Origin of the sequence: Hahella sp. HN01, assembly GCF_018986435.1 — a bacterium.
Lineage (GTDB): Bacteria > Pseudomonadota > Gammaproteobacteria > Pseudomonadales > Oleiphilaceae > Hahella.
Genome location: NZ_JAHMIN010000008.1, coordinates 173015 through 218182, shown reverse-complemented (window position 1 = coordinate 218182; position 45168 = coordinate 173015). Strand labels below are relative to the sequence as shown.

General features: G+C 53.3%; 38 protein-coding genes, 1 tRNA gene and 2 pseudogenes (1 of these 41 running past the window's edge). 26 read left to right on the top strand and 15 right to left on the bottom strand.

Annotated elements, in window-relative coordinates; translation table 11 throughout:
- From KP814_RS10420 to KP814_RS10335, 18 genes are all read left to right on the top strand, one after another.
- Positions 1-135, top strand: a 135-nt coding sequence (locus tag KP814_RS10420) for an IS3 family transposase (RefSeq protein ID WP_216736718.1), incomplete at its 5' end; no start/stop codon positions are given.
- 530 nt (positions 136-665) lie between these two features.
- On the top strand, positions 666-2555 hold the full coding sequence (mnmG, locus tag KP814_RS10415; RefSeq protein ID WP_216736713.1) for a tRNA uridine-5-carboxymethylaminomethyl(34) synthesis enzyme MnmG: 1890 nt from the start codon (positions 666-668) through the stop codon (positions 2553-2555).
- A gap of 2 nt (positions 2556-2557) precedes the next feature.
- The gene (rsmG, locus tag KP814_RS10410) at positions 2558-3211 is read left to right on the top strand and encodes a 16S rRNA (guanine(527)-N(7))-methyltransferase RsmG (protein WP_216736712.1); all 654 of its coding nucleotides are present in this window, start codon (positions 2558-2560) and stop codon (positions 3209-3211) included.
- Positions 3212-4003, top strand: coding sequence for a ParA family protein (locus tag KP814_RS10405; RefSeq protein WP_127974372.1), 792 nt, complete (start codon positions 3212-3214; stop codon positions 4001-4003).
- Positions 4004-4032: 29 nt separating this feature from the next.
- A complete protein-coding gene (locus KP814_RS10400) occupies positions 4033-4908 on the top strand; it encodes a ParB/RepB/Spo0J family partition protein (protein WP_216736711.1) in 876 nt (291 codons plus the stop codon).
- Between the two features lie 246 nt (positions 4909-5154).
- Positions 5155-5658 carry a F0F1 ATP synthase subunit I gene (locus KP814_RS10395; protein ID WP_253938290.1) on the top strand — a complete coding sequence of 168 codons (504 nt, stop codon included), beginning with the start codon at positions 5155-5157 and terminating at the stop codon, positions 5656-5658.
- 29 nt (positions 5659-5687) lie between these two features.
- Positions 5688-6518 (top strand): F0F1 ATP synthase subunit A, encoded by an 831-nt coding sequence (atpB, locus tag KP814_RS10390; RefSeq protein ID WP_127974369.1) that lies wholly within the window; start codon positions 5688-5690, stop codon positions 6516-6518.
- Positions 6519-6588: 70 nt separating this feature from the next.
- Positions 6589-6843, top strand: a complete 255-nt coding sequence (gene atpE / locus KP814_RS10385; RefSeq protein ID WP_011400738.1) for a F0F1 ATP synthase subunit C — start codon at positions 6589-6591, stop codon at positions 6841-6843.
- A gap of 57 nt (positions 6844-6900) precedes the next feature.
- Positions 6901-7371 (top strand): F0F1 ATP synthase subunit B, encoded by a 471-nt coding sequence (locus tag KP814_RS10380; protein WP_011400737.1) that lies wholly within the window; start codon positions 6901-6903, stop codon positions 7369-7371.
- Between the two features lie 12 nt (positions 7372-7383).
- Positions 7384-7920, top strand: a complete 537-nt coding sequence (locus KP814_RS10375) for a F0F1 ATP synthase subunit delta (protein WP_216736709.1) — start codon at positions 7384-7386, stop codon at positions 7918-7920.
- Positions 7921-7981: 61 nt separating this feature from the next.
- The gene (atpA, locus tag KP814_RS10370; RefSeq protein ID WP_011400735.1) at positions 7982-9526 is read left to right on the top strand and encodes a F0F1 ATP synthase subunit alpha; all 1545 of its coding nucleotides are present in this window, start codon (positions 7982-7984) and stop codon (positions 9524-9526) included.
- A gap of 75 nt (positions 9527-9601) precedes the next feature.
- Positions 9602-10465, top strand: a complete 864-nt coding sequence (gene atpG, locus KP814_RS10365) for a F0F1 ATP synthase subunit gamma (protein WP_127974367.1) — start codon at positions 9602-9604, stop codon at positions 10463-10465.
- Positions 10466-10545: 80 nt separating this feature from the next.
- Positions 10546-11925, top strand: coding sequence for a F0F1 ATP synthase subunit beta (atpD, locus tag KP814_RS10360; protein WP_127974366.1), 1380 nt, complete (start codon positions 10546-10548; stop codon positions 11923-11925).
- A gap of 28 nt (positions 11926-11953) precedes the next feature.
- Positions 11954-12379: a F0F1 ATP synthase subunit epsilon gene (locus tag KP814_RS10355; RefSeq protein WP_011400732.1), complete on the top strand. Its 426-nt coding sequence runs from the start codon at positions 11954-11956 to the stop codon at positions 12377-12379.
- 225 nt (positions 12380-12604) lie between these two features.
- Positions 12605-13963, top strand: a complete 1359-nt coding sequence (gene glmU / locus KP814_RS10350) for a bifunctional UDP-N-acetylglucosamine diphosphorylase/glucosamine-1-phosphate N-acetyltransferase GlmU (protein ID WP_216736708.1) — start codon at positions 12605-12607, stop codon at positions 13961-13963.
- Positions 13964-14074: 111 nt separating this feature from the next.
- Positions 14075-15910, top strand: coding sequence for a glutamine--fructose-6-phosphate transaminase (isomerizing) (gene glmS / locus KP814_RS10345; RefSeq protein ID WP_216736707.1), 1836 nt, complete (start codon positions 14075-14077; stop codon positions 15908-15910).
- An 85-nt stretch (positions 15911-15995) separates the two neighbouring features.
- Entirely contained in the window at positions 15996-16415 is a 420-nt protein-coding gene (locus KP814_RS10340; protein ID WP_216736706.1) for a hypothetical protein, read from the top strand.
- 160 nt (positions 16416-16575) lie between these two features.
- Complete coding sequence (locus tag KP814_RS10335; RefSeq protein ID WP_216736705.1) at positions 16576-17217, top strand: YopT-type cysteine protease domain-containing protein; 642 nt, start codon at positions 16576-16578, stop codon at positions 17215-17217.
- 23 nt (positions 17218-17240) lie between these two features.
- Here the strand turns inward: KP814_RS10335 and KP814_RS10330 are convergent, their stop codons facing one another.
- A complete protein-coding gene (locus KP814_RS10330) occupies positions 17241-19424 on the bottom strand; it encodes a transglycosylase domain-containing protein (protein WP_216736704.1) in 2184 nt (727 codons plus the stop codon).
- A gap of 9 nt (positions 19425-19433) precedes the next feature.
- Positions 19434-19916 (bottom strand): annotated as a pseudogene (locus tag KP814_RS33380) (hypothetical protein); the annotation flags it as partial.
- Between the two features lie 535 nt (positions 19917-20451).
- On the opposite strand from KP814_RS33380, the gene KP814_RS33375 reads away from it, so the two are divergent.
- Positions 20452-20556 carry a WhiB family transcriptional regulator gene (locus KP814_RS33375; protein ID WP_371824050.1) on the top strand — a complete coding sequence of 35 codons (105 nt, stop codon included), beginning with the start codon at positions 20452-20454 and terminating at the stop codon, positions 20554-20556.
- 800 nt (positions 20557-21356) lie between these two features.
- Here KP814_RS33375 and KP814_RS10325 read toward each other — a convergent pair.
- The 3 genes and pseudogenes from KP814_RS10325 to KP814_RS10315 all read right to left on the bottom strand — a co-directional run.
- Positions 21357-25556, bottom strand: a pseudogene (locus KP814_RS10325) (MG2 domain-containing protein); the annotation flags it as partial.
- A gap of 414 nt (positions 25557-25970) precedes the next feature.
- Positions 25971-26384: a hypothetical protein gene (locus KP814_RS10320; protein ID WP_216736702.1), complete on the bottom strand. Its 414-nt coding sequence runs from the start codon at positions 26382-26384 to the stop codon at positions 25971-25973.
- 10 nt (positions 26385-26394) lie between these two features.
- Positions 26395-27279, bottom strand: a complete 885-nt coding sequence (locus KP814_RS10315) for a CPBP family intramembrane glutamic endopeptidase (RefSeq protein WP_216736701.1) — start codon at positions 27277-27279, stop codon at positions 26395-26397.
- Positions 27280-27400: 121 nt separating this feature from the next.
- Here KP814_RS10315 and KP814_RS10310 point away from each other — a divergent pair, with 121 nt between their 5' ends.
- Together KP814_RS10310 and KP814_RS10305 are read left to right on the top strand one after the other, a co-directional pair.
- A complete protein-coding gene (locus KP814_RS10310; protein ID WP_216736700.1) occupies positions 27401-28516 on the top strand; it encodes a cyclic nucleotide-binding domain-containing protein in 1116 nt (371 codons plus the stop codon).
- Positions 28517-28587: 71 nt separating this feature from the next.
- Positions 28588-30903: a type II CAAX prenyl endopeptidase Rce1 family protein gene (locus KP814_RS10305; protein WP_216736699.1), complete on the top strand. Its 2316-nt coding sequence runs from the start codon at positions 28588-28590 to the stop codon at positions 30901-30903.
- 49 nt (positions 30904-30952) lie between these two features.
- Here the strand turns inward: KP814_RS10305 and KP814_RS10300 are convergent, their stop codons facing one another.
- Positions 30953-31135 (bottom strand): LysR family transcriptional regulator, encoded by a 183-nt coding sequence (locus KP814_RS10300; RefSeq protein WP_216736698.1) that lies wholly within the window; start codon positions 31133-31135, stop codon positions 30953-30955.
- Positions 31136-31274: 139 nt separating this feature from the next.
- Between KP814_RS10300 and KP814_RS10295 the strand changes: the two genes are divergently transcribed.
- From KP814_RS10295 to mddA, 3 genes are all read left to right on the top strand, one after another.
- A complete protein-coding gene (locus KP814_RS10295; RefSeq protein WP_216736697.1) occupies positions 31275-31790 on the top strand; it encodes a hypothetical protein in 516 nt (171 codons plus the stop codon).
- Positions 31791-31823: 33 nt separating this feature from the next.
- Entirely contained in the window at positions 31824-32351 is a 528-nt protein-coding gene (locus tag KP814_RS10290) for an HD domain-containing protein (RefSeq protein WP_216736696.1), read from the top strand.
- Positions 32352-32471: 120 nt separating this feature from the next.
- Positions 32472-33236, top strand: coding sequence for a methanethiol S-methyltransferase (gene mddA, locus KP814_RS10285; protein ID WP_216736695.1), 765 nt, complete (start codon positions 32472-32474; stop codon positions 33234-33236).
- Between the two features lie 23 nt (positions 33237-33259).
- On the opposite strand, the gene pepQ is transcribed toward mddA, so the two are convergent.
- A complete protein-coding gene (pepQ, locus tag KP814_RS10280) occupies positions 33260-34576 on the bottom strand; it encodes a Xaa-Pro dipeptidase (protein ID WP_216736694.1) in 1317 nt (438 codons plus the stop codon).
- A 268-nt stretch (positions 34577-34844) separates the two neighbouring features.
- On the opposite strand from pepQ, the gene KP814_RS10275 reads away from it, so the two are divergent.
- Positions 34845-36005 (top strand): RNA ligase (ATP), encoded by a 1161-nt coding sequence (locus KP814_RS10275; RefSeq protein WP_216736693.1) that lies wholly within the window; start codon positions 34845-34847, stop codon positions 36003-36005.
- A gap of 95 nt (positions 36006-36100) precedes the next feature.
- On the opposite strand, the gene KP814_RS10270 is transcribed toward KP814_RS10275, so the two are convergent.
- Both KP814_RS10270 and KP814_RS10265 read right to left on the bottom strand, forming a co-directional pair.
- The gene (locus KP814_RS10270) at positions 36101-38455 is read right to left on the bottom strand and encodes a hypothetical protein (RefSeq protein WP_216736692.1); all 2355 of its coding nucleotides are present in this window, start codon (positions 38453-38455) and stop codon (positions 36101-36103) included.
- Positions 38456-38470: 15 nt separating this feature from the next.
- Positions 38471-38546, bottom strand: a tRNA-Ile gene (locus KP814_RS10265).
- 327 nt (positions 38547-38873) lie between these two features.
- Between KP814_RS10265 and KP814_RS10260 the strand changes: the two genes are divergently transcribed.
- Positions 38874-40721, top strand: a complete 1848-nt coding sequence (locus KP814_RS10260) for an ABC transporter ATP-binding protein (protein WP_216736691.1) — start codon at positions 38874-38876, stop codon at positions 40719-40721.
- Positions 40722-40789: 68 nt separating this feature from the next.
- Here KP814_RS10260 and KP814_RS10255 read toward each other — a convergent pair whose 3' ends face one another.
- The 6 genes from KP814_RS10255 to KP814_RS10230 form a co-directional block, all read right to left on the bottom strand.
- Positions 40790-41932, bottom strand: a complete 1143-nt coding sequence (locus tag KP814_RS10255; RefSeq protein WP_216736690.1) for an AAA family ATPase — start codon at positions 41930-41932, stop codon at positions 40790-40792.
- Positions 41929-42798, bottom strand: coding sequence for an RNA ligase family protein (locus KP814_RS10250; RefSeq protein WP_216736689.1), 870 nt, complete (start codon positions 42796-42798; stop codon positions 41929-41931). The genes KP814_RS10255 and KP814_RS10250 overlap by 4 nt, the downstream gene beginning before the upstream one ends.
- A 269-nt stretch (positions 42799-43067) precedes the next feature.
- The gene (locus KP814_RS10245; RefSeq protein ID WP_216736688.1) at positions 43068-43832 is read right to left on the bottom strand and encodes a thioesterase II family protein; all 765 of its coding nucleotides are present in this window, start codon (positions 43830-43832) and stop codon (positions 43068-43070) included.
- Positions 43833-43860: 28 nt separating this feature from the next.
- Positions 43861-44784: an ADP-ribosylglycohydrolase family protein gene (locus KP814_RS10240; RefSeq protein ID WP_216736687.1), complete on the bottom strand. Its 924-nt coding sequence runs from the start codon at positions 44782-44784 to the stop codon at positions 43861-43863.
- Positions 44781-45134, bottom strand: a complete 354-nt coding sequence (locus KP814_RS10235; RefSeq protein ID WP_216736686.1) for a hypothetical protein — start codon at positions 45132-45134, stop codon at positions 44781-44783. Before KP814_RS10235 ends, KP814_RS10240 begins: the two co-directional genes overlap by 4 nt.
- Positions 45112-45168: the final stretch of an NADAR family protein gene (locus tag KP814_RS10230; RefSeq protein ID WP_216736685.1), read on the bottom strand. Its footprint extends 423 nt past the window's final position; the window shows 57 of its 480 coding nt (coding positions 424-480); its start codon lies beyond the right edge, outside the window; the stop codon is at positions 45112-45114. The genes KP814_RS10235 and KP814_RS10230 overlap by 23 nt, the downstream gene beginning before the upstream one ends.

The following is a 45168-nucleotide window of genomic DNA, read 5'->3' as shown; positions in this document are numbered from 1 at the left end:
ACCCGGGAACACATGAAGCAGGATGTCGCAGCCTACATGAGATATTACAACCTCGAAAGACTGCATACGGCGAACAATGATATGTCGCCGGTTAATTATGAAAACTCTCTAAAGAAAGTGTCCGGTGGGATTTGACCAGAACACAACATGCCGTGGCTTTATAGTGGAAAAGAGTTTTTAGGCTGTGCAAATCATGTTGCGATCAGACATACACTCTTCATAAAACCACAGAAAGTTGCATTAATATTTCACTCTCAGGAAGGCTACCAGAGTGCTCTTTTTTCCCTTAATTTGAGCAGAGTTATCCACTGTCAATAACTTCGACGCACTGTGGATAACTTTATGGGTCATATGTCAACTCATTCGAAGAGCATTTTTTTTGTCTTTATAAAACAAAGGCTTGTTAGTTGATAATTTTAGTCGGGCAATGGTTTTGCTTGTGGATAACTTTATTAATAACTTGTCTAAAATATTTTTGCTAACTCTCTGAAAAGGCTAGGCTATTTTTTAATCTGTGTGACAAAGCCAAGTCGTAAAGCTCCCGAGACAAGATGTTTTGAGCGTTTTTTAAACATTTTTTATATAGCGCTCTTATTTTTGCCCTGTCCACATAGTAAAATACGCGGTTCGTTTCAGGTCCGTTACCGATGAGGGTGTAAAAGTCTATGGACTTTCCAAAAAGTTTTGACGTCATAGTGATAGGCGGTGGGCATGCCGGAACCGAGGCTGCATTAGCGGCGGCGCGCATGGGGCGCCAGACTCTGCTGTTGACTCATAACATTGAAACCCTTGGACAGATGTCCTGTAACCCCGCGATTGGAGGCATCGGTAAAAGCCATTTGGTGAAAGAAGTGGATGCGCTTGGCGGCGCCATGGCGTTAGCAACGGATCAGGCGGGGATTCAATTTCGGGTGCTTAACTCCAGAAAAGGCCCGGCGGTGCGCGCAACTCGCGCTCAGGCGGATAGAGCGCTGTATAAAGCGGCGATCCGTGAGATTTTGGAAAATCAGCCTAACCTCACCATTTTTCAGCAGGCTGCCGACGACCTGATCATGCAGGGCGACCGCGTCGCTGGCGTCGTGACCCAAATGGGACTCCGTTTTCATAGTAAGACGGTCGTACTGACGACCGGTACATTCCTTGGCGGCGTTATCCATATTGGATTGGAAAACCATTCCGGCGGCCGTGCGGGAGATCCTCCTTCCATCGCTTTGGCGAAACGGCTGCGGGAAATGCCCTTCCGTGTTGGACGTTTGAAAACGGGAACGCCGCCGCGAATTGATGCGCGTTCTGTGGATTTTTCGGTGATGGAGGCGCAGCCTGGCGATACGCCAATTCCCGTCATGTCATTTATGGGCTCGGCGGACCTGCATCCACGTCAGGTGAACTGCTTTATCACTCGCACCAATGAACGTACTCACGAGATCATTCGTGGAGGGATGGATCGCTCTCCTATGTATACGGGAGTGATTGAGGGGGTTGGACCTCGATATTGTCCTTCTATTGAAGACAAGGTGAATCGTTTTTCTGACAAGGATTCACATCAGATATTTATTGAACCTGAGGGACTGAGTACTCACGAGCTGTACCCCAATGGTATTTCCACCAGCCTGCCTTTTGATGTGCAGCTGGAATTGGTGCATTCCATCCAGGGCATGGAAAACGCGCATATCACCAGACCCGGCTACGCCATTGAGTATGATTTCTTTAATCCCCAGGACTTGAAGCACTCTCTGGAAACCAAGTTTGTCGATAGCCTGTTTTTCGCTGGCCAGATTAACGGCACAACAGGCTATGAAGAAGCAGCGGCGCAAGGCCTGTTGGCGGGTATGAACGCAGCTCTGCGCGCGCAGGATAAAGAAGCGTGGAGTCCACGCCGTGATGAAGCTTATATCGGCGTTTTAGTGGACGACCTGATCACCATGGGCACGCGAGAGCCGTATCGTATGTTCACCAGTCGCGCTGAGTACAGGCTGCTTCTGCGAGAAGACAATGCGGATTTGCGGTTGACCGAAAAGGGCCGCGAGCTTGGCATGATTGACGATGAACGCTGGCGTGTTTTTTGTGAGAAACGGGAAGCTATCGCTCGCGAGCAGCAACGTTTGAAGTCTATCTGGATTCAGCCGGCGACGGAAAAAGCCCGGAAAGCGGCGGAGCTGTTAGAGACGGAACTAACGCGAGAGTATTCATTGCATGATCTGCTGAAGCGTCCGGAAATGACTTGGGAAAAGCTGTCTTTGCTGGATGCGGAAGTGGCGACGACGCCGTTCGAAGTGGCTGAGCAGTTGGAGATTCAAGTTAAATACGCTGGATATATTGACCGTCAGCAGGAAGAAATTGAGCGCTTGCGGCGCAATGAAAATATGGCTTTGCCTGCGGATCTCGACTATAGCGGAATTCAGGGTTTGTCCAACGAGATCAAGCAAAAGCTGACTGAAGTTAGGCCGGAAACCCTGGCTCAGGCCTCCCGGATTCCGGGGGTTACTCCGGCGGCGGTTTCTCTGTTGCTGGTTCATTTGAAGAAGCGTGGCTCCATTCAGCGGAAGAGCGCTTGAGTATGGCGTTGATTTTGAATCAAACGGAGCAGCTGGCGTCTGGCTTAAAGGCGATGGGAGTGAGTCTGACGGAGGCGCAGCGAACTAAAATTCTGCGTTATCTGGAACTGCTGCACAAATGGAACAAGGCGTACAACCTCACTGCTGTGCGCGATCCCGCATTACACGTGAGCCGTCATATACTTGATTCTCTGGCCGCGCTTCCTTATTTAAAAGGCGCCCAGTTTCTGGATGTGGGCGCTGGCGCAGGATTACCGGGTATCCCTCTTTCCATTGCGCAGCCGGACTCCCACTGGACATTGTTGGATAGCAACGGCAAAAAAACCCGGTTCATGGATCAGTGCCGGATGGATATGGGGCTGACGAATCTTCAGATCGAACATACCCGGATCGAAGCGTTTATGCCCGAAGCCAGGTTTGACGGAATAATATCCAGAGCTTTCGCGACGATTGGCGATATGATTGCTGGATGCCGTGATCTAATTCTTCCCGAAACCCGCATTTATGCGTTGAAAGGCCTTTATCCCCATGACGAGATTGAAGCCATGCCGGCGGACTTTGAAGTTGTGGAATGGCATAAGCTGGAGGTTCCCGGTTGTGATGGGGAACGTCATTTGCTTATTATTGCGCGTAGTGGAAATACCGGAGGCTCATAAATGGCGCGAATATTGGCTGTAACCAACCAAAAAGGCGGTGTCGGCAAAACCACGACCTGCGTCAATCTGGCAGCCTCTCTAGCCGCTACCCGGCGCAAAGTATTGCTGGTGGATATTGATCCACAGGGCAATGCGACGATGGGAAGCGGTATCGATAAAAACACGATTGAACACACCGTATACGATGTACTCACTAAAAAGGCGGACGCCGCCCAGGTAGTAAAGACGTCTGAAGCGGCAGGTTACGATGTAATGCCCGCCAATGGCGATGTCACGGCGGCGGAAGTCGAGCTGATGAACGAGATCGGTCGGGAGTACCGTTTACGCAACGCTATTAAGGAAGTGGCGGCGAACTATGACTATGTGCTGCTTGACTGCCCTCCTGCGTTGAACTTATTGACAGTGAATGCATTGGTGGCGGCCAATGGCGTCTTGATTCCCATGCAGTGTGAGTATTACGCGCTTGAGGGATTGGCGGCGTTGATGAACACCATCGAACAAATTCGCGAGACGGTTAATCCTAGTCTGGAAATAGAAGGTCTGTTGCGCACCATGTACGATCCCCGCAACAGCCTGACATTAGATGTATCGCGGCAAATTACGGATTACTTTGGCGATAAAGTGTATCGCTCAATTATTCCGCGTAACGTAAGGCTGGCGGAAGCGCCTTCCTATGGCGTGCCAGCGCTGAAATACGATAAAAGCTCAAGAGGCGCCATTGCTTACCTGGCATTGGCGGGAGAAATTATTCGCAAAGACAGGAAGGCGGCGAAAGAAGCCGTCCCAGCCTGAATGGGCGATTTTGGGGAACTACCTGAATAATGAAAAAACGAGGTCTAGGCGATCGCGGACTGAACGCACTGTTGGCCGGGTCGCGCACACGCACCAATGAGGAAGAAGAAAACGTCAAACAGGATGGCGTTTTAAAAGAGCTTCCAGTCGAACTGATCCAGCGTGGGCAATATCAACCTCGTCGGGACATGGACCCCGAGTCGCTGGAGGAGCTGGCGCAATCTATTCGTCAACAGGGCGTCATGCAGCCTATCGTGGTGCGGGAGATTGCCCCGAACCGCTATGAAATTATCGCGGGCGAGCGTCGTTGGCGCGCGACTCAGATCGCTGGCAAAGACAAAATTCCCGTTATCATTCGCGATGTTCCCGATGAAGCCGCCATCGCAATGGCGTTGATTGAGAATATACAAAGGGAAAACCTTAATCCTATAGAAGAGGCCATGGCGCTACAGCGCTTGCAGGATGAATTTGGTTTGAACCAGTCCCAGGTGGCGGAAGCGGTTGGAAAATCCCGCCCAGCTATAGCCAATTTACTACGCCTCCTCGCCCTTCATGCTGACGTGAAAACTATGTTGGAGCGCGGCGATATGGAAATGGGACATGCCAGAGCTTTGCTGCCTTTGGATGAGCCAACGCAATTGGCTGCGGCGAACGCCATCGTCGAGAAAGGTTTGTCGGTTAGACAAACTGAAGCTCTGGTGAGAAAGCTGTTGCAGGAAAAGGAAAATCCGAAGGAAAAAATCAAGAAAGCCCTGGATGCGGATGTCCGCAAATTGCAGGAAAGTCTGGGGGAAAGGCTGGGTTCGCCAGTCACTATCGATTACAACAGCAAAGGCAAAGGCAAGCTTGTCATCAAATACAACTCTCTGGACGAGTTGGACGGTATTCTCGCTCATATTAAATAAGGCCTCTTTCTGTCTTTTCGCCAATCCGTCCGCATGAAGAACAGGTTGGCGTTTTTCCTCCCGGTTTTGTTTCTTTTTTAGGCCTGGATCACTAAAACTGCATGCCATCCATGCTGCGTATAAAATTAGCTCAAACACAACATTTGGTGTCTGGATTTTCAATACAGCATATTTAGTACCAAATGTTGATTTGCTTAAAATTTGTTAACGCACCCATGTGTATGGAAATTATACAGTTTTGTTTTCATGGCGGTTGAATGCGTTACATCGACACAATATAATCACCTGCGCCTAAAGCTACGGGTCTCTGTAGTGCGAGGGCGGGGGGTAACAAGAACTAGGCAGAAACGTGATTTGAATAGTGCAGCTCGCTCGCTTATTAAGCGGCCGCCAGTCTTTAGGATTGTGGGATTACAATTAATAGCCACGGTCCTCATATCTTTAATCGCGTGGAGATGGAGCAGCGTGCATGCGTACTCGGCTTTGGTCGGGGGACTGATTTGCGCTGTTCCAAACATGTATTTCGCCCACCGCGCCTTTCTCTATCAAGGGGCTCAAGCAGCCAGGCAAATCGTACAATCTATTTATAAAGCAGAGGCGGTTAAGCTAGGATTAACGGCCATTTTTTTTKGCCTGGCTTTTAAGTTTATCCAGCCTTTGGAGCCGGCAAGTTTATTTCTGGCTTTTCTAGGTGTGCAGTCAGTGCATTGGTTCGCGCCGCTGATTGTCGGAAGGCGGCAGCGTAAATAACAATTGCAACAATCGATTAAGAGTGAAACATGGCAGGCGAAAATCCTACAGCGTCGGAGTACATTCAGCACCATCTTCAAAACCTGACCTTTGGTAACCACCCAGAGCATGGCTGGAGTTTTGCGCACACTGCGCAGGAAGCCAAAGAAATGGGGTTCTGGGCCGTCCATGTTGACAGTCTGGGCTGGTCAATCGCCTTGGGCGCTTTGTTTGTCTGGTTGTTCCGCAAAGCAGCGGTGAAAGCGACCAGTGGCGTACCAAGCGGACTGCAGAACTTTGTTGAAATTATGGTCGACTTCGTCGACAAGAGCGTAAAGGAAACTTTCCACGGCAAAAACGCGGTCATCGCTCCCTTGGCGTTGACTATTTTCTGCTGGATTTTCCTGATGAACCTGATGGACTTGGTCCCTGTGGACTTCCTGCCAAGACTGTTCCAAGTCGTAACCGGCAATGAACATGCTTACTTTAAAGTCGTTCCCACCACTGACGTCAATGTGACTCTGGGAATGTCGTTGTCCGTTTTCTTCCTGATCATTTATTACAGTATTAAAGTCAAAGGCGTGGGCGGTTTCCTCGGCGAACTGACCCTGCAGCCATTCGGTAAGTGGATGCTGCCATTCAACCTGCTCCTGGAAGGCGTGGGCTTGATCGCCAAACCTATTTCTCTTGCTTTGCGTCTGTTCGGTAACCTGTACGCAGGCGAGCTGCTCTTCATCCTGATAGCGTTGATGCCGTTGTGGGTGCAATGGGTGCTATCGGTGCCCTGGGCGATTTTCCACATTTTGGTTATTGTGCTGCAGGCGTTCATATTCATGATGCTGACCATCGTGTATCTGAGCATGGCGCATGAAGATCATTAAGAAGTAGAAATTTCCATCAAAACTAAAAAACTTTCTATCCACTAACTAACTGATAAATTTAGGAGAGACAATGGAAACTGTAGTTGGTATGACCGCGATTGCTGTAGCTCTTTTGATCGGCATGGGCGCGTTAGGTACTGCGATTGGTTTCGGCTTGCTGGGCGGTAAATTCCTGGAAGGCGCTGCGCGTCAACCTGAAATGGTGCCCATGCTGCAGGTTAAAATGTTCATCGTGGCCGGTCTGCTTGACGCCGTAACCATGATCGGCGTTGGTATCGCTCTGTTCTTCACTTTCGCTAACCCGTTCATTGCTTTGGTTCAGTAATTACACCTTTTAGGCAAACGAGTCATTTTATTCGACTGATAAGCGAGGGGTGTCAACGTGAACATCAACCTGACAATGATAGGGCAAGCGATTGCTTTCTTTATCTTTGTCGTATTCTGCATGAAGTATGTATGGCCGCCGGTCATACAGGCTCTGCGGGAACGCGAGAAAAAGATTGCCGATGGTTTGCAGGCTGCTGAGCACGCGCAAAAGGATCTTGAGCTAGCCCAAGAAAAAGTTGCCAAGCAGTTGCGTGAAGCCAAACAGCAAGCGGCTGAAATTATCGAACAGGCCAACAAGCGCGCCAATCAGATGCTGGAAGAAGCAAAAGACCAGGCGCGTACTGAAGGCGAACGTTTGATCACTGCAGCCAAAGCTGAAATCGACCAGGAAAAGAACCGTGCTAAGGAATCGCTGCGTGCTGAAGTCGCTGCGCTGGCGTTGGCGGGTGCTGAGAAGATCCTGGAAACCTCTGTGGACGCAGGTGCGCACAGCAACATGCTAGATAAACTAGCTGCGGAACTATAAGAGGTTTGCATTATGGCGGAAAGCACTACACTCGCCCGGCCATATGCTAAAGCGGCCTTTGAATTAGCTCGGGACGCGGGTCAATTGTCGGAATGGTCAGCGTTATTAGCGCTGACCGCCGCTGTTGCTGAAGACAGCAACATGCATAAGGTGTTAAATCACCCTGCATTGACCAGCGCTCAGAAAGGCCAGACGTTCCTTGACGTTTGCGAAGGCAAACTCAATGAAGCGGGAGCTAACTTTGTTAGAGTTCTCGCTGAAAACAACCGTCTGGTCCTGCTGCCGGAAATCGCGGCACTGTTCGAGCAGTTAAAGGCGCAGCAAGAAGCCACAATCGAAGTCACTATTGAGAGCGCATTCGAAATGAATGGCGAGCAGGAAAACAAGCTTGCTCAAGCTCTGCAAAAGAAACTATCTCGCAACGTCAATTTGCGCTCCCAGCTTAATAAAGAGCTGATCGGGGGCATTGTCGTGCGTGCAGGTGACTTGGTGATTGACGCGTCCGTACGCGGTCGCTTGGCTAAGCTGGCTGAGGCAGTGAATTCCTGAACTGGCGCCTGCGGCTGAATTTCCGCAGAAAGGTAACTGAAGGGTTTTTGAGGATAAAGGCATGCAGCAACTGAATCCATCTGAGATCAGTGAAATCATCAAGAAGCGCATTGAGAAGCTGGATATTTCTTCTGAAGCAAAAACAGAAGGCACTATCGTAAGCGTTTCTGATGGTATCGTACTGATCCATGGTCTTGCCGACGTAATGTACGGTGAGATGATTGAATTTGAAGGCGGCGTATACGGTCTGGCTCTTAACTTAGAGCGTGATTCCGTCGGCGCCGTTGTACTGGGCGACTACAAAGATTTAGCGGAAGGTCAAAAGGTAAGAGTAACCGGCCGTATCTTGGAAGTACCCGTAGGCGAGCAACTGCTTGGTCGCGTCGTTGACGGACTGGGTAATCCGATTGACGGTAAAGGCGCTCTGGAAACGACTCTGACTGAGCCTGTTGAAAAAGTGGCGCCGGGCGTTATCGCCCGTAAATCCGTTGGTCAGCCGATGCAGACCGGTTATAAGTCCGTAGACACCATGGTGCCTATCGGTCGCGGTCAGCGTGAGTTGGTTATCGGCGACCGTCAGACTGGTAAGACTGCTCTGGCGATCGATGCGATCATTAACCAGAAAGGCACTGGCATTAAGTGTATCTATGTAGCGATTGGTCAGAAGCAATCTTCTATCGCTAACGTAGTGCGCAAGCTGGAAGAGCACGGCGCGATGGATCACACCATCGTTGTAGCCGCCGGCGCTGCGGATCCTGCTTCCATGCAGTTCCTGGCTCCATACTCCGGTTGCACCATGGGCGAATACTTCCGCGATCGCGGCGAAGACGCACTGATCATTTATGACGACTTGACCAAGCAAGCCTGGGCGTATCGTCAGATCTCCCTGTTGCTGCGTCGTCCGCCCGGACGTGAAGCTTACCCCGGTGACGTATTCTACCTGCACTCCCGTTTGTTGGAGCGTGCGTCCCGTGTTAACGAGGAATACGTTGAGAAGTACACCAACGGCGAAGTGAAAGGCAAAACCGGTTCTTTGACCGCTCTGCCTATCATCGAAACCCAAGCCGGTGACGTATCTGCGTTCGTTCCTACTAACGTAATTTCTATTACTGACGGCCAGATCTTCCTTGAGACAAGCCTGTTCAACGCGGGTATCCGTCCTGCGATGAACGCCGGTATCTCTGTATCCCGGGTAGGTGGCGCCGCACAGACCAAGATCATGAAAAAGCTGGGTGGCGGTATCCGTCTGGCCCTGGCTCAGTATCGTGAACTGGCTGCGTTCGCACAGTTCGCTTCCGACCTTGACGAAGCGACTCGTAAGCAGCTGGAGCACGGTCAGCGTGTTACCGAACTGATGAAGCAAAAGCAGTTCGCGCCGATGACCGTTGCTGAAATGGGCTTGGTTCTGTTCGCTGCAAACGAAGGTTTCCTGGACGATGTCGACGCCAAGAAAGTAGTTCCCTTCGAAGCGGCTCTGCTTTCTTACGCCAAGAGCGAATTCGGCGATCTTCTGGCGAAGATCAACGAAGCAGGCGATTACAACGACGAAATCGCCGCCGGCCTGAAATCTTGTATCGAGAAGTTCAAATCCACTCAAACCTGGTAATGAACTCCTAACCGTCGCCGCTTCTGCGGCGACTGGTTGTTCAACAGGTTCAGGATTAACGAAAGGCAGGTAAATATGGCCGTCGGAAAAGAGATTAAAACCCAAATCGCAAGTATTAAGAGCACGCAGAAAATTACTAGCGCGATGCAGCTCGTCGCCGCCAGTAAAATGCGTAAAGCTCAACAGCGAATGGCGGCGGGTCGGCCTTATGCTGATCGCATACGCAGCGTCATAAGCCATATCGCTACTGCGAATCCAGAATATCGACATCTGTATCTGCAAGAACGCGAAGCTAAAAGAGTTGGCTATATCGTGGTCTCTACTGACCGCGGACTCTGTGGCGGTTTGAACGTTAACGCTTTCCGCGAAATGATGCGCTCCATGAAAGAATGGCGCGATAAAGGCGCGGAAGTCGATTTGTGCGCTGTAGGGCAAAAAGCGATCAGCTTTTTCCGTAACTATGGCGGTAACGTCGTCGCTGCATTGAGCCACTTGGGGGATGAACCATCCCTTACCAAGATCGTGGGCTCCGTAAAGGTCATGCTGGACGCTTATGCGGAAGGCAAGATCGACCGTTTGTACCTGGTCCATAACCGCTTCGTAAACACCATGACGCAGAAGCCTACCGTGGCGCAGCTGTTGCCTCTTCCCCCTGCGGAAGATGATGAAATGATACGTCGCCACTGGGACTACATTTACGAGCCTGACGCTAAAGGCTTGTTGGATGGGTTACTGACCCGCTTTATTGAGTCCCAGGTATATCAAGCTGTCGTGGAAAATAACGCCTGTGAGCAGGCCGCGCGGATGATCGCAATGAAGAGCGCGACCGACAACGCCGGCGGAATTATCAACGAGCTGGAGTTGGCTTACAACAAAGCTCGTCAGGCGGCGATCACTCAAGAGATCTCTGAGATCGTGAGCGGCGCAGCGGCGGTATAGGTTTCTTGGTATTTGGACGCGCCGCCTGAAAGGCGGCGGAGTCAGGCAGAACAGATTTAAGATTCAGTGAGGAACTGACAATGAGTAGCGGACAAATAGTGCAGATTATCGGGGCGGTTATCGACGTCGAATTTCCGCGCGATACAGTGCCCAAAGTCTATGATGCTTTAAAAGTTGAAGGCGGAGCCACAACACTGGAAGTTCAGCAGCAGCTGGGCGACGGTATCGTGCGCACAATCGCCATGGGAAGCACCGAAGGTCTACGCCGCGGTCTTCAAGTGGAAAACACCAACGCTCCTATCTCAGTACCAGTCGGAACCCAGACTTTGGGCCGTATTATGGACGTACTGGGTAACCCGATCGACGAAAAAGGTCCAATCGGCGAAGAAGAGCGTATGCCGATTCACCGTAACGCTCCTGGTTACGCAGATCAGTCTTCTTCTCGCGACCTGCTGGAAACCGGCATCAAGGTTATCGACTTGGTATGTCCTTTCGCTAAGGGCGGTAAAGTCGGCCTGTTCGGTGGCGCGGGCGTAGGTAAGACTGTAAACATGATGGAGCTGATCAACAACATCGCGAAAGAGCACTCTGGTCTTTCTGTATTCGCGGGTGTTGGTGAGCGGACTCGTGAAGGTAACGACTTCTACTACGAGATGGAAGAGTCCAACGTACTGGACAAAGTAGCGATGGTTTACGGGCAGATGAATGAGCCCCCAGGAAACCGTCTGCGTGTTGCTTTGACTGGTCTGACCATGGCGGAGAAGTTCCGTGACGAAGGTCGTGACGTTCTGTTGTTCGTTGACAATATCTATCGTTATACCCTGGCGGGAACAGAAGTATCGGCTCTGCTGGGTCGTATGCCTTCCGCGGTAGGTTATCAGCCGACTCTGGCTGAGGAAATGGGCGTTCTGCAGGAGCGTATCACTTCCACTAAAGTTGGCTCCATCACTTCCGTTCAGGCCGTATACGTACCTGCGGATGACTTGACTGACCCCTCTCCAGCAACCACGTTCTCCCACTTGGATGCGACTGTTGTATTGAGCCGGGATATCGCCGCAAAAGGTATCTACCCTGCGATCGACCCGCTGGACTCCACCAGCCGTCAGCTGGACCCGCTGGTTATCGGTCAGGAGCATTACGACGTGGCGCGTGGCGTACAGACCGTACTGCAGCGTTACAAAGAGCTGAAAGACATTATTGCGATTCTGGGTATGGACGAGCTGTCTGAAGAAGATAAGCAGATCGTATCCCGTGCGCGTAAAATTGAGCGTTTCTTGTCCCAGCCTTTCCACGTTGCGGAAGTATTTACTGGTTCTCCGGGCAAATACGTGTCTCTGAAAGACACTATCCGCGGCTTTAAAGGTATTCTTGATGGCGAATTCGACCACCTTCCAGAACAGGCGTTCTACATGGTAGGCGGTATCGAAGAGGCGGTTGAGAAAGCCAAGAAGACTAAATAATATCCGAATAGGATAGAGGCCTAACCAAATGGGTATAAGTGTGCATTGCGATATCGTTAGTGCGGAACAGGAGATCTTCTCTGGCTTGGTGGAGATGGTTATCGCCGCCGGCAGCGAAGGCGACCTAGGCATCACGCCGGGTCACACCCCCCTGCTAACTGCGCTAAACCCCGGTCCGGTTAGGATCATCAAGCAAGGCGGTGAAGAGGAAGTATTTTTCGTTACTGGCGGATTCCTCGAAGTACAGCCGAACATGGTGACCATCCTATCGGATAGCGCGCAACGTGCGGGCGATATGGACGAAGCCGCTGCTCTGGAAGCGAAGAAAGAAGCCGAGAAGGCCCTGGCCAATCGCGGCGGAGACTTCGAGTACTCCAGAGCTGCATCGCAGTTGGCCGAAGCCGCTGCAAGGCTCCGCACCATTCAGCAAATGCGTAATAAGTTGAAGCGCTAACAGCAAAGATTGCAAGATCGAACAAGGGGAAGCACAGTCTTCCCCTTTTTTGTATTTGAATGCCTAGGTAAGGGCCAAAACTTGGCGCCCGCGCGCGACTTTACTAGTCTATCTGGACGGCAGGAAATTTTTTTCCTAATCCCTTAAAGTGTCGATTAATACAACTTCAATTAACAGCCAAGCTGTTACCGGTTTAACTACTTTATCCATTCTTCGGAGACCGATATGAGTCTGCACATCATCATTCTCGCAGCCGGCCAAGGTACGCGAATGAAATCCGAGTTGCCGAAAGTGATGCATTGCGTCGCCGGCAAACCCCTGGTTCAGCACGTCATCGACACTGCACGTCGTTTGGAGCCGGAAAACATTACTGTCGTATATGGTCACAAAGGCGACGTTGTTCAGGCAGGGGTAACTGGCCCTGGTCTGTTGTGGGCGCACCAGGCGGAACAGTTAGGCACGGGACATGCGGTAGCTCAGGGGCTGCAGAATTTATCTGATGATGGCCAGGCATTAATTTTATATGGCGATGTGCCGCTCACTTCCGCCGCTACACTGAAGAACTTTCTCGCCGTTAGCCACGGTAAATTGGGCGTTTTGACTGTGACATTGGACAACCCCGCTGGTTATGGCCGTATTGTCCGCAATGACGCCGGGTCAGTGGTCGCCATCGTTGAGCAGAAAGATGCGACGGAAGAACAGAAAGCCATCAATGAAATTAACACTGGCATCATGGCTGTGCCGGCCAGTCGATTGAAAGAATGGTTACCCAAGCTTTCCAATAGTAACGCTCAAGGCGAATATTATCTGACGGATATCGTCGCCCTGGCTGTTGAAAGCGGCATAGACATTGTCACTGCGCAGCCAAGCTTCCTTCATGAAGTAGAAGGCGTTAATAACAGGATTCAGTTGGCCGCACTGGAGCGAGCATATCAACAACAGGTTGCCGAAGAGTTGATGCTGGCCGGCGCGACCCTGCGCGATCCCGCCCGTGTTGATGTTCGCGGCGTGCTTAATGTCGGCCGTGACGTGGAAATTGACGTGAATGCCGTCTTCGAAGGCGACGTCACTCTGGGAGACAGAGTTAAAATCGGACCAAATTGCGTGATACGAAATGCGGTCATCGCTAATGACGTAACGATCGAAGCCAGCAGTATCATAGAAGACGCTCGTGTTGACGCTTTCGCCACAGTGGGGCCGTTTGCGCGACTGCGTCCAGGCGCTCATTTGTTTGAGAAAGCCAAAGTCGGAAACTTTGTAGAGATCAAGAAAGCCGATATCGGTCCTGGCAGCAAGGTGAATCACCTCAGCTATGTCGGTGACGCCATAGTAGGCTCTAACGTCAATATTGGCGCAGGGACCATCACCTGTAACTATGACGGCGCCAATAAGTTTAAGACGCTTATAGAGGACGATGTTTTCGTTGGCTCCAATACGGCTCTGGTGGCTCCAGTGACTTTGGGTAAAGGGGCGACGATTGGAGCTGGTTCTACCGTGACCAAGGACGTATCCGACAAGCAGCTCGCCGTTGCGCGCGCGCAGCAACGCAACATAGATGGCTGGACGCGGCCGGTGAAGAAGTAGCCCGAGCACAAATAACGTTAAGCGAGGCTTTGCTGCCTCGTTTTCTAAAAAAGCATAAAACGTACTAAGATTCGTTTATTGAGTTAATCCAATCCGAAACAAGGAAAACATATGTGTGGCATAGTTGGGGCGATAGCCCAGCGGGATGTCTCCGCCATCCTGCTAGAAGGCCTGAAACGTCTTGAATACCGCGGATATGATTCCGCAGGCATGGCCGTTGTTGAAGCGGCGAATAAAATTCAGCGTCAGCGTGAAGTGGGCAAAGTCGCCGCGCTGGAAGAAGCTATCACCAAATATCCTCTGCCTGGGCGCACGGGTATTGCTCATACCCGTTGGGCGACCCACGGTAAGCCTAGCGTCACCAACGCTCACCCACACATGTCAGGCGAAAATCTCGCTATCGTGCATAACGGCATTATTGAGAACTATGAAGCTCTGCGTCAGGATCTCCGTGACAAAGGCTACGAGTTCACCTCCGAGACGGATACGGAAGTCGTCGCCCACTTGATCGACAGCATGTATCAGGAAACTGGCGATATGATGCAGGCGTTCAGGAAGACCATTGCGCAGCTGCACGGCGCTTATGCGTTGGCGGTAGTGCACTCTTCAGAGCCTAACCGTATCCTGGCTGCTCGCGAAGGCAGTCCTTTGGTGGTTGGCGTGGGTATCGGCGAGAACTTCCTGGCTTCCGACGCCTTGGCGTTGTTGCAGGTGACAGACCGCTTTATCTATCTCGAAGAAGGCGATATCACCGAAGTGACTCTGGAAAAGATCACCGTTTGGGACGGCTCCGGCGCCAAAGTAGAGCGCCCGGTTGTTCGCTTTGAACACGGTGGACTCGACAGTGTGRAAAAAGGCGAATACCGCCACTACATGATGAAGGAAATCTACGAGCAGCCTAAGGTCATTAAGGCGACTCTGGAAGGCCGCATCAGCGGAGACCACATTCTTGAGCAGGTATTGGGCGCAGACGCTGCTAATGTCTTCGACGGCGTAGGCTCTGTACAGATCGTTGCATGCGGCACCAGCTATCACTCAGGCCTTGTCGCCAGATACTGGATCGAAGAGCTTGTCGGCATTCCCTGCCAAGTGGAAGTCGCCAGTGAGTATCGCTACCGCAAACATGTCGTGCAGTCGGACATGCTGTTTGTCACCATCTCCCAGTCTGGTGAAACTGCTGACACGCTGGCTGCGTTGCGTCAGGCTAAAAAGGCTGGCTTCAAATCTGCGCTGGCGATTTGTAACGTGCCTGGCAGCTCCCTGGTGCGCGAATCCGATCTGACCGTAATGACCCAGGCTGGCCCTGAAATTGGCGTCGCTTCAACGAAGGCGTTCACCACGCAGTTGGTCGCTCTGTTGATTCTTACGATCGCGCTGGGAAGACGTCATGGTCTGACCAAAGAGAAAGAAGCGGAATTGGTGGAAGGACTTAAAGCCCTGCCAGATCTGATTCAGAAAGTGCTGGATCTGGATGACGTCATCAACAAAACTTCAGAAGCTTTCGCAGAGAAACACCACTCGTTGTTCCTGGGGCGCGGTTCAATGTACCCCGTTGCGATGGAAGGGGCTCTGAAGCTGAAGGAGATCTCTTACATCCACGCCGAAGCCTACCCTGCGGGTGAGTTGAAGCACGGCCCTCTGGCGCTTGTGGACAAGGATATGCCGGTTATCACCGTCGCACCGAACAACGAGTTGCTGGAGAAATTGAAATCCAACCTGCAGGAAGTTCGCGCCCGTGGCGGTGAGCTTTACGTATTCGCGGATGCGGACGTGGCGCTGGAAGAAGAGCCTGGCGTACATGTCATCCCGATCCCAGCTGTACACGACATCCTGGCGCCTATCGTCTACACCGTGCCACTGCAGTTGCTGTCCTACCACGTCGCTGTACTTAAAGGCACCGACGTAGACCAGCCGCGAAATCTGGCGAAGAGCGTCACTGTGGAGTAATCCTGTAAGTAAGCCCACGAATGGGCTTGTCGATCAAAGGCCGTAGCATTTGCTGACGGCCTTTTTCTTTGGAGTGGCGGGTAAAATGGATATTCTGCTGAAGTATAAGTTGAGGTCGGAAGATCAATGGCGCAGCAAGCGTTTCTCTCCATATGAGTACTTTGATTTAGAGGAGGGAGAGGCGCCTGAAATAGACTCTGTTCCCCACAATATGCACGCAGCGGAATATTTAGATTTTCCCGGCGAAGAGGTTGAACATACGCTTTTGCAATTGGTGGACAAAGACGAAACAGAACTCCTGGAGATAAAGGAAACGTTCTGGAATGCTGGTGAAAACCGGATCATCGAAGTGCTCAGAACATCAGGGAATGAGGTTCTACACAATGAACTGATCATTCAAACCATAAAGCCCAACCCTGCTAACGGAGAAGACGTGGAGACAATCCGCTTCAACAGGGAAAAGCACTGTAATACCTTGAATTTCCACTCAATTGACTGCATTTAGCCGCAGTTTCTCCGCCATTTTACAAAACTTTACACATAAAGCTGACGGCGCTTTGATCAGGTCGGCGCTTACCTGTTTCGTCGGGTAGATCGCCCGTTAGTTTTAACTTTCATCGGAAATGGACGTTCCGGCTTTTTGTTTATCTGATGAGAGAGTCCTAATGTCCTTTACTTCCTGGAAGACCATTTCCGCACTTAAAGAGTTTCGTGTTGCTAAATTCAAACAGCGTCGTCAAATTATGACGCGCCCGCTTTTGCAGCAGATGAAGAATATTCAAATTGGCGGTTGCACTGGCTTATCGTTCGCTTGGATACAGCGCCATCAACGGCAGCGCGGTGAAACTCCCGCTAATCGTATTGCCTATCTGAACACGGATATCGCCTGGAAAAATACGGATTACTTCGCTAGTTACTTCAATAACACCAAGCATCACTCCTACGCCGACCGTATTGCTGCTGTAGCGCCGACTTCCTTGGGAATGCGCCATGGTGGGGTCGTTATCGAAAAGAACTACGATACCTTCGGCTCGGCGCTTCAGCATCTGAGCAATAACCCTGGTCATCACATTGTCATGATGGTTTTGAGCGGCAAGGGTATTTCCACCAACCACGTTTGCGGGCTCTACGTGGATGCTGACGGCATGAAGTTCTTCGATCCCAACTCAGGCGAGTATCGTTGCACGACAGGCAAGCGTCTCGACTTCTTCAAGCAGTTGACGGCTCAGTATCACACCTATGTGTCCGCCTCTGGCGTCGCTACAGATATTAAGTTCAGAGAAGTTCAGTTTCACCACGTGGGTTGAAAGAAGCGGCGTGATTTCGCCGCTTAATTTACCCGATATTGAATTTCTTCCGTGATGACAGGTTGGGCTCCGTCCGTAAAGGCGATTTCCGCTCTGGTGGAAAAATCGCCCTTGGACAGCTTCCAGTTGTAGGTGGGCTTGTCAGTGGTGGCGATCAGCTGGCCATTGATAAACCACTTCACGCTTGCGATGTTGTCGGCTTCGGTCAGGGCGAATTCGAAATATTCGGATTCATCCGGAATTCGAGGGTCCATCGCCATCAGCAAGCCCTTGCTGGGTTTGCGAATCCTCACTTCACTGGTATCTTTATTGATGTCTCCCGGTGTGGTTCCAGGTAGAAACCACTCGTCCCGGGACTCACAGCCGTTGTCGGCCAACTCCCCGGTGCTGATGCAGACAGATAGCTTTTGCAGATTGTTGCTGAGATAAAGCGGCTTCACTTCCCGGTTTTTATTCAACTCATTAAATACTGAACGCAGTACATACGCTGGCCCCATGGAGCCGGTGACTTTGTTCATCTCCGAGTAGTCCAGGTTGCCCATCCATACGCCTACGGTGTACTTGTCGTTGAAGCCCACCGACCAGGCGTCCCGATAATCGCTGGAGGTGCCGGTTTTGACGGCGGTTTGATGAGGGAAGTTCAACACGGAATCCCAGCCAAACTCTTTCTCTCTCGCCGCCGGGTCGGACATGATATCGGCCACCAGGCTGGAGATATCCTCGGACAGCACGCGATGCCCCTGGTAACCCCGGCCGCCCTCTGCGAAGGACAGAGGCCTGAAGTCGCCCATGCGAGCCAGAACGGAATACGCCTGCACCAATTCGAAAAGCGTCATCTCGCCGTTGCCCAGGGCCAGGCCATCGCCATAGACGTTGGGGTGTCCGGACAGGCTGTCTACGCCGAGATCGTGCAGGAAGTTCAGAAACTCGCCCGGTCCTACGTACTGGATGGCCAGGACGGCGGGGATATTGAGAGAGTTGCCCAGGGCTTCCCGCAGTGAAATGCGGCCGTAATAACCTCGGCTGTAGTTGTGATAGGTGTGCATGCCCAGCCCGACGCTCTCCTGCAACGGCGAATCGTCCAGCATGGTGGCGGCGGTCCAGCCTTTACGGATGGCGTTGGCGTACAGCAGAGGCTTTAGGGTTGAGCCGGGTTGGCGAGGCGTAGTAATCGCATCGATGCGATTGAAGGGCTTGTCGTCGCGACCGGCGTAGCCCACCACCCAGGACAATATCTCGTTGCTCTCATGATCAATCACCAGGACGGCGCCGTTCTGAACACGGTAAGAAGCAAGATTATCCAAACGGTTGTCCAGGGTTTGCTGGATCTTGGTCTGCAGTTCCGTATCGATGGTGGTGTAGACGGCGCCGTTTTCCAGGTTTTGCGCGTTCAGCCGGTTCTCTGCGAAGCGAATGAAGTGAGACAAATCATAGTGGATGTCCGACTTCTGCAATTCCAAAGTTTGCGCTGCAATGGCGGCGCGTTCATCGTCATCAAGCTCAAGCCGGTCCAACAGGTTGTCGATGGCCCGGTTCAGGTTGCGGAGCTGACGTTGCGGGTCCAGCCAGCGCGGCGACCGCACTAATACCGCCAGCGCCAGCATTTCCTTGTAATTCAGCGTTGAGAGATCGCGGCCGAAGTAATACTGCGCCGCCTGTATGACGCCACGGCGGCGAGCGGAATAGGGGACCTGGTTCAGATAGAACTCAAGGATTTCGACCTTGGAGAATTGCGCCTCCAGATTGGCGGCTTCAAACCCTTCGATCCAGCGCGACCAGGGCGTGCGCGGCCGCGGATGCAGCATCCGCACGACCTGTTCGCTGATGGTGCTGGCGCCGCGCACCACGCCGCCGGACATGACGTTCTGGCGCGCAGCGTTGAGTCGCGCCAGCCAGTCCACGCCGCCATGGGAGAAGAAACGCTTGTCCTCCGACAGGACAAACGCCCGCCGCAGGAATTCGGGAATATTATGGAAATCGTTGACGTCGTAGATATTCCACTCGTTCTCGTAGGTGATGTTCAAGCGCTTGCCGCGCCGGTCCAGATAGGTGTTCTTACTGGCGCTGGCGATCACTGCGGAGAGATCGTCCGGCAACGGCGTGATGGCGAAGTAAGTGGCCCCGGCCAGGGCGGCGCAGGACAGGGTGACTGTCACTGCGACGCCGGCCGCCAGCTTTTTCCTGGCGCGCATCAGTTTTTTCAACATAAGCGCCAACTACTCCCCCACATTCAACGTGGCTGGCAACCCTTTGCCGTAGACGTCGGGGTCGTACATCTCCTCGGCGTGCACGGGCATGACGCTGAATTCGCCTTCCGCGATGGCTTGGGCCGTGTAGGAGAGGAAGTAGTTGCCCGCCGGCAGATAGTCTGCGTAGAAGCGGGCTGAGTCATGGCGCAGCTCTTTATGATAGAAGCTCCAGAAATAACGTCCGTAGTAGGACCAGTCCGAGAAAGTGTAAAACCAGGAGCCATCCGCGGCCTTGAACTCGCCTTTATCCGCATCCACCTGTGACGCGGTGGCCAGATCGGCGTTCACCGGCTCCAGACCTCCGGGAATAGGGTCGTTCACCACCACAAAATGGCGGGCGGTAGGAATGGATACGAACAGATCCACTTTCACCAACTCGCCCCGGCGGATCTGCATGGGGCTCTTCAGCAGCTCAAACTTGCCGTTGCGCTCGACGGAATATTCCCGACGAATTTCAATGCCGGAGTTGATGCGCGCGGCGTTGTCTTCCTTCAGGTCGTAAGCGATACGGGCGGAGTAGTACAGCCTGCCTTCCCCTTCTTTTTCAATCGTGAGGGTGGCGGCTTTGCCCGGATCGGCAGCGGTCAGAGGACGACTGACAGTCTTCATGGGGTCTGATTTCTTGTTAAAGGATGCAGATCCCAGGTCCTTGCCGTCAAAGTTGACGGAGACTTTCATGGCGGGGTCTTCCTTCTCATAAATCGACGCGTAATTGACCAGCGCGTTCAGACAGAACACGTTCTCCTGCGTGTTTTCCCAGTGATCTCTGGAGCCGCGACTCTGCGTGATGCTTCTGACCAGTTTGAAGGGGATGTCGCCGATGGTTGATCCCATGCCCGCTTCCGTTTGCGCTCCCAGCAGGCTGCTCAGGACTGCGCAATTGGAGCGCAGCGGCGTCGCCAGAATATAGCTGTAGCTGTCGTCCCAGGGCTCATTGAACTGGAACTTGCCGCCGCTCTGGCTGGCGTGACTCAAAATATCATCCATGGATTTGCTTACGACACTTTGCGGAACATGCTCAGTGCGCACCGCCGCCTGCAGGAAGTGGGCTTTGCCGAATAGGTCCATTTCCGGCGTGTGGCGCTCGTAGCGACTGACGTCGCTCTGGTCTATTTTGCCGGCTTCCGCCAACGCCGCCAGGGCCACTGCCCGCACAGATGAGGACATGCCTTTGCTGTAGAAGGTGGGGAAGCTGTCCTGACGCAGCAAGGTCAACAGATATTCATGCAGTCGTTGCTCCACGCCGACGGGAACCTCATGACCGCTGGCGCGCATCCAGTTGAACGCCATGGCGGTGTAGGCGGACAGATAAGGACTGACGTAAGCGTTGGACGCCACCCAGTAAGCCATGCCGCCATTCGGGGCCTGGAAGTTGGCGGCGGCGTTCATCGCGCTGTCGATATCTTTCTGCGCCTCCGGCCATTGCGTGTCCTCGGCCAGATATTCTTTCAGCTCCAGATAGGAACGCGCCATCGCGGCCTTGGTCAGGCGCTGTTCCCAGCACATATAGGGGTAGTCTCTGATATAGGCGAATGCGCCGTCCAGATTGCCGATGACGGAAGGCGACAAGACGGCGCCGATATAGCCCACGTCTTCAAATATGCCTTCCGGAACCTGGACGTTTTCACTGACGCTGGCCGCCGTGGTGGTCCCATAGGTCGCCGCCGTTTCCAGTGACCGCCGCTTGTTCACGATGGTTTTGTGCTCCAGCGCGTCTGTATCCAGCTGATCGCCACCTTTAGCGGTGAAAATCAGCTCACCACCGCCTTTGGTGTCGATCGGCAGCCAGATATTTTCCCGTTTATACGGGCCGATTTTCAGCTCGCGGGTGAATGCGTGTTCAGCGCCTTCCGCCAGAGGACCTTTGACGCGAACATCCATCTTGATGGTGCGTTCTTTGTCGGTCCGGTTCATCACGTTGAAGCCGGCTTTGAAGCGGTCGCCTTCGATGACCTGATTAGGCATGACCGGGCGGATCTCCGTCGGACGATTCACTTTGAAGGTGACGTCGCCCAGTCCCATACGATCCTCCTTCGTCACCGCAAAGGCGAAGATGCGCCAGCCGGTGAGGTTATCGGGCACTTTGAACTCGATTTCCGCTTCGCCGTTGTCATCGGGCTCGATGGCCGGATTCCAGTAACTCACGAACTTGAATTCGTTACGTAGTTGCGCGGAAGCCGCGCCACCGCCGCCAGGGTTGGCGCCTTTTTTCTCGAACTTTTGACGGCCCACCAGTCGGCTGATCAGGTTGTAGTTGTACACATCAGGCTGATCAAGACGGTTAAATCCGGCGTAGGGATCGTAATAGTTGTCGCCGCTGCGGTTGAGCGCCAGAACGGATTCGTCGATAACCGCCACCGCAATTTCGTAGCCCTCGACGGGATCGGTTTTCTTGCGGTTGATGCGGATTTTCGCCTTCACCTGCTCGCGAGGCTTATATACCTCTTTGTCGGTAGCGACGCTGATATCCAGCTCTTTCAACGGGTCTACTACTTTGGCGGCGACGTAGCCCATGCGATAGCTGGGTTTGCCCAGATCCACATGGCCCGGGCCCAGCGGTTTCTCCACCCGTGGCGACACCACGACGACGGACAGGTAGAAACCAGGCAGATAGTCCGCTTTCACCGGCACTTCGATGACCGGCGTGCTGGAATCCAGAGTTTGCACCCAGCTATCGAGAATGCCGTAACGCTCTATTGATATGAGCGCTTTGGCGCCGGGGAAGGGGTTTTTGATCAGGTAACGGGCGGTATCGCCGATTTTGAACTTGGTCTGCTCGGGAACGATCTGCAAGGTAGCGTCGTTGCTCTGATCCCACACGACGGAGCCGCTGCCGGTCACCCAGCCGTATAAAGTAGTGCTGTGTTCCCGGTTTTCAGTGTCATTGACGGTGGCGACGAACTGATAATAACCCGGCTTCTGCGGCTTGAATTCGCAGGTGGCGGCGGTTGTATCGCTCTTCAGCTCGCATTGGGTTTCTTCCACCCACTCCATGATGTTCTGCGTCAGATAGGCGTTACCGGGACCTTTCACCCGTGACGCCTTGTACTCGCGGTGATTAATGGCGATGCGCACAGGCGCGCCGGCGACTGGTGCGCCGCTTTGATCCACCACTAAGGTCTCCAGACGCGCAGGCTCGTCTTTTTTATACAACCACTGAGTATTGCGCAGACCGACATAGCGGGTTCTGCCGGCGTAATCCGCGGTGGTGGAGGACGCCACAAACTTGCCGCGCTCATCCTTCACCGCCGCTTCCACCATCAGGCGGCCGTAGAATACGCCGCTGTCCGGCAGGGTAAAGGATTCCACGTACTGACCGGCGTCGTCCAATTGACGACGAATATCGAGCAAGTTGCTCTCGCCGCCGGCGTTATTGTCGCCGCCAAATGTAAAGCCTTTGGCGACCGGATTGCTGCTGGAAAACTCTTTTGGGGTCAGCTTGGCGGTCAGGCGTACTTCCGCTTCCGTATAGGGGCCGCCAGAGTGCAGCGTGGCCAGAGAGGTGACTTGCACCGAATCGTTGGCGCGGAACAGATTCCCGTTCAGTTCGGTCTTCACTTTGAATGGCGAAGGCGTAAAGTCGCTGACCAATACGGTCACTGGCGTCCAGGACGTTTCCTGCACTTCACTGCCGGAAGGCGCGTTCAGGGTGAGCTGGAACTGGTGCCAGCCGACCGCGCCCTGTTCCGGCAAGGTGAACTCACCGTCGAAGGCGCCAAACTTGTTCAGGCCGATGTTGTTGCGTTCATAGACGACCTTGTTCTGCGGGTCGAATACTTTCAGAGAGTAGTTTGACTCGTAGGGCTCTACCCAGTGCTTGTTGCTTTGCTCGCGCACATAGATTTTGAACTGCACTTTGTCGCCCAGTTTGTAAACGCCCTGGGCCGTGGTTCCCCAGGCGTGGGCGTGACCGCCCTTGCGCTGCAGGCTGGGATACAGATCCCGATCCCAAACGGAAAAGTTGCTGTTCAGAGGCACGATGGCGATATCGCCGGCTTGCTCCACTTTCACGAAGAAGCCTTCCCGGTCTGCGCTTCTGCCGCCGTAGATGCTCTCCAGTTGCGGGTCAATCTCCTCCAAACCAGGCATTGACGCCATACCGTTGGCGTCGGTTTTGGCGGTGATGTTCAGGTTGCGCAGGCCGGGCAGGTTTTCGTACGAGCCGAACCACAGAGAGACGTTGGCGTTAGCCACGGGCTCGCCGCTGCTGAACGAGGTCACCCAGGCCATGGAGTTGAAGTGACCGAGTTTGAAGTGCACCTGATAAGGCGTGACTTCCGCAAAGATCTTGGGATCGTAGTACCAGTCCGGTGGCGTCGGGCTGGGTGTGAGCGAGCCGAACAGCACGCCGCTGGCGTCGCCCAGAAGATCCCTGACGCCCATGGGAGTGGCGTAGGAAATGTCTTCCGCCGGGGCGACGGGAATTACTTTTCTCTGATTGCGCCCGGATTGGTTAGCGCCCAGGGAGTTGTAGGCGATATCGATTTTGTTCAGGTTGGTGACGTACAAAGGCACGTCGCTTTCCACGCCTTTTTCCAATACCGCCACGTCATGGGCCACTTCCAGTCTGGGCTCCCGGTGACCGGTGAAAAAGTTGAAGCTGACTTTGTTGTTCAGTTTGCGGCCGAACTCGTCGGTCAGGTCGTTGATATTCAAATTAATGGCGTACTTTTGATCCGCCTTTAGTAGTTCCGGCAACCAGACCTGGTAAAAACGTCCGTTACGATGGGGAGAGGTCAGGTGAGTCCAGTCCTGGGTATTTTCCCAAGGATCATAATCTTTACGGCCCCCGTTCAGAGGCGGCTCGAAAGTCACTTGGTCCCGCACCATGGAATTGGTCACTGGCGAGGTGAACAGCAGCGCCACTGAGCGCAGTGGGGCGCACTGGATAAACTCCTCATAGCCTTCGCGCATGGTGAGCAATAGATCCAGTTCTATGTCCATTGCTTCGTTCGCGCCAGTGGGGGTGCAGCGAATGCCGACGAAACGGAAGTCTGGATAGGTGTCGAACCGTTCCAGTATCCGGTTTTCCGCACCCGGCTCAGAACCTTCGCTGGAAATCAGGCCAGGCTTGATCTGCAAAGTGATGTTCTGATCCAGCGGCAATTCTTTTTTCGGCTCGATGACCCAGACGGAGCGGGCTTCGTCGCCATCTAACTGAGTCAGTTGGTCGTTGACCTTGGGCTGCTCTTCGTCGTTGGCGATCGCCATCCACCAGGGTTGTTGGCGGGGAAGGTTGTCTGGATAGGCGATGACGTTAACTGGCGGCAGGCCGGTGCTTTCTGCGCTCATGGTTAAGGTTTTTTCCACGGACGACTTGGTGACCGGCTGGTTGAACGTTATCTGAATCATCGGCGCGCCAGGCGACAGCCAGTTGACGAACCGCTCGTAGGTGACTTTGGGACGAGCGGTGGTGAAGCTGTGCTCCACAGGCTGTTTCAGCTGCGCGCCGGTAACGGTTTTGATGCCGGGGCGCATGGTGATTTCGTAATAGGTCGCCTGCTGCATTTTGTCTTCATTGCGCAGTTGGCAGGCCAGCGCGCTGGTATTGAGCCAACGCCATTCGCACTTGAGCGCAGGGGTGATGGTGACAGGAATATCTTTGCTGTCCCGTTCCATGCGACCGATGGGAACCACGGGACGGTCGAACTGAAACACCACTTGCTGGGCGGCGGGGACATCCGCGCCGCTGGGAGTAATGCGCATGATGCGAAGTTCGCCGTCAGCAGGCTGGCTGGAGGAGTCAAAGGCCAGCATCGCTGACAATTCCGCATTGCGCTGACGATAGCGGCCAAGCAGGCAGGACTCGCCGGCGTCGCCGTTCAGGTCGCAATCCCGGTTGCGGTTTCTTAACCACTCCCTTTGTTCGGACTTCAGTTTGTCTTTGGCGCTTCCGTCCAGGCTTTTCATGACATTGCCATACAGCTTGGCGAGTTTGGCGTCTTGGGCGGCCAGGGCCTCCGAGTCGCAGATGATGTGCTCCACCTGCTGCGACGCTTTGGCGCAGTCGAAGCTGGGGCGCCCGGCCCAGGTGAGGCCGCTGGCGCTAATAGCGAGTAGAAATAGGAAACCGGATCTTGCGCTTGTCATGTCCTTGTAAAACCCCCGGAAGACGCGTGAGCGACAATGTTAGGTGTGTGCCGAGCCTCCCAGCCCTTCAGTCGTATGAGGCGTAGACGATGTGAAAGCGTACTACGGATGAAGCGCGGGAATATTTGCTGCAGGCGTTAAATGACCCTATGAACTATTAACCAGGCGGACAAACAGCTTCCTTACTATTTGTCCGCAACGACAGGTCCTGCCTATGTCCGGGCCTGTCTCCCGCGGCTAGCCGCCGCGCAGGCGCATCCGTGCGCCCGATTATTAACGGGCCAATATCATTGCCATGTTAATAATGAGTATAACCTGCATTTCAAAATGAAAGGGGGCGCATTATGGCAGAAAAATGGCGAATTATGGCGCGGAAATTTGTTGTTTTTTTGCTTCAAATCCAAATGCTTATCTCTAATCCAGGGTCGCCGGATCATACCAGCCGCAGTGCTCGAAACCCGCGTCGCAGCAGGCTTCTGCGCAGGCCAGTATGCGTCCGTCCGCAAAATAGAATATGCCGCTGTAGTCGAAGCTGAAGGGAGTGGAAACGCCATCGAGTTTGATGGCGCCCGTTATGGAGCAGCCGGAGATAGAGTACTCGTCGTGTATTTGGCGATGAGTGACGAACTCGCCGGTTTGCAGTATGTGCTGTAAATCCTCGGGATTAACGGGGCCGCACCGCAAGCCATTGAGGTCGGTGATCTTCGGCTGTAGGCGCAGGTCGGAAAAAGTCGGATTCTTTTGGGGGCGGGTAAGCGCAGGGTCGGCGGCGCAGGCTGCGAGCCCCAGCAACATGGGCGATAACACAGAAAGCAGGCGTGGAGACATGAGGTCGCTCCTAAAAGTCCGCAGGGTATACGAACAGGCTGATATGAATGATATTCACCAGGAAGTGCAGCAGCACCGACAGCCAGAAATTTTGCGTTTTGTAGTAAACCCAGGCGTAGCAGTAGCCCGCCAGGGTAATCAGCGCCATACGAAGCGCTGCGCCCGGGCCCGTATGGAAATGGGCCAGCCCAAACAGCGTTCCCGCCACCCACACGCCCCACAGTCCCACTTTGTTCAAATTGGCAAAGCAGGAAACAAAACTGCGTTGCACTAACAGCCTGAAAAAAGTCTCTTCGGCGATGCAGGTCACCAAAAGATTAAAGAATGCGAAGACCAGGATATAACTTCCGGTCTTGGGGTCCAGATCGACCCCCAGTAGCGCGCCAGTCCCGAAAATAACTCCCAGGGAAGCAGCGAGCAGAGGCCAATGGCGACGCAGGTCAGCGCCGGTTTGTCGTAGTGTGGGGAGATAGGGAAGAAAAAGGGCGACCAGCAGCAGTCCCGCCAGGGCTTTATCCAGTTTGGCGCTCAGCGCGAACGGCAAAGTGGCGGCGCCGAGATGAAGAGTGGGTATCACCGTCTGATGCGTGAATCCTGGCGTCAGATGCAGCGCTAACGCCAAGGACAGCACTGCCGTCGCCAACCAGGCCAGCGCCTTTCTCCAGCGGGACAGCTTCAGCATAGCCAGCCCGGCGGCCCATAACGTCGCCAAGGGCAGTAATGCGATCCAGGTTGCGAGACCGAAATAAAACGCGACCCCCAGTGACGCAGCGGCGGGAAGCGTCCAGGCATAAGCGGGAAGCCGGCTGGAGCGCGTCGCCATCAAACTGGCCAGTGACAGGGCATAGAGGCTGAAGACCCAGATGACTGCTGGCGTCAGGGTGAACGAAACCATGTCAGAGTTGATCTCCATAGTAGAGCGGGGCGCGAGAAACGCAGGTTAACGGTTGCCTGAGTTTGATGCTATTTTTAATTCTGTAGACAACACTGATTCACCTATAAGTTGAGTAGTCCCCATGTCGCTACACGCCAGTATGAACATCACCGATCAGTTGATGTCCAGGTACTCCCCATTAAGTCAGTTATCCAAGAAATACCTGAACCAAGTGATCAAGCGCAGCAAAGTCATGACCTTTGGCGGTGGAGAGGTCGTTTTCGATAAATCCGCCAAGCGTACCGATACTTACTATCTGCTCAAGGGCGCGTTGAAAATAAAGAAGAATATTATTTCCTCCACCACCATCGACAGCGCTGATCCGGATTGTCTGTTTCCCTTGAATGGCAAGATGCCTGAGGGCGTGACGGTGACCGCGCAGGAGCCGGGCCACATGCTGGCGGTGGACGGCGTATTCCTGGATCGCGCCTTGGCATGGACGGAAGCGGAAGCCAAGCAGGATCAAGAGGAAAAGGCCGCGAAGGCGGAGAAAGTCCAGCAGCAGCCGCTGCAAGTGGAACAAGAGGAAGACGTGGCGGAAGTCGTTGAAGAGGCCGGAGCGGATTTTGACGAAGCCTACTTTGACTGGATGGCCAGCCTGCTGGAATTCCCTCTGTTCTTTAATCTGCCTCCCGCCAATGTGGAGAAAGTGTTCGCCCGCTTCGAAAGGATAGAAGTCAATAAAGGTCAGGTCATTATCAAAGAGGGGGACGAGGGCGATTATTTCTACCTGCTGATCGAAGGCGGCGCGCGGGTGCTGATCGGTGGCGATGAAAGCAAACCCATACGCGTCAGCAAAGGCTCGTATTTCGGAGAGGAAGCCCTGGTGTCTGATACCGTGCGTTCCGCCACAATCATCATGAGTGAGGATGGCGTACTGGCGCGCCTGGATAAGAAGTCTTTCCAAAGCCTGCTGCATGACCCGCTGGTGAATTATGTGTCTCTGGCTGAATTTCGCAAACGGGCGGCGGAAGATTCCAAGTCCACTCTGCTGGATATCCGCTCCACCGCGGAGTTTGAGCATTCCCCTTTGCCCAAGTGCCTGCATGTGCCTCTGGCGGACCTTCGCGACAAAATAGCCGGCCTGGACAAGTCCGCCACCTATTATCTGTCGCAGGAAGGCGGACGTCGCAACGACGTCGCCGCGCATATTCTCTATCAAAACGGAATCCAGGCTTTCGTCATCAGGGACGAGTAACACAAACAAGCTGGTTTCCCTCACTGCGCTGGGGTAGATTGCCGGTTCCTTGAACCAACGCAGTCTATCCCATGAAAGTTGTTCTCTCCCTGCTGCTGGGCGTGTTCTTCTACGCCGGCTCCGCCTTTGGCGCGACTCCCGACTTTGCAGATTTTGAAAAGGAAGTAACGCGTCTTTATCAGAAAGAGGTGGCGCCTTTATCCAGTCTTGATACTTCTACGTTTAAGCGCGCAGAGGACTTGATTGCGCTTTGCCAGTTCATAGAAAACGCGACCTACCTTGAAGACCTCTACATTGAGCCCGCGGAGGAAGATTACTCCAAGTGCCTGGATGAACTATCGTCCCGATACTCTTCGGAGCCCGTCACTCAGTTGTATCTATTGGAAAGCGAGTATGGCGAATCTCTATTGGATAAGGCTGTGGAGCTAAACAGAATTGCGCTTGAAGATTGGGATGCTACGGATATCGCCAAGCTGTATGAGCAACTAGCGTACTCCCTTCGTTATGACAAGGAATATAAGGCTCAATCAGTTGTTTATGCTGTGTCCGCCTTTCAAAAAAAGCCCAGTGTGCGGCTGGCGGAGGTGATCGTTGATTATTATGCAAAGAACAATGAAGTAGAGCATGCAAAGCTTTTTGCGGAAAAAATCATACCGATGAGCTTTTCTGAAGAAGAAAGAACATTGGCGATTAAAATTTTCGTTAAAGCCGGCTTGCTCGAAGAAGCCGCGAAAATATTCTCTATTCTTGATGAAGAAAAGCGAGGAAATCTACACACCTTATCGCACGCCAGATTGTTGGCGCACCTCAAGGAAAGTGCCGCGTTACGTGAGTTGATGCAAGAGAAGCTCGATAGCGCCTACCACAGTAAGAGTCCCGAACTTAGCGCTATTTGGCTCGATTATGAGGTTGAATCCGGCGATGAAGAGAATGCTGTCAAAGCCTATCGCGCCTTTGCGGTCGGTCATTACTCGAGAGACCCCTTTTTGCTGTATTGGTTCGACCTGGCGACAAAGTATCCTGGGGCGGCCGCACAACTATTCGTCGAAAACCCTCAAGTACTTTTATATAGCCTTTGTCGTTATTTGGCTCTGGCTCTAGCGCCGTTGTGCATATTTTTACCAGTGCACTACATAGGGCTATGGCGGATGCGCAGGAACAAGTTCCTAAACTCACCGAATGAGCCAATATTTAGTGGGTGGGGCTTGGCTCAGGCGTGGCTTTTACTGGGACTGGTATTAGTGGTTTCCAGCGTTTTATATGAGTACTTCTATCCCGGAGCGACCAGCCAAAAGAATGTGATGCAGGCGCCCAGCGGCAATGGTCCAAATTATATGGTGATCTTCGTTCTGGTTATGTTTGTCAGCGTCATTTGTGTGACGGGGAGAACTTTACGCAGAGGAATATTCCATAGCTATCGCCACGTTTTACTTGGAATTGTGACGCCCTTAGCGTTAGCGGTAGGGCTGTTGTTTATGACGCCAATACTGTGTCTTCCTGATCTGAAATTAATCGTGATCGCAGATGTCGACGACTATATCAAGTCCACTTATGAGGCCTATGGATTAGCCGTCAGCCTGCTGCTGTTCGGCGTCATGGTTCCAATATATGAAGAAATTCTATGTCGGGGAGTGATCCTCAACGCTACCCAGCGTTATGTCGGCTTTTGGTTCGCCAACATAATCCAGGCCGCGATTTTTATGTCGATGCATAGTAACCAAAGCCTCTACCCGTATTACTTTGTTTTAGGGTTTATCGCTGCGATCTTGTATCGCTATATTGGAGGTCTCTATGCGCCAATCCTGATGCATATGGCTGTTAATTTTATTGCAGTGACAACATTGGTTTTCGGTGTAGTTGCTGATAACGGCGTCAAATCTCAGGCGCTGCTGGAATGTGAACAAGGCGTGCAGAATGCGCAGCATGAAAAGGCGTTTTTAAGCTGTTTACCTGCCGCGCTGCAAGGTGACGCCGAAGCGCAAGGTTACGTTGCGGACTTATATCTCACGAAAAAATTTGTTGTTAGAAATCTTCAAGAGTCCTATTCGTGGTATGAACGCGCTCTGGAAGGAGGGGATGAGCGTATTCGAAATAATTTTGCGTGGCTGCTGGCGACGTCGAGTAATTCATCCATCCGCGATGGAAAGCGGGCGATCGCCATAGCGGAAGGTATTCCAAGTGAAATGCGAAATAGTTCGGTGCTTGATACGTTAGCCGCAGCCTATGCCAGTGATGGACGCTATGAATCGGCGGTATCTTTGCAGAAATCGGCTATAGAAAAGCTTAAGGAAGACAATTCCGATGCGAAAGATGTCCTCGAAAATATGGAAAAGCAGTTACAGCTTTATCGTGAAGGAAAACCAATCGTTCACGAGGTAACGCTCTAGCCCCCACGCCGCTCCCGCCAGTCCCCCTTGTGCTTTAACAGGCAGCTTTTTAAATCTTGCGCGCCGGTGGTTTTCCACCGGACTTGCGATAGAGCGGCGTCTGCAACTGCTCGGACAACTTCTTTATTTTCACGTGCAATGCGGGCTGAGAGATGTGTAGGCGTTCGGCTGCGTGAGTGAAGTTCATGCACTCACTAAACACTAAAAAAGACTCAATCCAGTCGCTTTTCATAGTTCCATTTTATTCAGGGCGCTGCTCGTTAATGTGGCTGGCGTTAGGGTTTGGAATAAATGGCCAACTATAACTTATTTATATAGTCGCTACATAAACAATAGTTCTTGTCTAGAGTCTGCGCCGATATGATTTCCACATGAATACGAGAATAGAACATATACACAAATTAGGGGTCGATATCGGCCGAGTAATTATCTCTCCAGTGAAAGATGGGAAGTCCGACACGGCGTTTTTATCGGGAGGCATTGAACAGGCGCTGCAGACGCCGCCGGCGGAAGGGGCGATTGAAAGACTGACTCGCCTGGTCGAGGTGTTTGAAGGGCGGGTTTGGCTGGTGTCCAAAGCGGGTAAGAACACTCAGCACAAAACGCGGCTGTGGCTGGCGCATCATCGGTTCTTTGAGCGGACCGGCATGTCAGCTCATCACTTGCGGTTTTGCTTTAAAAGGCACGAAAAAGCAGGGCATTGCGTTGAGTTGGGTCTGACCCATTTTGTCGATGATCGGCTGGATGTCTTGCGACATCTGCAAGGGCTGGCGCCGCACCTGTACTTGTTCGGCGAGCAGCTTAAATCACAATCGGCGCCCGATTGGGTTGAGCCTACGTTGAACTGGGACGAAACATTTACCGCGATCTGTCGGTCACTGGATTGAAATAGCAAGAGCAAGAATAAGAGGAGTCATCACATGTTTACCGCATTGAATACTCCCGCGTTTCAGCGGGACTACGCACAGCTGGCAAAGGTAACGCTTAACCCGGAAAGGCATACGGCGGAGAATGCATTGACCCACTGTGAAATGGTGGCGTCCCGGGCGCTGCAACTGGCGGATCTGAATGGGTGTCCGGAGCAAGAGAAGCGAACTCTGGAGGCGCTGGCTAAAGTACATGACATCGGCAAGATCAACGGCTCCGCCAATCCGGAGGAGTCGCTTAAAAATTTATCGTTATACGGCGAGTTTGAGGAAAGCTTTGTTAATCTGGTGAAGTACCACGACATTAATTTGCCTTGGTATATTTCCAAAACCAAAGGACAGCCGCCCAGCGACAAAGCCTGGCGCAAGATGGCGTCAAAAGTGGACGTACAATTATTGTGTCTGTTCATGATCGCCGACCGCGTCGATTGCCCCGGCGGCTGGACGGCTAACAAGGCGTTGACGTGGTTTTTAGAGGAGGCCGCGGAGCGGGGATATTATGCGCCAGTGCTGACGCAGTAAGGCGGCGTCCGCCGCCAGTAATTCTCGCCCTGGTTCAGTCGCCGCTCCATTGTCACAATGCTCAACGCGTTGTTGTCTAATAACAAACACAATTTTGGAGCGCCAGGGAGTTGGCCTGATATGAAACATTCCCGCATCACCGTCTTTGCTGAGCTGGCCTACGCCGCTGTTTGCTATCTGGCCGCCGTGGGGGCGATGTTTTATTTCATCGCCTTCATTAATGGGCTGCCGGTTCCGAAGGCCATCAACGATGGGCCTGCATTAGATATGACGACGGCGCTTTGCCTCGACTTGGGCTTGATTGCATTGTTTGGGGTTCAACACAGTCTGATGGCGCGCCAGTCTTTCAAACGCTGGCTGACGCGGCGTATTTCTCCCACGATTGAGCGTGCGACCTACTGTCTGGCCACGACATTGGTTTTTGCGGTGATCTTCTATTTCTGGGCGCCGCTGTCCACGGTGGTCTGGTCGATAGACGGAGAGTCGGCCAGAGTCTTTTTTCTGACTCTGGCCTTCGCTGGATGGGGCGTGATGTTCCTCGCCACCTTCATGCTCGATCACTTTGAACTGTTTGGTCTGCGCCAGCCTTGGCGTAAATTTCGGGGACAATCGGCGCCGGCGTCTGAATTTCGCGTCACCCAGTTCTATCGCGTCGTGCGTCACCCCATTCAAAGCGGCATTCTGGTGGGCATGTGGTCCACCTCGATCGCCACGGTGGGGCACTGTGTTTTCGCCGGCGGCATGACGCTCTATATCCTGATCGGGCTGTATTTTGAAGAACGGGATCTGGTCCGCGAGTTTGGGCGGACCTATCTGGATTACAGGCGGCGCGTCGGTATGTTGTTCCCCTTGCCGAAGCGGGAGAAAACCGACGCGCGCCGATAGAGGGCGTGTTCGCCAGCGGACTGTTAAGCCTGAAGTTCGGCGAACGCCTCGCGGGTCAGGTTGCGGCTGCGTCCTTCCTGCACCACCACATTGTCTTCGATGCGAATGCCGCCGTAAGGTTTTAAGGTGGCGATCAGGTCTAAATCACAACCATGTCCGGCGATATTGTTCACCATGTTATCGAGCAACATGGGAATGAAGTACAGCCCCGGCTCAATGGTGATCACCATGTCTTTTTCCAACGTTCGGGTCAGACGCAGGAAGGGCGCTGATTCGTCCGGTTTACGCAGGGTTCCGTTTTTATCCTGTTGATGGCCGCCTACGTCATGCACCTGCAGACCCAGTAAGTGACCCAGACCATGCGGGAAAAATACCTGCGGGATGCGCTTGTCCAGCTGCGCTTCCACGCCATGTGAGCAAATACCGGTGTCATGCAGAATACTGGCGACGCCCGCCAGGGTGGCCTGATGCAATTCGCTGAAGGCTCTGCCATGCACGGCTTGAGCTGCGATGGACAATTGCAGTGTGTTGACCCGCTCGATCAGCTCTGCAAACAGGCCCTGGCCCGCCGTATAAGTGCGGGTGATGTCGCTGGCGTATCCTCCAAAAGCGGCTCCGGCGTCAATCAACAGCGTGCGCACGGCCTCCGGTTGCAGTGGGTTTTTCTTTTCATAATGCAGTACTGCCGCATTTTCATTCAGCGCCACAATGCCGGGATAGGGCTCCTGGTTGGATAGCTGGCCGCTGGCGGCGAGAAAGTCCCGGTAAACGTCGCATTCGCTTTTACCCGCCAGGAATGCAGCCTGGGCGGCTTTATGCCCTGCGGCGCCAGCCTGGTTGGCGCGCCACAAACAATCAATTTCGAACTCGGTTTTATAGGCGCGTTGATAATTCAGTCTATGCAGCAGCGCTTCCGGGTTGACGCTCAGATTCGGGTTAAGCCCCGGCGCCTCGTTATATTCCGGGCCGATCCAGGCGGTTTTCCCGCTGATCTGCGGCAGCCATTCCTGCAGGGAACTCACAGGCTCTATGCGCCACTGATCGCTCCAACCGCCCTCTGGAACAGCGTGCACCACGTGCCAGAAATCCTGTTTCGCCGGCCATAACAGGCGCGGCGTTTCGCCATGCTGAAGGTGGATAAACACATCCGGCATCAGATCGAAAGGCGCCCACTGTTGCGCCATGGCGTAGGGATGAAAGGGGTGAGAGTGGTCGTCGCCAAAATAATAGGTCAAGCGGCCTGACGCCAGGATGACGCCGTCGAAATCCGTCTCAAGCAGAGCCTGATCAAAGCGCTTACGCAGGATAGATAAATGGTTTTGATATGCCGAATCACTCATTGAAAAAGCCTCTGCCTGATCCCGAAAAGGAACAAGTCTACTCTTGTTGGCGCCGTGCGTGAAAGTGGGGCGTTCAACTCGCAAAGATGCGCTTTTGCTTTTGGTTTACGGAAGCCTGTCACAGTAATAGTTAGAAGATTTTTTGCGCAACGCATACAATGCGGGGCGCAATCACAGATTGCCATGCAAAAGCACACCCTCTTTTCGATTTTTAGTATCCCGCCGTTTGTGCTGTTCGCCGGGAATGAAGCAGGCACGCTTAATTTTTATGTCTAAATTTTCTGTACCTATAAAACGTATACGCCAAATTGAGCCGCACCCGAATGCGGACGCCATTGAGTTCGCCGTAATCGACGGCTATCGCTCCATCGTCAAGAAAGGCGAGTTCCAAGCCGGGGACCTGATCGCTTACATCCCAGAGGCTTCGCTGTTGCCGCAGTGGCTATTGAAAAAACTGAATTTCTGGAACGCCGAGAAGGGCGTTGGACGTCTGAACGGCAAAGACGGCAATCGTATTACTGCGATCAAACTGCGCGGTGAGCTGAGCCAAGGTGTTTGCTATCCCGTGCGTATGGACGGCGACACCGCCGTGATTGAACACAGCGACGGGGATTCTGAGTTGATGCGCTTGAGCCCGGTGGAAGAGGGCCAGTGCGTTGCAGAGCTGTTGGGCGTGCAAAAATATGAGCCGCCGATTCCTACTTCCATGGCGGGTGACATTTTCAACGCCGGACAGCGCTTAACGGTCCATTTTGATGTGGAAAACTGGAAGTCCTATCCAGATATTCTGCAGGACGGTGAAGAAGTGGTTTTCACCGAAAAACTGCACGGCACATTCACTGGCGTCGCCATTCTGCCGGAAAAAGACGCTCGCCAAGAGGCGTTCGGCGTTAAGCGCAACGTGTTGATCTTTTCCAAAGGTCTGGGCGCCAAAGGCCTGGTGCTCGCCAATACCGATGGCAACAGCGCCAATGTCTACGTACGCGCCACTACCGGCATGGTGGCGGTGATCGACGCCTTGCTGGCGAGCGGTGAATTGCAGGTGGAAGATGAGCCCTTGTTCATCCTGGGTGAGACATTTGGTCCGGGCGTTCAGGATCTGGCGTATGGCAAGGAACTCGGCTTCCGCCTGTTCGCCCTCGCCAGCGGCTACCGCGGCGCTCAACGCTACCACGACTTCGACGAATTGCAGGCGATGGCGGAGCAACTCGGCGTACAAACCGCCCCTGTTCTCTATCGCGGCCCGTTCTCACAGGAAGTCATGCAAGCATTCACCGATGGCGCCACCGAACTCGACGCCGATCACATCCGCGAAGGCATCGTCATCACTCCGACCAAAGAAAGACGCGACCCGGAACTCGGCCGCGTGTGTCTGAAATCCGTGAGCGCGGCGTATTTGTGCCGGAAGGGTGGGACGGAGTTTAGTTGATGTATTGAATATGGTGCGAATTGAGCGCCGTACAGGCGGTGAGGCAGATCGGGAGACTGCCGCCTCCGCTCTGTTAAGCTTGAAAGTAAACGGAGTTAGGGAATGTACGTTGACATTAAAGGATGTTTCCCTACCGCCCAACCTAAAAATTGTATCGTCTCTGAATCTGTCTTTTGCAGGCGCTGACCGTTCACAGCTAACTGAAGACCAGTCATTACGGGAGCAAACCGCACCCTGAACTCAGGCGCTTGTTCCGACAAATGCGATTGCATCCAGGATACGTGGTCATGATGCTCTTCAGGTGGCAGCTGTGTTAGGAAAAAAATCATTTGTCGCCACGCATAAGCGCTTTTTTTCATTATGTTCAGTCCAGCATGGTTACTATCCATTTTTAACTGCTGGCGTCTACATACCCACTTAAAGCAGTCTTTCACCATAAGTGAGAGATTTTCTCCCAACTTAGTCTTTAGCCCCAATGCCTGAAACAGTACCGCCAGGTTTTGCGTGGTTAAGATCTGTTGTTGCTCGATAATGACGGCGTTGCTGGCTACACTCCAACCCTTCCCAGGAGCGCCAGCGCGTTTTGAACATAGGTTGGAAAAGTTTTTAGCAGTCATGCTTCTGCCGCCAAACAACGTATTCTTAAGAAAAGATGAGTAGTCCACGTTGTAGTACCTTGCATATAGTGTGTCCTGAAGCAGCTCGGCGGCGTATTCACAGGCATTCGCATACTTCTGAGTGAACTCGCCCATGAAAATATCGGCGGCTATTTCATCGACAATAGGAACTTTGAGCTTTGCCTGGTCAGCCAAGCTTCTAATTTCCTGAAGCAACTTATTTGGAAGAATAGAATAAGGAAAGTTTACAAGGGCCAAGATCACTATATCCGACAGAATAGTTATCGCTAACTCTTGGTTTCTTGGTTTGGTATTACGGTACTTCTCTACATTTGAAATCCACGGAAGCTCAGTCAGCTGAACTTGGTTTTGTAAGTTAATGAGCAGCAAAGAGCGGCGTTGCCGAAAAGCCTGATAAATACTTGAGTAAATATTCTTCAGCCCAGAATCGTCAAAGCAGGAAGCTCTTATATTTGCAGACAATTGCGGTAATACGTTAGCGATAGTATCCGCAGAGGTGATATAGCCTTGCTGTATAAGCTGGTAGATAGTGGCGATTTGGGTGCGTTCCACTTTCTTGGCTAAATATCGGGGGATCAATGATCCAGCAGGAGCGTTGTGCGTCGATTCATCTGAAGCGATGGGGGCAATGGCGCGCCTGACACATTCAAGTCCTTTATCCTGGGGAAGAGGTAGTAATCGCTGTACCAGGATTTTTGCAATTTCATGGTATTTTTCTGGTCTACACTGCTGAGACTGCCTGAGTCGTGACACAAGTTGCTTTTCCTCTCCAGGCGCGCCTCGTTTGGCGATATAGCGCGCCAGGTGTAAACGAACATATCCGCGATCCCGTTCATGCAGTGTTGTTGGGCTATCAATACATTGTCTAAGAAAAGCCAACATTCGCGCATGGGCTGAACCGGCTTTCAATCTTCGACTGCCTAAAATATGTTGCGAAGCCATTTGTTCATGGCGCCCGGATAATGATGTGGCGCGTTCAGTCCAGCCCGCAGGAAATGTCTTACCAGGAAACCCACCTTTTAGGTCATAGTGGCCGAGGTGGTCTCGTACTGGCTTTCCTGCATCATCCACCCTGACTGAAGGCAATTCACTTTCCACGGTTTCAATGAGCAGTCCGACGAGTTGGTCATATAAAGGAATCCAAATTCGGATTGCTTCTTCTTGTGCGGTGATGCGCTTATTCGCTTCGACTTTATTAAGCTTTTCTATGGCTGATCTGACAGGTTGTAGAAATACAAATCCATTACTTGCAGTAAACTGACCGGAAAGATTGGGATAGAACTTTAGTTCGGAGAAAAAAGGAAGTATTTCTGCAAGAATCGATTTAGCGCCAGACACATCTCCGTGTTCAAGCAGCCAAGCAACAATTGCCAAGGCTCCTTCCTCTGGAACGCTGATGGAAAACCGGCCCTCAGAGATATGTTGATTTAGGAGATTTACGCCCTCTTCGCTTAAAAAGTAACTGTTCAGGGCGGCCCGTGTTTCTGTATTTATTGGAAGCGATAGCTTTTTCGCAAAGGCAATCTCGTTCTCCGTTAACGGCGCTCCGGCTAAGAAATTCCCAGTCGCAAATCCGCCAGTCGCGACTTCCAATGTCACCCATGCAGGCGTATTGGAGACGGGAGTGCGAGAACCTATATTCAACTCGCCAGAATACATGCTCGCGAGAATTTTCTCCCATCGCGCCACTTTCTGCCCTGAGCTTTGGGACGGATTGCTAAGATTATTTTGCAGAGCCTTTGATAGCTGAAATTCAGGGTAAGCAGCATCAATGGTTATTGTGTCTTTTTCAGGCTTTTTGTTACTTGGCATATCCAGTCTTATGGATGGGTCCGGGGGCTGGATTTGCACCAGCGCCCTCTCGGAAATCAGCCGAGCGCTCTACATACTGAGCTACCCCGGAACAGTTCTTCATTGCGTCCGTGTCATTGATGCTAGAGTATAACGATTACTTCTATTCATTTTATAGCGCGTAATTAACTCATTACCAATCTGGTAAAGGTAGAGCCCCAGCATTGAGAGAATTGGCTTGCAGCCGTAGGGCTTGCACTTAGAGTTTCGGTAAGCAATAACCCGCCTTACATTTGCCTCCATCCTTGGTTAATCTGATTTGTCTCTGGCTTTACGCCGCACTTTCCGGGCGCCATGCTTGCGCCGATCGCTCTTTGTTCTTCGCTGCTTTGCACACTGATAACCCTGTTGTTTGATCCGATGGATGTGGATTGTTTCTATGCTGAGTTTGTTTGAAAAGTTTATTAAGCCCTTTCCCCCTGAGGAACCGGAGCAGCCGCCCGCCGGCTTGTTCGCGTTTTGCCGTTATTACACGCGGGGAATGGAGGTTCCGTTATTCCTGATGTCTCTGACCTCGGCGTTTCTGGCGTTTTTGGAGGTGTCCCTGTTTGGGTTTATGGGGCAGCTGGTGGATTGGCTGGTGGACGAGAATCCTGAGACGTTGTTTGAGGAGGAGGGCGGCCGTTTACTGATCATGACATTGGTGGTTCTGGTGGGCCTGCCTATTGGGGTCTTATTCCGGGCGTTGTTGATTCATCAGACATTGCTGGCGAATTATCCCATGCAGATTCGCTGGAAGGCGCACCGCTATTTGCTAAAGCAGAGCGTGTCTTTCTATCAGAATGATTTCGCCGGCCGCATCGCCACCAAGGTGCTGCAAACCTCCCTGGCGGTGCGGGAAACCGTGATGAAGCTGCTGGACATCATGGTGTATGTACTGGTGTATTTCAGCACCATGCTGGTGATGATCGGCAATGCGGATAAGCGCTTGTTGATTCCCATGATGGTTTGGCTGGGCGCTTATATCTGCCTGCAGCTTTACTTTGTCCCCAAGCTCAAGCGTAACTCCATGAAAAACGCGGACGCGCGCGCTGCGATGACGGGCCGTATCGTCGATAGTTACACCAACATCACTACCGTAAAACTGTTTTCCCACACCCAGCGGGAGGCGGATTACGCACAGGAAAGCATGCAGGGGTTTCTTACTACTGTGCGCAGGCAGATGCGTCTGGTAACAGGCGTCAACGTTAGTGTGCATACCCTGAACTATCTGCTGACGTTCGTCATAACGGGACTGGCGATCTGGTTGTGGACTCAGAGCGCTATCACGGTAGGCGCGATAGCTATCGCCGTGAGTCTGACTTTGCGCCTGAACGGCATGGCGCAGTGGATCATGTGGGAAGTCAGCGCCTTGTTTGAAAATATAGGCACTGTGGCGGATGGTATTAATACCTTGTCCAAACCGCAGGAAGTGACGGATCGACCCGATGCCGCGACGCTACAGGCGGCCAAGGGGCATATCAAGTTCGACAAAATCGGCTTTCACTATGGCAAAGGCGAGGGCGTCATCGAACAACTTACCCTGGATATCAAGCCCGGCGAGAAAGTCGGCCTGGTGGGGCGCTCCGGCGCGGGTAAATCCACTCTGGTGAATCTACTGCTGCGTTTCTACGATCTGGAGCAGGGACGTATTCTCATTGATGGCCAGGATATCAGCGAAGTCAGCCAGGAGAGTCTGCGTGAGCATATCGGTATGGTGACCCAGGATACTTCGCTACTGCACAGGTCTGTACGGGATAACATTCTCTATGGTCGCCCCGACGCCACGGAAGAAGAGATGATCGCCGCCGCTAGAAAAGCCGAGGCCCACGACTTTATTCTTTCCTTGTCGGACCCTCAGGGAAGGAGAGGCTACGATGCTCAAGTCGGCGAGCGCGGTGTGAAACTCTCAGGCGGACAGCGGCAACGTATCGCCATCGCCCGCGTCCTGTTGAAAGATGCGCCGATCCTGATTCTGGATGAAGCCACTTCCGCCCTGGATTCCGAGGCGGAAGCAGCGATTCAGCGCAGTCTGTATGAACTGATGGAAGGTAAAACCGTTATCGCCATCGCGCATCGTCTTTCCACAATAGCCGCTATGGATCGCCTGATTGTGCTCGATGACGGTGAGATCATCGAACAGGGCTCACACCAGGACTTGATCAATAGCGGCGGTATCTACGCCCAGTTATGGGCGCATCAGACCGGCGGGTTTTTGGGGATTGAAGAGGGGGAGCTCGTTACCTGAGCTCATGGGTCTGACTCAATGCATCCAGCGATAAACGGGATGCATTGGTTGGACTTATTTGGCCGCCATCAATCCACCACCACGTACTCCACCCAATGCGCTTCGCTTGGCAATGGGATTTCCCAGCGATATAACAGGCGGTCGATCACTTTGTCGGTGACCGTGCTATCCCGTTTGCGATTGCGGGCGCGCAGGGTTTTCTCTCCAGCCTCCAGATAGACGATGTGGATTTTTGCGTGGTAGGCGTACAACAGGTCCAGAGCATTACTGCGCATTTCCTGGGACAGGTGCGTGGCGTTCCACACAAAGGGCTGCTTGCGCCGTAAATGCTCTTTGGCCATATCAATGGCGTGATGAGCCACCTTACCTTCATTCTGGCCGTATTTGAGGCCCATCTCCTCACGGGCGTCGTCGTAGGAGACGGTGGGCCAGTCAGGTCGATGCCGGCTCGCCCAGGTATTCTTACCTGAGGCGGGAAGTCCGCATAACAACACCACCTCGGAGCCTTCCGGTTGCTGGTATCCATAATCCGCCGCTGTGGCGCCGTCGGAGCGAAAGTATTGCTGACGCACTACTTCGTCGGGAAAGACGCGGGGTTGCTCCCAGCAGGACTCTTGCAGCGCCAGCTCACGGAACAGTGCGATATCAGCGATGCTGTCCGCTTTTTTCTCATAGGTTCTGCCGCCCATATCCGCCAGCGCCACCGCATAAAGCTCCTGCAGGCTCACCTCCCAGGACATGCGATGCGCCAGAAACTCGGGGCGTCGCTGCGTCCGGTCGTCGAAGATGAAAAACGGAACCTGATGCTGAGCGATAATGCGACAAATACGTTCCCGCAAGGCAAAAGGAACGCCGGCGCGCCACAACAGTATCCGGGCGTCCACCGCGCCGCGTCGGGAGTGTCGGGGACTGCCGACGCCGCCGTCCGGGCGCACAATAGTGGTGGCCGGTTTGGCGATGTCATGCAACAGGGCGGCGTAGAACAGCACAAAGCGCTGTTCCGCATCCGCCTGCTGATAGGTTTCCCCCGCCAACAGCTCATTCACTACCATTTTGGTGTGCGTCCACACGTCCCCTTCCGCATGGTAATACGGGTCCTGGGGCGTGCTCGCCAAGGGCTGCAAATCAGGCAGGCCTTCCCACAGTGCGCGCCAGTCCGGCTCGGCGCCATCGGCGGGCATCCCGTTCTGGAGTTGCTGATAGCTGATCATGAGCATGTTTCCTCTGTGGCGCCCGGCTCCTGAGAATCCGGCTCAGAATGGCCGAGATCCTCCCATTTCAAGGTTAGCTGCGGGGCGTACATATCCACGCCCTGCGCCAACTGATTGGGGAAAATAGGCCGGTTCAGGTGGTGGCTGCCGCTGTCCAGAATGGCCTGAATGAAATCATGGCGCACCCACTTCAAGCGGCCGACTGTACGACCGTTTTCTTCGATCTTGATATACAGGCCTTCAGACAAATCCGAGTCATCGGTCTGCCGTTTAACCAGATCAAAATCCAGCGCTTCCTGATGGGCGACCTGCTCCAGGCTGTTGCGCCATCGGGTGGTTTTCGCCAGTGATGGGCGCACCAGTTTTTGCAGTTCCGCCAAGCGCTTGGGCGCCAGTCCGGCATATAAAACCGGTACGGAAAGCACGGGTGAATCCTTCAACATGCGTCGACGCGCCGATGTGGAGAGAAATTCGCCCGTCTTGGTGTCGAGAATATCGAATTCAGCGAATAGATGCGGCAAGCGGTCATAAAACACCGTGTGCTTCGACGCCATCCACTCCCCGTACAGGGTGTAACGGGTTCCCAGAATTTCGAACAAACGCTCCTGATGCACCGTGGCCCAGGACTTAAACTGCGCGAACTGCGACTCGCGTCCGCCGCCGGTTAGCACATGCCCGCGACTTTGCAGACGCAGTGCGCCGGATGCGTCGAAACTGACGCCGGCGTTGGCTCCGTCGAGTTTTTCTTCGATGACTAGATAACGCCCGGCCAGTTGCGAATAGGGAACCTGATCCGATGCGCTGTCCCCCGGTTGCAGCCGTGACCCTTGCAGGTGGGGCGTACGGGGATATTTGCGGATAAACATACCGCCTCCTCAAAAACAAAATCCGTATTGATTCCTCCACAAGAAAACGTCCTGCGAAGATTCAAAAGAGTCAGCTTGCTATGCGCTGAAGAAGAGACGAAGCAATACTGTCGTCAGTTAAGACGCCGTAGCAAAAGCTGATATTGAGGGTGCGATCGCCATTACATGACCGTATCCGATGTGAACTGGGTAAACCTGATGTGGAAAACGCAAAAGTTTAGCGGCGTTGGGACAACGATTCCAGTAGGGATTGACGCATGCGTCCAGCCTTAAGCCGGAAGCAATGCGTTTTCCAAAAGTACCTGGCTGATAAAGGTTGTGACTTCCTGTTCGCTGCTGCGGATGAAAAAGTGGTCCCCGGGGAACGTGCGCAATTGGAATCGACCGCTGGTGTAATCTTCCCACTCGTGCATGCGCGCGGATGCGTCGATGGGGTCGTCCTGTCCGCTTAGAGCAGTGATGGGAACCCGTAATGTCTGCGATTTGTCGCCGCTCCAACACTCGGAAAGCTTGAAGTCCGCACGCAACATGGGCTCTAACAGCGCCATCAGCTGCTGGTCCTGTAGCGCCGCCTCGGGGGCTCCGTTCATTTGACGGATTCTTTCGATCAGTCCTTCCATTGGCAGCTGATGTATGAACGGCTGGCGACTGCTCAGATGAGGGCAGCGACAGCCGGAAATAAACACATGCTCCGGCAATGGCCCGCCATAGGATTGCAGGCGTTGGGTCAATTCGAAGACAACGCGGCCGCCGAGGCTGTGGCCGAAGAAAGCGAAAGGCTGGTTCAGATAGGGAACAATCGCTTGTAATACGGCTTCCACCAATGGCGGCCATTCGCTGAAAGGCGCTTCGCTGATACGGTTTTCTCGGCCGGGCAGACGCACCACCACGACATCAATATCGTCTGGAAAACGCTTCACCCAGCTTCGAAAAGCATTGGGACTTCCGCCAGCGTAAGGAAAGCAGAATAGTCTGATCGATTTGCCCGCCTGGGGCGTGGGCATGAACCAGCTATCCTGCATGGGATGTGGCATTCTAAACTCCTTGTCTAGATGTCGGACGTTATGCCTGCGGTTCTTTCGCTGGCTGCACTGCGTGCAACTGCTCCGCCATGGCGGCGATGTCGTCGCGCATGTGCAACTTGTCCAGCCAGTCCTGGCGAATACCGCTGACGCCGTAATAGGCGCCGGCGAACTGGCCGACGATGGCGGCGGTGGTGTCGGCGTCGTCGCCAAGATTGGCCGCTTTCAGCACTGCGTCCTGAAAGTTGTCCGTATGGGCGAAACACCACAGGGCGGCTTCGAGCGCGTCAATCACGTAGCCGGTTCCGCGCACTTCGCTTTCGCTTTTATTCAGGTAATCCCCCATGGAGATCTGCGCCACCTTGTCGGTGTAGGGCACGTACATGGGATCTTCCAGCACATCCTCTTTGGCGTCGCCGGTCAACAGCTGATGCAGGATGACCCCCATCAAACGGCAGGCGTCGACGCACTCATCGGCGCCGTGAGTGGTGCGTGAGCTTTCGCCGCAGTATTGCACGACCTGCTCGATGCGAGGGCTGTAATACATGGCGACCGGCGCCAGACGCATAATGGAGCCGTTGCCGGCGCTATGCGCGTCCAGCGAGCCGGAGTAGGGTTCGCCGCTGTCCAGAAAGCGCTGGAGAGCGCCGCGCACCGTATTGCCGATATCAAAGCAGTTTCCGGTGCTGCTGAAATAGCCCCACTGCCACCAGTTGCAATAGCGGGTCATTTGATCCGCGGCGTCAAAACCCTGTTTGGTCAGCAGAGATTCCGCCAGGCATAACGCCATGGAGGTGTCGTCAGTCCATTGTCCCGGTTGTAATCCAAAAGGGCCGCCGCCCACAATGTCGTCGATAGGCTCGAAAGAGCCGCGCGGGCGAAACTCCAATGTCGTGCCCACGGCGTCGCCCACCGCAAGGCCCAGCAGGCAGCCTTGGTATTTGTCGAGGTTGTCAGCGCTCATGACTCTGCTCGTTGGTAAGTGGCGATGACTTCAATGTCGCCAATAATATGATCGTTGAACTCTTCCATTTGCTCCGCTGGAATCCAGTATTCCGCGTGTTCTTTACCGGCGACGACTTTGACGTCGAACTGGCTCAGGTATTCCGCATCCACGTCGAAACGAGTGACGTAACCCACGCCTGAGTCTTTGACGTTCCAGTCCCGGGCGATTTGACGGGCGTAGTCTTCGTTGCAGACCGGGTAGAAAATGGGTTGCTCCGGTAAACGCGGCGGCCAGCGTTTAAAACCGCTTTCTTCCACCAACGCCAGCTCATTCGGACCTGTGGGTCTAAATAAAGTGACCGTTTTCATATTTGCTCTTACCTTGTCGAATTGCGTCGCGCAC

What these genes read in the sequence shown, in the direction of transcription:
- mnmG (WP_216736713.1), top strand. Translation starts at nt 666, where the DNA reads ATGGACTTTCCAAAAAGTTTTGACGTCATAGTGATAGGCGGTGGGCAT.
- rsmG (WP_216736712.1), top strand. Translation starts at nt 2,558, where the DNA reads ATGGCGTTGATTTTGAATCAAACGGAGCAGCTGGCGTCTGGCTTAAAG.
- KP814_RS10405 (WP_127974372.1), top strand. Translation starts at nt 3,212, where the DNA reads ATGGCGCGAATATTGGCTGTAACCAACCAAAAAGGCGGTGTCGGCAAA.
- KP814_RS10400 (WP_216736711.1), top strand. Translation starts at nt 4,033, where the DNA reads ATGAAAAAACGAGGTCTAGGCGATCGCGGACTGAACGCACTGTTGGCC.
- atpB (WP_127974369.1), top strand. Translation starts at nt 5,688, where the DNA reads ATGGCAGGCGAAAATCCTACAGCGTCGGAGTACATTCAGCACCATCTT.
- atpE (WP_011400738.1), top strand. Translation starts at nt 6,589, where the DNA reads ATGGAAACTGTAGTTGGTATGACCGCGATTGCTGTAGCTCTTTTGATC.
- KP814_RS10375 (WP_216736709.1), top strand. Translation starts at nt 7,384, where the DNA reads ATGGCGGAAAGCACTACACTCGCCCGGCCATATGCTAAAGCGGCCTTT.
- atpA (WP_011400735.1), top strand. Translation starts at nt 7,982, where the DNA reads ATGCAGCAACTGAATCCATCTGAGATCAGTGAAATCATCAAGAAGCGC.
- atpG (WP_127974367.1), top strand. Translation starts at nt 9,602, where the DNA reads ATGGCCGTCGGAAAAGAGATTAAAACCCAAATCGCAAGTATTAAGAGC.
- atpD (WP_127974366.1), top strand. Translation starts at nt 10,546, where the DNA reads ATGAGTAGCGGACAAATAGTGCAGATTATCGGGGCGGTTATCGACGTC.
- KP814_RS10355 (WP_011400732.1), top strand. Translation starts at nt 11,954, where the DNA reads ATGGGTATAAGTGTGCATTGCGATATCGTTAGTGCGGAACAGGAGATC.
- glmU (WP_216736708.1), top strand. Translation starts at nt 12,605, where the DNA reads ATGAGTCTGCACATCATCATTCTCGCAGCCGGCCAAGGTACGCGAATG.
- KP814_RS10340 (WP_216736706.1), top strand. Translation starts at nt 15,996, where the DNA reads ATGGATATTCTGCTGAAGTATAAGTTGAGGTCGGAAGATCAATGGCGC.
- KP814_RS10335 (WP_216736705.1), top strand. Translation starts at nt 16,576, where the DNA reads ATGTCCTTTACTTCCTGGAAGACCATTTCCGCACTTAAAGAGTTTCGT.
- KP814_RS10330 (WP_216736704.1), bottom strand. Translation starts at nt 19,424, where the DNA reads ATGTTGAAAAAACTGATGCGCGCCAGGAAAAAGCTGGCGGCCGGCGTC.
- KP814_RS33375 (WP_371824050.1), top strand. Translation starts at nt 20,452, where the DNA reads ATGGATTTGCTTACGACACTTTGCGGAACATGCTCAGTGCGCACCGCC.
- KP814_RS10320 (WP_216736702.1), bottom strand. Translation starts at nt 26,384, where the DNA reads ATGTCTCCACGCCTGCTTTCTGTGTTATCGCCCATGTTGCTGGGGCTC.
- KP814_RS10315 (WP_216736701.1), bottom strand. Translation starts at nt 27,279, where the DNA reads ATGGTTTCGTTCACCCTGACGCCAGCAGTCATCTGGGTCTTCAGCCTC.
- KP814_RS10310 (WP_216736700.1), top strand. Translation starts at nt 27,401, where the DNA reads ATGTCGCTACACGCCAGTATGAACATCACCGATCAGTTGATGTCCAGG.
- KP814_RS10305 (WP_216736699.1), top strand. Translation starts at nt 28,588, where the DNA reads ATGAAAGTTGTTCTCTCCCTGCTGCTGGGCGTGTTCTTCTACGCCGGC.
- KP814_RS10300 (WP_216736698.1), bottom strand. Translation starts at nt 31,135, where the DNA reads ATGAAAAGCGACTGGATTGAGTCTTTTTTAGTGTTTAGTGAGTGCATG.
- KP814_RS10295 (WP_216736697.1), top strand. Translation starts at nt 31,275, where the DNA reads ATGAATACGAGAATAGAACATATACACAAATTAGGGGTCGATATCGGC.
- KP814_RS10290 (WP_216736696.1), top strand. Translation starts at nt 31,824, where the DNA reads ATGTTTACCGCATTGAATACTCCCGCGTTTCAGCGGGACTACGCACAG.
- mddA (WP_216736695.1), top strand. Translation starts at nt 32,472, where the DNA reads ATGAAACATTCCCGCATCACCGTCTTTGCTGAGCTGGCCTACGCCGCT.
- pepQ (WP_216736694.1), bottom strand. Translation starts at nt 34,576, where the DNA reads ATGAGTGATTCGGCATATCAAAACCATTTATCTATCCTGCGTAAGCGC.
- KP814_RS10275 (WP_216736693.1), top strand. Translation starts at nt 34,845, where the DNA reads ATGTCTAAATTTTCTGTACCTATAAAACGTATACGCCAAATTGAGCCG.
- KP814_RS10270 (WP_216736692.1), bottom strand. Translation starts at nt 38,455, where the DNA reads ATGCCAAGTAACAAAAAGCCTGAAAAAGACACAATAACCATTGATGCT.
- KP814_RS10260 (WP_216736691.1), top strand. Translation starts at nt 38,874, where the DNA reads ATGCTGAGTTTGTTTGAAAAGTTTATTAAGCCCTTTCCCCCTGAGGAA.
- KP814_RS10255 (WP_216736690.1), bottom strand. Translation starts at nt 41,932, where the DNA reads ATGATCAGCTATCAGCAACTCCAGAACGGGATGCCCGCCGATGGCGCC.
- KP814_RS10250 (WP_216736689.1), bottom strand. Translation starts at nt 42,798, where the DNA reads ATGTTTATCCGCAAATATCCCCGTACGCCCCACCTGCAAGGGTCACGG.
- KP814_RS10245 (WP_216736688.1), bottom strand. Translation starts at nt 43,832, where the DNA reads ATGCCACATCCCATGCAGGATAGCTGGTTCATGCCCACGCCCCAGGCG.
- KP814_RS10240 (WP_216736687.1), bottom strand. Translation starts at nt 44,784, where the DNA reads ATGAGCGCTGACAACCTCGACAAATACCAAGGCTGCCTGCTGGGCCTT.
- KP814_RS10235 (WP_216736686.1), bottom strand. Translation starts at nt 45,134, where the DNA reads ATGAAAACGGTCACTTTATTTAGACCCACAGGTCCGAATGAGCTGGCG.